Origin of the sequence: Limimaricola cinnabarinus (assembly GCF_047631075.1) — a bacterium.
Taxonomy (GTDB): Bacteria; Pseudomonadota; Alphaproteobacteria; order Rhodobacterales; family Rhodobacteraceae; genus Limimaricola; species Limimaricola cinnabarinus.
In genome coordinates, this window is record NZ_JBLHYX010000009.1 from 56,447 (window position 1) to 112,499 (window position 56,053).

Annotated in this window: 55 protein-coding genes and 1 tRNA gene (2 of these 56 cut by a window edge); 31 read left to right on the forward strand and 25 right to left on the reverse strand. The window is 67.1% G+C overall.

Annotated elements, in window-relative coordinates; genetic code table 11:
• The 3 genes from ACJASC_RS09190 to ACJASC_RS09200 all read right to left on the reverse strand — a co-directional run.
• Positions 1-309: the start of a chromosomal replication initiator protein DnaA gene (locus ACJASC_RS09190; RefSeq protein ID WP_415145398.1), read on the reverse strand. The gene continues 633 nt to the left of window position 1, outside the view; 309 of the gene's 942 nt are visible here — the first part of the coding sequence; the start codon lies at positions 307-309; the stop codon falls past the left edge of the window.
• Positions 310-382: 73 nt separating this feature from the next.
• Positions 383-1,738 (reverse strand): TolC family outer membrane protein, encoded by a 1,356-nt coding sequence (locus tag ACJASC_RS09195; RefSeq protein ID WP_110546314.1) that lies wholly within the window; start codon positions 1,736-1,738, stop codon positions 383-385.
• 55 nt (positions 1,739-1,793) lie between these two features.
• Positions 1,794-2,447, reverse strand: coding sequence for a protein-L-isoaspartate O-methyltransferase family protein (locus ACJASC_RS09200; protein ID WP_415145401.1), 654 nt, complete (start codon positions 2,445-2,447; stop codon positions 1,794-1,796).
• A 424-nt stretch (positions 2,448-2,871) separates the two neighbouring features.
• Between ACJASC_RS09200 and ACJASC_RS09205 the strand changes: the two genes are divergently transcribed.
• A tRNA-Cys gene (locus ACJASC_RS09205) sits at positions 2,872-2,945 on the forward strand.
• Positions 2,946-3,096: 151 nt separating this feature from the next.
• Here the strand turns inward: ACJASC_RS09205 and ACJASC_RS09210 are convergent.
• Positions 3,097-4,995: an alpha-amylase family protein gene (locus ACJASC_RS09210; RefSeq protein ID WP_415145403.1), complete on the reverse strand. Its 1,899-nt coding sequence runs from the start codon at positions 4,993-4,995 to the stop codon at positions 3,097-3,099.
• 94 nt (positions 4,996-5,089) lie between these two features.
• On the reverse strand, positions 5,090-6,352 hold the full coding sequence (locus tag ACJASC_RS09215; protein WP_021692743.1) for a cation:proton antiporter: 1,263 nt from the start codon (positions 6,350-6,352) through the stop codon (positions 5,090-5,092).
• Between the two features lie 254 nt (positions 6,353-6,606).
• Between ACJASC_RS09215 and ACJASC_RS09220 the strand changes: the two genes are divergently transcribed.
• Entirely contained in the window at positions 6,607-7,842 is a 1,236-nt protein-coding gene (locus ACJASC_RS09220) for a lytic murein transglycosylase (protein WP_415145555.1), read from the forward strand.
• Between the two features lie 63 nt (positions 7,843-7,905).
• Here ACJASC_RS09220 and yghU read toward each other — a convergent pair whose 3' ends face one another.
• Positions 7,906-8,772, reverse strand: coding sequence for a glutathione-dependent disulfide-bond oxidoreductase (gene yghU, locus ACJASC_RS09225; RefSeq protein WP_415145405.1), 867 nt, complete (start codon positions 8,770-8,772; stop codon positions 7,906-7,908).
• A gap of 248 nt (positions 8,773-9,020) precedes the next feature.
• On the opposite strand from yghU, the gene nhaC reads away from it, so the two are divergent.
• A complete protein-coding gene (gene nhaC, locus ACJASC_RS09230) occupies positions 9,021-10,529 on the forward strand; it encodes a Na+/H+ antiporter NhaC (RefSeq protein ID WP_021692739.1) in 1,509 nt (502 codons plus the stop codon).
• Between the two features lie 121 nt (positions 10,530-10,650).
• Positions 10,651-10,920 (forward strand): DksA/TraR family C4-type zinc finger protein, encoded by a 270-nt coding sequence (locus ACJASC_RS09235; RefSeq protein WP_415145408.1) that lies wholly within the window; start codon positions 10,651-10,653, stop codon positions 10,918-10,920.
• A 31-nt stretch (positions 10,921-10,951) separates the two neighbouring features.
• Here the strand turns inward: ACJASC_RS09235 and modC are convergent, their stop codons facing one another.
• The 4 genes from modC to ACJASC_RS09255 form a co-directional block, all read right to left on the reverse strand.
• Positions 10,952-12,016, reverse strand: coding sequence for a molybdenum ABC transporter ATP-binding protein (gene modC, locus ACJASC_RS09240; protein WP_415145410.1), 1,065 nt, complete (start codon positions 12,014-12,016; stop codon positions 10,952-10,954).
• Positions 12,013-12,705: a molybdate ABC transporter permease subunit gene (gene modB / locus ACJASC_RS09245; RefSeq protein WP_415145412.1), complete on the reverse strand. Its 693-nt coding sequence runs from the start codon at positions 12,703-12,705 to the stop codon at positions 12,013-12,015. Before modB ends, modC begins: the two co-directional genes overlap by 4 nt.
• Positions 12,702-13,496 carry a molybdate ABC transporter substrate-binding protein gene (gene modA, locus ACJASC_RS09250; protein WP_415145414.1) on the reverse strand — a complete coding sequence of 265 codons (795 nt, stop codon included), beginning with the start codon at positions 13,494-13,496 and terminating at the stop codon, positions 12,702-12,704. The genes modB and modA overlap by 4 nt, the downstream gene beginning before the upstream one ends.
• 74 nt (positions 13,497-13,570) lie before the next feature.
• Positions 13,571-14,695 carry an arginase family protein gene (locus ACJASC_RS09255; RefSeq protein ID WP_415145416.1) on the reverse strand — a complete coding sequence of 375 codons (1,125 nt, stop codon included), beginning with the start codon at positions 14,693-14,695 and terminating at the stop codon, positions 13,571-13,573.
• Positions 14,696-14,830: 135 nt separating this feature from the next.
• Here ACJASC_RS09255 and ACJASC_RS09260 point away from each other — a divergent pair, with 135 nt between their 5' ends.
• The 5 genes from ACJASC_RS09260 (at position 14,831) to arsH (ending at position 20,196) form a co-directional block, all read left to right on the forward strand.
• Complete coding sequence (locus ACJASC_RS09260; protein ID WP_415145418.1) at positions 14,831-15,319, forward strand: NUDIX hydrolase; 489 nt, start codon at positions 14,831-14,833, stop codon at positions 15,317-15,319.
• A gap of 81 nt (positions 15,320-15,400) precedes the next feature.
• Entirely contained in the window at positions 15,401-15,823 is a 423-nt protein-coding gene (locus tag ACJASC_RS09265; protein WP_021692733.1) for a DUF1178 family protein, read from the forward strand.
• A 70-nt stretch (positions 15,824-15,893) separates the two neighbouring features.
• Positions 15,894-17,132, forward strand: coding sequence for an aspartate kinase (locus ACJASC_RS09270; RefSeq protein WP_415145420.1), 1,239 nt, complete (start codon positions 15,894-15,896; stop codon positions 17,130-17,132).
• A gap of 41 nt (positions 17,133-17,173) precedes the next feature.
• Positions 17,174-19,429 (forward strand): phosphoenolpyruvate--protein phosphotransferase, encoded by a 2,256-nt coding sequence (locus ACJASC_RS09275; RefSeq protein WP_021692731.1) that lies wholly within the window; start codon positions 17,174-17,176, stop codon positions 19,427-19,429.
• A gap of 59 nt (positions 19,430-19,488) precedes the next feature.
• Positions 19,489-20,196, forward strand: coding sequence for an arsenical resistance protein ArsH (gene arsH, locus ACJASC_RS09280; RefSeq protein ID WP_415145422.1), 708 nt, complete (start codon positions 19,489-19,491; stop codon positions 20,194-20,196).
• Here arsH and ACJASC_RS09285 read toward each other — a convergent pair.
• Positions 20,193-21,008: an EcsC family protein gene (locus ACJASC_RS09285; protein WP_415145424.1), complete on the reverse strand. Its 816-nt coding sequence runs from the start codon at positions 21,006-21,008 to the stop codon at positions 20,193-20,195. The genes arsH and ACJASC_RS09285 overlap by 4 nt on opposite strands.
• 41 nt (positions 21,009-21,049) lie before the next feature.
• The gene (locus ACJASC_RS09290; protein ID WP_415145426.1) at positions 21,050-21,538 is read right to left on the reverse strand and encodes a GNAT family N-acetyltransferase; all 489 of its coding nucleotides are present in this window, start codon (positions 21,536-21,538) and stop codon (positions 21,050-21,052) included.
• 133 nt (positions 21,539-21,671) lie between these two features.
• On the opposite strand from ACJASC_RS09290, the gene ACJASC_RS09295 reads away from it, so the two are divergent.
• Positions 21,672-22,277, forward strand: coding sequence for a flavin reductase family protein (locus tag ACJASC_RS09295; RefSeq protein ID WP_415145557.1), 606 nt, complete (start codon positions 21,672-21,674; stop codon positions 22,275-22,277).
• A gap of 98 nt (positions 22,278-22,375) precedes the next feature.
• On the opposite strand, the gene ACJASC_RS09300 is transcribed toward ACJASC_RS09295, so the two are convergent.
• Positions 22,376-23,968: a SulP family inorganic anion transporter gene (locus tag ACJASC_RS09300; protein ID WP_415145428.1), complete on the reverse strand. Its 1,593-nt coding sequence runs from the start codon at positions 23,966-23,968 to the stop codon at positions 22,376-22,378.
• Between the two features lie 200 nt (positions 23,969-24,168).
• Between ACJASC_RS09300 and ACJASC_RS09305 the strand changes: the two genes are divergently transcribed.
• A complete protein-coding gene (locus tag ACJASC_RS09305) occupies positions 24,169-24,699 on the forward strand; it encodes an adenine phosphoribosyltransferase (protein ID WP_415145430.1) in 531 nt (176 codons plus the stop codon).
• A gap of 134 nt (positions 24,700-24,833) precedes the next feature.
• A complete protein-coding gene (locus ACJASC_RS09310) occupies positions 24,834-25,016 on the forward strand; it encodes a CsbD family protein (RefSeq protein ID WP_021692723.1) in 183 nt (60 codons plus the stop codon).
• 73 nt (positions 25,017-25,089) lie between these two features.
• Here the strand turns inward: ACJASC_RS09310 and ACJASC_RS09315 are convergent, their stop codons facing one another.
• From ACJASC_RS09315 to coxB, 10 genes are all read right to left on the reverse strand, one after another.
• Positions 25,090-26,499, reverse strand: a complete 1,410-nt coding sequence (locus ACJASC_RS09315) for an FAD-binding oxidoreductase (protein ID WP_415145433.1) — start codon at positions 26,497-26,499, stop codon at positions 25,090-25,092.
• Between the two features lie 29 nt (positions 26,500-26,528).
• Positions 26,529-27,113 carry a GNAT family N-acetyltransferase gene (locus ACJASC_RS09320; RefSeq protein ID WP_415145435.1) on the reverse strand — a complete coding sequence of 195 codons (585 nt, stop codon included), beginning with the start codon at positions 27,111-27,113 and terminating at the stop codon, positions 26,529-26,531.
• The gene (locus tag ACJASC_RS09325) at positions 27,113-28,378 is read right to left on the reverse strand and encodes a M16 family metallopeptidase (protein WP_415145437.1); all 1,266 of its coding nucleotides are present in this window, start codon (positions 28,376-28,378) and stop codon (positions 27,113-27,115) included. Before ACJASC_RS09325 ends, ACJASC_RS09320 begins: the two co-directional genes overlap by 1 nt.
• Positions 28,375-29,763, reverse strand: a complete 1,389-nt coding sequence (gene thrC / locus ACJASC_RS09330; protein ID WP_415145439.1) for a threonine synthase — start codon at positions 29,761-29,763, stop codon at positions 28,375-28,377. The genes ACJASC_RS09325 and thrC overlap by 4 nt, the downstream gene beginning before the upstream one ends.
• A gap of 20 nt (positions 29,764-29,783) precedes the next feature.
• Complete coding sequence (locus ACJASC_RS09335) at positions 29,784-30,452, reverse strand: SURF1 family protein (protein ID WP_415145441.1); 669 nt, start codon at positions 30,450-30,452, stop codon at positions 29,784-29,786.
• A gap of 92 nt (positions 30,453-30,544) precedes the next feature.
• Positions 30,545-31,345, reverse strand: coding sequence for a cytochrome c oxidase subunit 3 (locus ACJASC_RS09340; RefSeq protein ID WP_021692717.1), 801 nt, complete (start codon positions 31,343-31,345; stop codon positions 30,545-30,547).
• A 25-nt stretch (positions 31,346-31,370) separates the two neighbouring features.
• Positions 31,371-31,985: a cytochrome c oxidase assembly protein gene (locus tag ACJASC_RS09345; protein WP_415145443.1), complete on the reverse strand. Its 615-nt coding sequence runs from the start codon at positions 31,983-31,985 to the stop codon at positions 31,371-31,373.
• Positions 31,982-32,185, reverse strand: coding sequence for a hypothetical protein (locus tag ACJASC_RS09350; RefSeq protein WP_045319643.1), 204 nt, complete (start codon positions 32,183-32,185; stop codon positions 31,982-31,984). The genes ACJASC_RS09345 and ACJASC_RS09350 overlap by 4 nt, the downstream gene beginning before the upstream one ends.
• 6 nt (positions 32,186-32,191) lie before the next feature.
• Positions 32,192-33,160 (reverse strand): heme o synthase, encoded by a 969-nt coding sequence (gene cyoE, locus ACJASC_RS09355; RefSeq protein WP_415145445.1) that lies wholly within the window; start codon positions 33,158-33,160, stop codon positions 32,192-32,194.
• 169 nt (positions 33,161-33,329) lie between these two features.
• Positions 33,330-34,187: a cytochrome c oxidase subunit II gene (gene coxB, locus ACJASC_RS09360; RefSeq protein ID WP_415145447.1), complete on the reverse strand. Its 858-nt coding sequence runs from the start codon at positions 34,185-34,187 to the stop codon at positions 33,330-33,332.
• A 164-nt stretch (positions 34,188-34,351) separates the two neighbouring features.
• Here coxB and tldD point away from each other — a divergent pair, with 164 nt between their 5' ends.
• The 6 genes from tldD (at position 34,352) to ACJASC_RS09390 (ending at position 41,553) form a co-directional block, all read left to right on the forward strand.
• Complete coding sequence (tldD, locus tag ACJASC_RS09365) at positions 34,352-35,785, forward strand: metalloprotease TldD (RefSeq protein WP_415145449.1); 1,434 nt, start codon at positions 34,352-34,354, stop codon at positions 35,783-35,785.
• A gap of 95 nt (positions 35,786-35,880) precedes the next feature.
• Complete coding sequence (gene dprA, locus ACJASC_RS09370) at positions 35,881-37,026, forward strand: DNA-processing protein DprA (RefSeq protein WP_021692711.1); 1,146 nt, start codon at positions 35,881-35,883, stop codon at positions 37,024-37,026.
• A 102-nt stretch (positions 37,027-37,128) separates the two neighbouring features.
• Positions 37,129-39,849 (forward strand): type I DNA topoisomerase, encoded by a 2,721-nt coding sequence (gene topA / locus ACJASC_RS09375; protein ID WP_415145452.1) that lies wholly within the window; start codon positions 37,129-37,131, stop codon positions 39,847-39,849.
• Positions 39,850-39,954: 105 nt separating this feature from the next.
• Positions 39,955-40,650 carry a CoA transferase subunit A gene (locus ACJASC_RS09380; RefSeq protein ID WP_021692709.1) on the forward strand — a complete coding sequence of 232 codons (696 nt, stop codon included), beginning with the start codon at positions 39,955-39,957 and terminating at the stop codon, positions 40,648-40,650.
• A gap of 2 nt (positions 40,651-40,652) precedes the next feature.
• Positions 40,653-41,279, forward strand: a complete 627-nt coding sequence (locus tag ACJASC_RS09385; RefSeq protein WP_415145454.1) for a 3-oxoacid CoA-transferase subunit B — start codon at positions 40,653-40,655, stop codon at positions 41,277-41,279.
• Positions 41,272-41,553, forward strand: coding sequence for a GNAT family N-acetyltransferase (locus tag ACJASC_RS09390; RefSeq protein WP_021692707.1), 282 nt, complete (start codon positions 41,272-41,274; stop codon positions 41,551-41,553). Before ACJASC_RS09385 ends, ACJASC_RS09390 begins: the two co-directional genes overlap by 8 nt.
• Before the next feature lie 3 nt (positions 41,554-41,556).
• On the opposite strand, the gene ACJASC_RS09395 is transcribed toward ACJASC_RS09390, so the two are convergent.
• The gene (locus tag ACJASC_RS09395; protein ID WP_415145457.1) at positions 41,557-42,396 is read right to left on the reverse strand and encodes a lytic transglycosylase domain-containing protein; all 840 of its coding nucleotides are present in this window, start codon (positions 42,394-42,396) and stop codon (positions 41,557-41,559) included.
• 288 nt (positions 42,397-42,684) lie between these two features.
• Here ACJASC_RS09395 and ACJASC_RS09400 point away from each other — a divergent pair, with 288 nt between their 5' ends.
• The 12 genes from ACJASC_RS09400 (at position 42,685) to ACJASC_RS09455 (ending at position 54,115) form a co-directional block, all read left to right on the forward strand.
• Entirely contained in the window at positions 42,685-42,870 is a 186-nt protein-coding gene (locus ACJASC_RS09400; protein ID WP_021692705.1) for a Flp family type IVb pilin, read from the forward strand.
• A gap of 173 nt (positions 42,871-43,043) precedes the next feature.
• Positions 43,044-43,241 (forward strand): hypothetical protein, encoded by a 198-nt coding sequence (locus ACJASC_RS09405; protein WP_045319642.1) that lies wholly within the window; start codon positions 43,044-43,046, stop codon positions 43,239-43,241.
• A gap of 28 nt (positions 43,242-43,269) precedes the next feature.
• Positions 43,270-44,145, forward strand: coding sequence for a Flp pilus assembly protein CpaB (gene cpaB / locus ACJASC_RS09410; RefSeq protein ID WP_415145459.1), 876 nt, complete (start codon positions 43,270-43,272; stop codon positions 44,143-44,145).
• Between the two features lie 151 nt (positions 44,146-44,296).
• Complete coding sequence (locus ACJASC_RS09415; RefSeq protein ID WP_045319659.1) at positions 44,297-45,718, forward strand: type II and III secretion system protein family protein; 1,422 nt, start codon at positions 44,297-44,299, stop codon at positions 45,716-45,718.
• Between the two features lie 14 nt (positions 45,719-45,732).
• A complete protein-coding gene (locus ACJASC_RS09420) occupies positions 45,733-46,386 on the forward strand; it encodes an OmpA family protein (protein ID WP_415145462.1) in 654 nt (217 codons plus the stop codon).
• 186 nt (positions 46,387-46,572) lie between these two features.
• Entirely contained in the window at positions 46,573-47,820 is a 1,248-nt protein-coding gene (locus ACJASC_RS09425) for an AAA family ATPase (RefSeq protein ID WP_045319640.1), read from the forward strand.
• A 20-nt stretch (positions 47,821-47,840) separates the two neighbouring features.
• The gene (locus tag ACJASC_RS09430) at positions 47,841-49,328 is read left to right on the forward strand and encodes a CpaF family protein (protein ID WP_415145464.1); all 1,488 of its coding nucleotides are present in this window, start codon (positions 47,841-47,843) and stop codon (positions 49,326-49,328) included.
• 4 nt (positions 49,329-49,332) lie between these two features.
• Complete coding sequence (locus tag ACJASC_RS09435; RefSeq protein ID WP_415145466.1) at positions 49,333-50,301, forward strand: type II secretion system F family protein; 969 nt, start codon at positions 49,333-49,335, stop codon at positions 50,299-50,301.
• Between the two features lie 3 nt (positions 50,302-50,304).
• On the forward strand, positions 50,305-51,285 hold the full coding sequence (locus ACJASC_RS09440; protein ID WP_415145468.1) for a type II secretion system F family protein: 981 nt from the start codon (positions 50,305-50,307) through the stop codon (positions 51,283-51,285).
• A gap of 10 nt (positions 51,286-51,295) precedes the next feature.
• Positions 51,296-51,853: a tetratricopeptide repeat protein gene (locus ACJASC_RS09445; RefSeq protein ID WP_021692696.1), complete on the forward strand. Its 558-nt coding sequence runs from the start codon at positions 51,296-51,298 to the stop codon at positions 51,851-51,853.
• A gap of 28 nt (positions 51,854-51,881) precedes the next feature.
• Positions 51,882-52,733 (forward strand): tetratricopeptide repeat protein, encoded by an 852-nt coding sequence (locus tag ACJASC_RS09450; protein ID WP_415145470.1) that lies wholly within the window; start codon positions 51,882-51,884, stop codon positions 52,731-52,733.
• A gap of 71 nt (positions 52,734-52,804) precedes the next feature.
• Positions 52,805-54,115 (forward strand): P-loop NTPase family protein, encoded by a 1,311-nt coding sequence (locus ACJASC_RS09455; protein ID WP_415145472.1) that lies wholly within the window; start codon positions 52,805-52,807, stop codon positions 54,113-54,115.
• Here the strand turns inward: ACJASC_RS09455 and ACJASC_RS09460 are convergent.
• Positions 54,112-55,611 (reverse strand): MDR family MFS transporter, encoded by a 1,500-nt coding sequence (locus tag ACJASC_RS09460; protein WP_415145474.1) that lies wholly within the window; start codon positions 55,609-55,611, stop codon positions 54,112-54,114. The two genes, ACJASC_RS09455 and ACJASC_RS09460, sit on opposite strands and share 4 nt — an antisense overlap.
• Before the next feature lie 140 nt (positions 55,612-55,751).
• On the opposite strand from ACJASC_RS09460, the gene ACJASC_RS09465 reads away from it, so the two are divergent.
• Positions 55,752-56,053, forward strand: partial view of a MarR family winged helix-turn-helix transcriptional regulator gene (locus tag ACJASC_RS09465; RefSeq protein WP_021692692.1) — the start only. 304 nt of this gene lie beyond the right edge of the window; 302 of the gene's 606 nt are visible here — the first part of the coding sequence; its start codon is at positions 55,752-55,754; its stop codon lies beyond the right edge, outside the window.

Consider the following 56,053-nt stretch of genomic DNA (forward strand, 5'->3'; position numbering starts at 1 on the left):
GTCGGTCTGGTCGCGGTCTGCTTTAGGGACTCGACCGACGTTCCCCGGAAACGGCGTCGGCGCTGTGGGCGCTGTGGCCTCCTGCGGCTCGGGGCGCCCCGCGACACGCAGCGCCGGGGTCAGCATCAAGGGCGCCGAACTGCGACGTTCGTCACGGCCCTGCGTCGGGGAAACCGGGGCATGCAGGCTCCGATCGACCGGGCGCGGGCCGGTCTTAGCGGGCGCGCCCTGCGGATCGCCATCCGCGAGCAGCCTGCGGATGGACGACAGCACATCCTCGATTTCGACACTCTTGACGGGATCGGACATGTTCTACCCTGCTTGCCTCGGGTGAAGTCTAGCGAAGGCCGCGGCACCCGGCAATGATCCTGCCGGGTGCGGATCAACGGCCGATGGCCTCGAGCACGCGATCGAGCGCGCGGCCCTGCTCCGAGCTGCCGGAGGGCGCGTTGCGCACGAGGTTGTAATAGGCGGCGGGGTCGTAGATCTGCACCGCCAAACCGAGCTGCCGGGCATCCAGCATCCCGATCGACGACAGCACCACGTAGGTCGCCAAGGTCTCGTCCATCTGGGCCGACACGAGCGAGGCGCGGGCGTCGAGCAGATCCTGCTCGGCGTTGAGCACATCGAGCGTCGTGCGCGCACCCAGCCTGGCCTCTTCGCGCAATCCATCGAAGGCCACCTGCGCGGCACGGACCTCCCGGCCCGACGCCTCGATACTGGCGCGCGCGACGGTCAGGCTGGTATAGGCATTGGCCACCGCCTGCTCGACCACCCGGCTGGCGCGCAGCAGCGCCGAACGCGCCGCGTCCCGACGCGATTTCGACTGGCGCAGCTGACTGGCCAGCGAACCGCCCGTGTAGAGCTGCTGGCTGACGGAAAGGCCGATCTGTTCGCTGTCGTCGAAATCATCATTGACCGAGACGCTGCCCTGCAGCGAGAGCTCCGGACGGTTGGCGGCTTCGGCACGTTGGATGTTAAGCTCGGCCACGGTGATCGCATGCTGCGCCTCGACGAGGGACGGGTGATTGCGCCGTGCAAGGGCCTGCGCCTCGGCCAGCGAGCCGGGGATTCGCGCATCCGGGACGTCGGCGAGATTGCCCGGCCGTCGGCCTACGGCCGCCGTGAATTCGGCCTGCGCATTGGCAAGAACGCCCTCTTCGGATGCCAGAAGGCTGCGGGCCGATGCGAGCCGGGCCTCGGCCAGGGACACATCGGTCCGGGTGACCTCGCCGACCTCGAACCGGTCCCGAGCCGCTTGGAGTTCCGTCGTGATCAGGCGCAGGTTGTTGCGCCGCAACTCGACGAAAGCGTCGGCCCGCTGCACTTCCATGTAGGCCGAAACCACACGTTGAAGCATGTCCTGCTCGATTCGACGCAGCTGCTCGCGGCTCGAGAGGACGAGTGCCTTCTGGGCGTCGAGGGCATAGCGGCTCTGGCCGCCATCATAGAGCAGCAGGGAGGCCGACAGCGTAGCCGAGCTGCTGATGTCGTAGGGATCGACGCCGACGGCATCGCGCAGGGGGCCGCTTGTCGACAACGCCGTCTGCGCCGACCAACTGATGATCGGGCGCAAGGTCGCGAGGGATTGCGCGACGTTTTCGTCGGCCGCGCGAAGCAAGGCCCGGTTCTGCTCAAGTAATCCGCTGTGCTCGTAGCTGTAGGCCAGCGCATCCGCGAGCGTCTCGCCCCGCGCCGCGCCGGTCATGGCGGCGGCAAGACCGGCGCCCAGAATCAAGCTTCCCCAAAAATGCCGCATAATGCCCGCCTTGTTTTTCTTGTTGCTCGTCAGCCTACAACACGAAGTCCCGTGTCGACTCGAAGCCCTTCAAAAGCGGGGCTCCGGCATTGAAGGCGAAGCGCCATGAGATCCGGCCGTCGATCTTGTGACCGATTCGGACCACGCCCAGCGCGCCTTCCGCGAAGATCGCCGCGACCCGCCCGCCTTCGCGCAGCTGCTCGACCAATGCGTCGGGAAAGCGCTCGATGGCGCCTTGCAGGATGATCACGTCGTAAGGGCCGCTCTTGGGCGCACCTTCGGACAGCGTGCCGCAGACCACGGCAGCGTTGTCGACACCGTTTTCGGAGAGGATGGCCTGCGCCTCGGCGGCGCGCTGCTCGTCATCCTCGACGGCCGCCACGAAGCCCGCCAGCCGCGCCAGCAGCGCCGTGGAGTAGCCAAGCCCGCATCCCAGATCGAGCACCGCGTCATGCGGTTCGATCTCCAGACCGTCGAGCATCTTGGCCAACGTGCGCGGCTCGAGCACGACCCGATCGCCGCCAAGCGGCAGATTCTCGCCCACATACGCGGCTTCGCGCATCGCGGCAGGCACATATGTCTCACGCGGAACCCCGAGCATCGCGTCGATGATCGGAAATTTCGTCACGTCCGAGGGTCGCACCTGCGTGTCGACCATGAAGACGCGGCGGGTCGCATAATCAACCACGGACCGGACTCTTTCGTTCAGTTTCGCCATGGCCCTGATGCCACAACCCCGGCGGAGCGGCAACTGCGCAGGGCTTCGGGACCGACGCCACATCCGCAGGGAGACCTGAGGGCCACACCCCTGCTCATGCCGGATCATGGCTCCGGACCGCCCCGAACGGCCGAAGCGCACCGGTTTTCGCACTCTTCGGCACCATCGGGCGCTTGCGAACCTGCCCTTCCGCGCAGACCGGACGCCAGCCCCTTATCGTCTTCCGCCCCCTGTCAGGAGGGCTTTCAGAACGGCCCTTAGGCCCGCAGCAACGGCGCACCGCACCCAACATTGATAAAGCGCGACCGCCCGAGGGCATGGAATGCCGAATGTCGAGGGAAACGGCTCCGCCCTCTTGCGGCCCTCACCGAAGATTTATATAGGAACGGCGGCTGGCGGGTTGGCGGAGAGGTTACGCAGCGGATTGCAAATCCGTGTAGACCGGTTCGATTCCGGTACCCGCCTCCACTCTTCACTTGGCCTCCCCTCCAATCGACCTCGCATGCGGGCAGCGTAGTTTCGTCGATGACAGCGAGACAGGCCCCTGCAGTGTGGTCATGCGAAGGGCTCGGTCAGTCCAAGGCCCCTCCCCGTGACGGCACACATCAGAACCCCGGCCCTAACGGATCCAGACGCGCGCGTGCGGTGGCAGGGCGATCGCGCCTTGCGCATCGAGCACCGGGGCGTCGGACAGCGCATCGTGCAATGCATGCGCTCCGTGCTGGATCGCCCAGTCTCCAGGCATGTTCTGCCAAGTGTCCGTGAAATTGAACAGGCAGACCACGCTCCCCGTGGGGGCGCGGCGCGCGAAGGCGAAGAGCGCGGCGTTGCCGGTGTTCAGTATCTCGATGGCGTGGCTTGCATGAAACTCGGACGTCGCCGCCCGCCGTGCCAGGATGTGGCGCAGCCCGGCCCGCAAGCGTCCCGCCGGGCTGTCGTCGCCCTGCCGCGCCGCTTGGGCCGTGTCCCAATCCATGCGAGGCCGATGCAGCCAACGGCTGTCATGCGCCTGCGCCGGATGGTTCACATAGCCATAATCGTTCAACAGCCCGATCTCGTCGCCCATGTAGATCAGAGGAATACCCCCATAGCTCGCGATCAGCGCGTGTCCCATGAGGATGCGGTCGATGGCGTCGGTCACGCCCGCCGCGTCACCCGCATCGAGCCCGGCCTCCAGCCCCGCGAGGGAGGCGCAGCTGCCGCTGATCCGCTTGTCGCCGGTCTCGGGGTTGTATTGAAACAGGGCCCCGCGTGAGAAGCTGCCCGGATATATGCCCTCGTAGAACTTCGACAGGAAGGCGCGGTGCTGCGGACCGCCGAGTCCCACCGCCGCCGCGTCCTCGTCGGTCACGGCCCAGCCGATGTCGTCGTGGCACCGCAGATAGGTCGCATAGGTGGCGTTCGTCAGCACGGGCGGAAAATGCGTAGCCATGACATGGGTGAGAAGCCGTGTGTCGCGCGCTGCGAGAGCCGACCAGAACTGTACCATCAGCGAGTTGTGGTAGGCGAGGTTGCCCTCTTTGCCATCATGCTTGCCGCGCCCGAGATAGGGCAGCATCTCGGCCGGTCCCACGATCGCCTCCTCGAGATGGATCACCGCCGGTGCGGCGATGCGGCAGGCCGCGCGCAGAGCCTGCAACAGCATGTGGCACTCCGGCTCGGACTGGCAGCGCGTGCCTATCCGCTTCCACAGGAAGGCCACCGCATCGAGCCGCAGTACCTCGACGCCGCGATTGGCGAGAAACAACATCACCTCCAACATCTCGACGAAGACCTGCGGATTGGACCAGTTTAGGTCCCATTGATGTTCGTTGAAGGTGGTCCAGACCCATCTTTGCATGTCGTCGTAATAGGTGAAGCTGCCCGGCGCGTTGTCGGGAAAGATCTCGATCAGCGTGTCCTCATAAGCCTTCGGCAGCGTGTCGTCCTCGAAGGTGAGATAGTAGTCGAGATAGGTCGGATCGCCCGCGCGGGCCTTTTGCGCCCAGTCGTGCTCTTTGGCCGTATGGTTGAGGACAAAATCGATGCACACGCTCATGCCGCGCGCACGTGCGGCTGCCGTGGCGGCCTCGAAATCGGCCATGTCGCCATAGGCGGGGTTGATGGCACGGTAGTCCTGCACAGAATAGCCGCCGTCGCTGTCGCCCTCGCGCGGTTTCAGGCAGGGCATGAAATGCACATAGGTGATGCCAAGATCCGCGAGGTAGTCGAGCTTGTCGATCACCCCATTCAGATCGCCGGCGAAGCGATCGATGTAGAACACATAGCCGTTCATGCCGGGCCGCTGGAACCAATCGGGTTCCAGATCGCGCCTCAGGTCCAGGCGCTTGAGATCGGCAGGGCGAGCTGCCCAGCCCGCACGCAGCGCCGCGTCGAGTCGCTCACGGAAGGCGTCGAATCCCGGATTCTCGCCATAGAGCTCGTCGAGCATGCTCCACAGGTCGTCATGGCTGCGCGCGTATCGCAGGTCGAAGACTACCTCGTCGGTAAGGGTGGCAGGGCTGGATGCAGTCGTCATCGCGGACACTCCGGCAAGAAATTCAACACTCAAAGCCCGCAAATCCACAAAGCCACAGGGGCGACGTCGATCCTGAAAACCTGAATCGCACGGATCAACCGTCCCGCGCGGGTCGCGTCTCGCTCGACTGCTCCATGGCCCAGCCGACGCTGAAGCCGTGCAGCAGGGTCGAACAGAGGATGACCAGCGCCACGAGGGACCACAACGAATCTTCGTCGACGAACTCGATATGGCTGCCCGCGTAGCACAGATAGTAGATCGAGCCGATGCCGCGCACGCCGTAGACCGCGACGATGGCCCTGTCGCGCCGGTCCATCCCCGCCCCCGTCAGCGCCAGCCAGCCCGCGACGGGCCGGACCAGCAGCAGCAGAACCGCCGCCGCCGCCACCTGCGTCCATGTCAGATCCGCGAACAGCAGCGGCAGCACCGTGCCCAGCGCCACCAGAAGCCCCGCTGTCAGCGCATGTTCGATCGATTCGGAAAAATCATGCAGGCGACGGTGAAAGTGATGGTCTTCCTCGATCCGTCGCAGCGTCAGCCCGAGGATCGCGACCGAAATGAAACCGTAGCCCTCGATCAGCTCGGTCGAGCCATAGCACAACAGGATGCCCGCGAGCGCGATCACACCCGATCCGGTCTCGGCCAAGGCCGCGTCGCGCGGCAGCCGGAACAACACGTAACCCAGCGCCTTGCCGCCAATCCAGCCCATCGCGACACCCACGGCGATCCGGTAGATCACGTCGAGCATAAGCCAGTCCAACGCCCAGGCGCCGGGGTTGAGCCCTTCGGCGGCGATGATCAGACCAAGATAGACGAAGGGAAAGGCCAGCCCGTCATTGAGCCCTGCCTCGGTGGTCAGGGTAAAGCGCACCGGGTGTTCGGCCCCCTCCTGCGGCGGGCCGACCTGCACGTCGGCGGCCAGTACCGGATCGGTCGGTGCCAAAACTGCGCCCAGAAGGATCGCCCCCGCCACGGTCATGCCGGTGAGCCCAACCCCCAAAGCCGCCACGGCGAAGATCGTCAGCGGCATGGCGATACCCAGCATACGGAAGGTCGGTGTCCAGCGGGTCCATGGGCGCAGCTCGTCGATCCGCATGCCCGAGCCGAAGAGCGCCACGATGACAGTCAACTCGCTCACCAGCTCCCATGGCAGCGGCGTCTCACGCGGATCGGGCAGCGTGGCGAGGTCGGGTAGCAGCAGCGCGATCCCCGCGCCGAACAGGATCATCAGCGGCGCAGCCGCTGGCTCGCGCCGCGACACCAATCTCGGCAACCAGCGCGCGAGAATGACGACCATCCCCACCACAGCCAAAGCCACGTGATACGGGTTCAGCCCGAAGAACGGCTCGCCTTGCATCCCCCCTGCCCTCTTTCCAAGCTGCATTCGCATGGAAACTGCGTCGCCGGGCTCTCTCGGCAAGTGGCGTCGTGACGGCAACCGCGCATACGGAAACCGCGCATGCGGACGCGCGGGGCTTTTGGCGGGATCGCGCCGCTACGGGCCGGTCGCGAGTGACAGGGCAGCGCGTCCTGCCTAGTCTTCGCCCCGAACGGCGCCTCCCGATAATGGCCGCCGCCCGATGCCCCAACCCGAACGGATCGCTCCCCATGATGCGCCTTCTGCTCCTTATCATGTCTCTCGCCCTCCTGCCCGCAACCCTCGCCGCACAGGATCGCGCGGCGGTCGAACGGCAGTTCCGGGGCTGGCTCGAACAGGCGGTCTGGCCTCGCGCGCAGGCGAACGGCGTCGCGCGCGGCACCTTCGAGGCGGCCTTCACCGGCGTCACGCTCGACTGGGATCTGCCGGACCTCGCCCCACCCGGTGCACCCGCGCAGCCCCAAGGCCGGCAAAGGCAGGCCGAGTTCGGCAGCCCCGGCGCCTATTTCGGGCGCGGCACGGTCGATGGCGCGGCCTCGGTGGGGCGTCAGATGGCGGCGCGTCACGCGGGCACGCTGGCACGGGTGCAACGCGCGACCGGTGTGCCGGGGCACGTCATCCTCGCGATCTGGGGCCGCGAGAGCGCCTATGGACGCGCCGCGATCCCGCATGACGCATTTCGCATCCTCGGCACCAAGGGTTTCATGGGCCGACGCGCCGATTATTTCACCGACGAACTCATTGCTGCCCTGCGCATCGCTCAGGCGGGCCACACCCCGGCGCGCTCCATGAAATCGAGCTGGGCCGGCGCACTGGGCCAGCCGCAGTTCATGCCGTCGAGCTTTCTGAAATACGCCGCCGACGGCGATGGCGATGGGCGCGCGGATATCTGGCGCTCCGAGGCGGACACCATCGCCTCGATCGGCACCTATCTCGCCCGGCACGGCTGGATCGCGGGGCGCGACTGGGGCTTCGAGGTCGCGGTGCCGGGGACCGTCTCCTGCGCGCTCGAAGGCCCGGATCAGGGTCGCGCGATCGCCGATTGGGCGGCGATGGGCATCAGGCGCGTGTCGGGCAAACCCTTTCCCGACCACGAGGTGCGCGCCGAAGGGTTTCTGATGATGCCCGCCGGGCGGCATGGCCCGGCCTTTATCGTGACGCCCAACTTCTACGTGCTCAAGGACTATAACATGAGCGATCTCTACGCGCTCTTCGTGGGTCATGTGGGCGACCGGATCGCCTATGGCTCGGGTGATTTCGCGGGCCGCTGGGGCGCGGTCGGCGGGCTGATGCGCTCGGACGTGGCGGCGATGCAGCGCGCGCTCGAGGCCATGGGACACGACGTGGGCGGGGCCGACGGACTCGCGGGCTACAAGACGCGCCGCTCCATCGGGCGCTGGCAGCAGGCCACGGGTCAGGCCCCCACCTGCTTTCCACAAGCTGCGATGACCGCGGCACTGGCCCGCTGAGGGACATGAAAAAGGCCGGTGCCTCGCAGGTACCGGCCTTTGGGATTGAAGAGAACGACCGGTTCAGCCGCCGATCTTGTCTTGCGTCATCGTCTCGAAATCCTGCGCCGAGTGCCGCTCGTGAAGCTGAAGCTCCGGATCGCCGAAGGCGCGGTTGACCATGCGGCCCCGCTGCACCGCCGGCCGCGCGTCGATCACCTTGGCCCAGCGCATCACGTGGCTGTAGCTCTCGACATCGAGGAACTCGGCCGCATCGTAGAGCCGCCCCAGCACCAGCTGGCCATACCAGGCCCAGATCGCCATGTCGGCGATGGAATATTCGTCGGCCATGAACTCATGCCCGGCGAGATGTCGGTCCAGCACATCCAGCTGACGCTTGGTTTCCATGGTGAAGCGGTCGATCGGATATTCGAACTTTTCCGGGGCATAGGCATAGAAATGCCCGAAACCACCGCCGAGATAGGGCGCGCTGCCCATCTGCCAGAAGAGCCAGTTCATCGCCTCGGTGCGGCGGCCCGGATCATTCGGCAGGAAGGCCCCGAATTTTTCGGCCAGATGCAGCAGGATGGCGCCGGATTCGAACACGCGTTGCGGCTTGTCGCCGGAGCGATCCAGAAGCGCCGGGATCTTGGAGTTCGGGTTGATCTCCACGAAGCCCGAACCGAACTGGTCACCATCGCCGATGTTGATCAGCCACGCGTCGTATTCCGCACCCTCATGCCCCGCCTCGAGCAGTTCCTCGAACAACATCGTGACCTTGACGCCGTTGGGCGTCGCCATGGAGTAGAGCTGAAACGGATGTTCGCCCTTGGGCAGCGCCTTGTCATGCGTGGCCCCGGCGACGGGCCGGTTAGTCTTGGCGAACTGGCCGCCATTTTCGGCCTCCCAAGTCCAGACCTTGGGCGGGGTATACTCGGTGATATCCTTCATCGCGGCGTCCTGTGGGTTAGGCTGACATTGACCCGATAGATGGGATCGCAGGGCCATTCTGTCGAGGCTTCGCCCGCGCACAGGGCTCTGCACACCGCCGCACGACCTCTTTTGCTCGACGCGCCATCACGACTCCTGAAACCGGTGCTGATCGGACGGAACAGGCGAAATTCCGCTGGGCCGGTGGCAATTTTCGCCTAGGTCGGGCATGAAGCCGACTTTGAAACAACCCGGAGATCGCCCGCATCGTGACTGATAGAAACCTGCCTTCCCTCGGGCTGGCCCTGTTGCCGGTCGTGCTGACGCTTGGGCTTCTGGCCCTGCAACTTTTCTATTTCGGCGACTTCACGCCGCACATCCCCCTTGTGATCGGCCTTGCCATCACCGGGCTTCTGGGCGTGCTGCGCGGCCAGAAATGGACCGACATCCGCGAAGGCGTGTTCCACGTTATCCACGTCTCCCTGCCCTCGCTTTCGGTGCTGATCGTGGTGGGCATGATCATCGGTGTCTGGATCGCCTCGGGCACCGTGCCGACGCTGATCTATTACGGGCTGACGCTTCTGAACCCCTCGATCTTCCTTGCCGCGGCAATGATCCTCTGCGCGGTCGTCTCGCTGTCGCTGGGCACATCCTGGGGCACCGTCGGCACGATCGGCGTGGCGCTCATGGGCATCGGCGCGGGCTTCGGCATCCCGATGTACTGGACTGCGGGCGCGATCGTCTCGGGCGCCTTCTTCGGCGACAAGATCTCGCCGCTGTCGGACACCACCAACCTCGCCCCCGCCGTGACCGGCGTCAACATCTTCGACCACATCCAGAACATGCTGCCGACCACGGTGCCGGCGATGCTGATCGCGCTGGGCGTCTACATCGTCGCAGGCTACGGGCTGATCGAGCCGGCCGAGACCTCTCTCGACGCGATCACCCAGATCACTGCGCGGCTGGAGCAGGACTTCGCCCTCGGGCTGATCCCACTGACCCCGGCGCTTCTGGTCATCGGTCTCGCGCTGTTCCGCCAGCCGCCGCTGCCCTCGCTCTTCGCGGGCGTGCTGCTGGGTGGTGTGATCGCGATCTTCCAGCAAGGGGTGGGCCTGCATGACGTGTTCACCTTCGCGCAGTCGGGCTATTCCATCGACACCGGCATCGCCGATATCGACGCGCTGCTGAACAAGGGCGGCATCCAGTCGATGATGTGGACGATCTCGCTCATGCTGATTGCGCTGGGCTTCGGTGGCGCGCTGGAGCGCACCGGCTGCCTCGAATCGATCATTCTGTCGATCGTCAACAAAGTGAAGAGCTTTGGCGCGGTGCAGTCCTCGGCCATCTTCACGGCTTTCGCGACCAACGTGGTTGCGGGCGATCCCTACATCTCGATCGCGCTGCCGGGCCGGATGTATGCCCCGCTCTATCGCGGCATGGGCTACTCCACGCTCAACCTCAGCCGCGCCGTTGAGGAAGGTGGTACGCTGATGAGCCCGCTGATCCCGTGGAACGCGGGCGGCGCGTTCGTGATCACCGCGCTGGGCCTTGGCATCATGGACGGCAATCTCGAGAACCTTCTCTACATCCCGCTGGCTTTCGCCTGTTGGACCGCGCCGGTGATCGGGGTGTTCTACGCGGTGACGGGCTTCTTCTCGCCCAAGGCCTCGGAGAAGGACCGCGCCAACTGGGCCGCCGACAACGAGGATATCATGGACCTCACCGAGCACGACCACCTTGGCGATCCCGGCCCTGCGAAGGAAGCCACGCCGATCTGATCGACGACACATCGTGTCAGCGAACGCCCCGCCCCACCGGCGGGGCGTTCGTCGTTTCAAGGGTTGGTGGATCGGCATCCCTGCCTATCTTGAGAAAGACCCTGAACGAGAAGGACATCACATGGCCGGAGGATGGGCCCGCGACGGCGCGGTGGAGGAACAGATCGAAGCCTCGATCAATGACGAATTGAGCAGGATGAAGGCCCGGCGCGGCCCCGTCGGCGAAAGCGCGACCCATTGCGCCGAATGCGACGAGGAGATTCCCGAAAAGCGCCGCGCGGCGATCCCCGGCGTGAAGCTCTGTGTCGCGTGCCAGCAGGGACGCGACGCGCGGCCGCAATCGCGCGGCGGCTTCAACCGGCGCGGCTCCAAGGACAGTCAACTGCGCTGAGCATTGCGCCGGATGTCCGGCAGGGCAGGTTTCAAGCCGCCCCGCCTACGTCCTGTGGCGCCACGGCGCTCGCCTTGACGATGGCCCAGAGTTGCAGCCCGGGCTCCAGCCGCAGCGCCCGCGCGGAGCGACGCGTGACCCGGGCGAGCAGCCGGTCATGGCCGCAGCGCAGCCCGACGGCCACGCCCTCGGGGCCCTCGTCGAGGGCCGTGACCTCCGCCGACAGGATGTTGAGCGCGCTCAGCCCCACGGGGCGCTCGCGGCTCAGGATCACATCCTGTGCCGAAATGCGCAGCCGCAAATGCGTACCGAGGCCTCCCAGCCGCCCCGGCAGCACGATCCGCCCGCCCGACAGCGCGAGTTCCGTCAGCCCGTCGATCCGGTCGAGGCCCGCAATGCGCGCATATACCACCGCCCCCGCCTCCTGCGCGCCGATCATGCCGACAGCGGCGGGGTCGGACAGCACCTCGGAGACCGCGCCGACGCGTTTGACCGCGCCCGCCTCCATCACCACGACGGTGGTGGCGAGGCGGGCCACTTCGGAGGCGGCGTGACTGACATAGAGGATCGGCAGCCCGGCCTCGTCGCGCAGCCGTTCCAGCCATGGCAGGATCTCCGCCTTGCGCTCCGCGTCAAGCGCCGAGAGCGGCTCGTCCATCAACAGCAGGCGCGGATGGCTCATCAGCGCCCGCCCGATCGCCACGCGCTGTCGCTCCCCGCCCGAAAGCGCCGCCGGGCGACGGCCGAGCAGATCCGGCAGGCCGAGCATGTCGATCACCCGGTCACGGTCATGATCGCCGCCATAAGCGAGGTTCTTTGCCACAGACATGTGCGGAAACAGCCGTGCGTCCTGAAACACATAGCCGATGCGACGGCGATGCACGGGCACGTCGACGCGCGCGGCCTTGTCATAGAGAAGCGCACCGCCGATCTCGACCCGTCCTGCATCGGGGCGCAGCAGACCTGCCACGGCGTTGATGACGCTGGTCTTGCCCGAGCCGGACCTGCCGAACAGCGCGATGACGCCCGGTGGCGCTTCGAACATGGCGTCGAGATCGAAGGCCCCGAGCCGCTTTTTCACGTGAATCCGGATCATGCCGCGACCCGCCGCGCGACCCGCCGCGACAGCCACTCCGAGGCCAGCAGCGCGCCCATGGCCAGCGCCACCGACACCGCGACGAGCCGCAGCGCTGCACCCTCGCCGCCCGGCATCTGCAGGAAAGCGTAAATCGCTGTAGGGATCGTGCGCGTCCCGCCGGGGATGTTCGACACGAAGGTGATCGTCGCGCCGAACTCGCCCATCGCCTTGGCGAAGGCGAGGATCGCGCCCGCGACCACCCCCGGCAGCGCCAGCGGCAGCGTCACCGTGGCAAAGACCTTGAATCTCGATGCCCCCAGCGTCGCCGCCGCCTGCTCCAGACCGGGATCGACCGCCTCGAAAGCGAGCCGCATGGGTCGCACCATCAGCGGAAAGGCCATGATCGCGGCGGCCAGCGCCGCCCCGGTCCAGCGAAAGGCGAAGGAAACGCCGAGGGGCTCCAGCAGTGCGCCCAGCGGCCCTTGGCGTGAGAACGCGATCAGCAGCAGGTAGCCCGTCACCACGGGGGGCAATATCAGCGGCAGATGCACCAGACCGTTGAGAAGCTGCCGCCCCGGAAACCGGCCCTTGGCCAGCGCCAGCGCACAAACAAGGCCCAGTGGCAGGCTCGCGGCGACCGCCGTGGCCGACACCTTGAGCGACAGCCGTACCGCCTGCCATTCTTCAGGGCCGAGCCAGTCGGTCACTCGGCAGACTCCGGTTCGGGCGTGCCAGCTCCGGGGAGGACAGCGTCGGGGATCGTGAAGCCCGCCGCCATGAACACGGCCTGCGCCTCGGCGCCCGACAGGAAGTCGAGAAACGCCGCCGCTTCAGGTGCTGCATCCAAGACGAGGGCCGCGGGATAGCGGATCGGTGGATGGCTGTCTTCCGGGAACGCCCCCAGCATCGTCACGCGGGGCTCTTCGGCGGCGTCGGTTTCATAGACGATGCCGAGCGGCGCGGCCCCGCTCGCCACCAGCGCCAGCGCCGCGCGCACGTTCTCGGCCTGTGCCACCTGCGCGGCCACGCCATCCCAGAGCCCGAGGCCTTCGAGCGCCGCACGGCCATATTGCCCGGCGGGCACCGCATCGACGAGCGCCATGGCGAGACGGCCTTCGCCCAGCAGGGCGGCGAGGTCGAGATCGGGGCTGATCAAAACCGACGCGGCGTCCGGATCGGATGCGATCAACACGAGGCCGTTGCCCAGCAGGTCGCGGCGGCTGCCCGCCTCGATCAGCCCGGCTGCGGCGACCTCGTCCATCCAGTCCTCGCTGGCCGAGATGAACAGATCGGCGGGCGCGCCCGCCGCGATCTGCCGCGCCAAGGCCGAGCTTCCGGCATAGGACACCGTCACTTCCGCGCCGCCCTGCGCCTCCCAGGCTTCCACTACGCGGTCGAGAGGGCCACCGAGGCTTGCCGCCGCGAAGGTCAGGATCTCGGCCCGCGCGGCGCAGGGCAGCGCCAGCAGCAGCGCCATGCAAAGGGGTTTCACCAGCATCGTCCACCTCGTGTCATGCGGGGTCTTTCGCATTGCACGCCCCTGCCCCGCAAGCCCGCGCCCCGAGGATCGCCTCAGACCCATGCCACGAGCCGCGCCTCCAGCGCCGCGACACGCGCACGCAGCGCATCGGCGATCTCGCCGGGTCGCGCCGCATCGACAAGCGTCGTGAGCCATGCCTCCGGCGGTGTCGTCACCCGTCTCTGCCCGTGCCACTTCAACCCGCGCAGCACCGCCTGCGCGGGCGGCTCCAACCGCTCCGGCAATGCGCGCCCTGACAGCACGCCCCATGAGGCGGTCCAGAGCCGCCCCACGCCCCAAGGGTTGTAGCCGCCGCCCCCCAGCAACAAAAACCGCGGCGCGAGCGGCAACAACCCCCGCAGCACGCCCAGATGTGCATGCCCCGACATGGCCAATCGCGATTGCGGATCCTCGAGCAGCGCGTCGGCCCCGCATTGCAGCACGATCGCGTCGGGGCGGAACGCGGCGACGGCGGGCAGGATCACCCGGTCGCGCGCCAGCGCCATCGCGTCGTCGCCCGACCCTGAGGGAATGGGGAGGTTGAACACCTGCCCCGCCCCTTCCTCTTCGACGGCCCCCGTGCGCGGCCAGCGGTTCTCCTCGTGGGTCGAGACGAGAAGCGTATCCGGGTCATGTGAAAACCCCGCCTCGACCCCGTCGCAGTGATGCGCGTCGATGTCGACATAGGCGACGCGGCGCGCGCCATGGCGCCTGAGCGACTGGATCGCGAAGACCGGGTCGTTGAGATAGCAAAACCCGTTCGCCCGATCAGGCAGGCCGTGATGCGTACCGCCGCCGAGCAGGTGCAGCCGACCGCCATGGCGCAGAAGCTCTCCCGCGAGCAGCGCGCCGCCCACCCCGGTGGCCGGCCGGCGGTACATCTCGGGAAACACCGGGTTGGCCGGTGTGCCGAGGTGATGGCGCGCGCGGATCTCGGGGGTGACCTGCTGGCTGGTTTCGGCCCCGAGCAGCGCGTCGATGTAGTCGGGCGTGTGAAAGGCGTGCAGGGCGGCGGGCTTGGCGCGCGGGCTGCGAATATAGGCTTCGGGCGGCAGCCAGCCCAGCGCGCGCGACAGGTCCATCACGGTCGAGACGCGCGGCACCCTGAGCGGGTGCCAGTCGCCATAAGAGGAGCCGCGGTAGATCTCGGAGCCGATGAAACGTGCAGACGGCGTCATGTGTCCCCCTCGGCGCAACTTCGGCGCGATGCGTCGCGGCGTCATGGCCACGTTGCCGCAGATAGCGCCCTAGGCGCTCTTGCCAGCCCCCGCCCTGTCGTGGAACCTCGGCAGACCCGCGACCCGAGAGGCCCCATGATTCAGCTTCCGCTCCGCGTCGCCAAGCGGCACCAGCGCCTCGGCCGCACGCAGTTCGCGGCTCTGCCATGGCGCGTCACCGGTGATTCGGTCGAGTTCTGCCTCGTCACCAGCCGCGGGCGGGGTCGCTGGATCCTGCCCAAGGGCTGGCCCATGGACGGCGCCACCCCGGCCGAGGCCGCCGCCACCGAGGCGCGCGAGGAGGCCGGTCTGGTCGGCCTTCCCGATGATCGCTGCCTTGGCGTGTGGTCCTATGTGAAGGGCGGCGGCAAGACCGGCGCACCGCATTTCGCCATGGTGTTTCCGGTGCAAGTCACGCAGGTGCTCGCCGACTGGCCCGAACGCGGCCAGAGGCGGCGCAAATGGTTCACCCGCGATCGCGCGGCGGCCAAACTCGACGCGCCCGAGCTGCGCCAGATCGTACTGAGCTTCGATCCTGCGCCGCAGCGTCCCGTGGCGCTGACGACACCGCAGGCGGCCCCCTGACCGCACGCGTGATCGACCCCGCTTTGCACCTGGTCGCCCGAATGCCTATCTGAGGTCTGCATGCCACCGGGACACCCGCCGATGATCCGCTATGACCTCACCTGCAAGAACGGCCACGCCTTCGACAGCTGGTTCGCCTCGGCCAGCGCCTATGACACGCTTGAAAGATCCGGGCAGTTGTCCTGCGCGGTCTGCGGCGACACGCGCATCCACAAGGCGCTGATGGCCCCGTCGGTGAGCGAGGGCGCCAAGCAACCGGCGCGGCGGCTCTCCGAGCCGGGCAACCCGCTGGAAAAGGCGATGGCCGAGCTCAGACGCAAGGTCGAGGCAGGTTCGGACTATGTGGGCGACGCCTTCGCCCGCGAAGCCCGCGCCATGCATGAGGGCCGCTCACCAGAGCGCGCGATCCATGGCGAGGCCCGCATCGATGAAGCCCGCCGCCTGATCGAGGACGGCATCCCGGTGGCGCCGCTGCCCTTCGGCCCCAAGCGCAAGGCCAACTAGCCGTCCGTCGCGCATTGCCCTCGCGTCGCCCCGCCGCTATGGAGACGCCGAAATCTGCGCGGGGAGAGCCATGTCGGTCCTGGTGATGAAATTCGGCGGCACCTCGGTCGCCACGCTCGACCGGATCCACCGGGCCGCGAAACGCGTGGCCGTCGAGGTGGCCAAGGGGCACGAGGTGATCGTGATCGTCTCGGCCATGGCCGGCAAGACCAACGAACTGGTCGGCTGGGTCAACGAGACTTCGCCGATGTTCGACGCGCGCGAATACGACGCCGTCACATCCTCGGGCGAGAACGTGACCGCCGGGCTGATGGCGCTGCGGCTTCAGGAAATGGAAATCCCGGCCCGTAGTTGGCAGGGCTGGCAGGTGCCGGTGCAGACCACTTCGGCCCACAGCGCCGCCCGCATCCTCGACATCCCGCCCGAGAACATCCGCGCGAAGTTCGCCGAGGGCATGAAGGTCGCCGTGGTCGCGGGCTTTCAGGGCGTGAGCCCCGAGGGCCGGATCACCACGCTGGGGCGCGGCGGGTCGGACACGACCGCCGTGGCCTTTGCCGCCGCTTTCGACGCGGTACGCTGCGACATCTACACGGATGTGGACGGGATCTATACCACCGACCCGCGGATCTGCGAGAAGGCGCGCAAGCTCGACCGCATCGCCTTCGAGGAAATGCTGGAGCTGGCCTCTCTCGGGGCCAAGGTGCTGCAGACCCGCTCGGTCGAACTGGCGATGCGTTACAAGGTGAAGCTGCGGGTGCTGTCGAGCTTCGAGGAACAGTCCGACGAGGCGGGAACGCTCGTCTGCGACGAGGAGGAAATCATGGAAAGCAACGTGGTCGCCGGTGTCGCCTATTCGCGCGACGAGGCCAAGATGACGCTGATCTCCGTGGCCGACCGGCCCGGCATCGCCTCGGCGATCTTCGGTGCCTTGGCGGATGCGGGTGTGAACGTGGACATGATCGTCCAGAACATCTCGGAGGAGGGTCGCACCGATATGACCTTCTCCTGTCCCAATGATCAGGTGATGCGCGCCGAAAAGGCGGTCGAGGCCGCTCGCGAACGCGGCGACATCCGCTTCAACGACCTTGTCACCGACACCGGCGTGGCCAAGGTCTCGGTGGTCGGCATCGGCATGCGCAGCCACACCGGCGTCGCCGCCGACATGTTCAAGGCGCTCTCCGCCGAGGGTATCAATATCAAGGTCATCACAACCTCGGAGATCAAGATTTCCGTGCTGATCGACCGGAAATACATGGAACTCGCGGTGCAAGCCCTGCATGATGCCTTCGGGTTGGACAAGGCCGCCTGACCGGGATCACTCCCCCCGGACATGGCGTTGAAAGGGCGGCGATGGTCGATCGACTGGTAGAATCCGAGAGCCGCAAGCTCCTGGGCCGTCTCTCGGCGGTGATGGCCGAGGGCGGTGCCGGGCAGGCACGGCTCGACAGCATCGTGAGCCTCATAGCGACCTCGATGAAGACCGAGGTCTGCTCGATCTATCTCTTTCGCGACGCCGAGACGCTGGAGCTTTGCGCGACCGAGGGGTTGATGGCCGAATCCGTGCACCAGACCCGGATGCGGCTGGGCGAGGGTCTGGTCGGGCGCACCGCGCGCACGCGGCAGGTCGTCAACACCGCCGACGCCCCCTCCGAACCGGGCTTTCGCTACATGCCCGAGACCGGCGAAGAGCGGTATTCGAGTTTTTGCGGCGTGCCGATCCAGCGTCTGGGCGAGCCTCTCGGCGTGCTCGTCGTGCAATCGCGCGACGCGCGCGAGTTCACCCCGGACGAGATCTATGCCCTCGAAGTGGTCGCCATGGTGCTGGCCGAAATGACCGAGCTTGGCGCCTTCGTCGATACCGGCGCGGCGCTCTCGGCGCGGCATCAGCAGGCCGTCATGTTCAAGGGCACCTCGGGACAGGAGGGCGCGGCCGAGGGCCGGGTCTGGCTGCACGAGCCGCGCGTCGTCGTCACCAACCCCTTTGCCGAAGACCCCGTGATCGAGCTGACCCGCCTGCGCGCCGCCATCGACGAGTTGCGCGTGACGGTCGACGAGATGCTGTCCGGCGCGACCTCGGCCAATGCCGATCAGGTGCAGGTGCTCGAAACCTACCGCATGTTCGCCAATTCGCGCAGCTGGATGAAGCGCATGGAGGAGGACATCGAGAGCGGTCTTTCCGCCGAGGCCGCCGTCGAAAAGGAACAGTCCCTCGCCCGTTCGCGCATGAACCGCTCGGGCGACAACTACATGCGCGAACGCCTGTCGGATCTTGACGATCTGTCGAACCGGCTGCTGCGGATCCTCACGGGTCAGGGCCGCGACACCGGCGCCGAGATGCCCGATGATCCGGTGCTGGTCGCGCGCAATATCGGCCCCGGCGAGCTTCTGGAATACGGCAAGAAGCTCAAGGGCATCGTGCTTGAGGAGGGGTCGGTCGGCTCGCATGCGGCGATCGTCGCACGGGCCTGGGCGATCCCCTTGGTGATCCATGCCAAGAACATCACCCAAGAGGCGCTGAACGGCGATGTCATCCTCGTCGATGGCGATCAGGGGGCGGCGCATCTGCGCCCCGAGGAGACGGTCAAGACCGCCTTTCGCGACAAGATCGCGATGCAGGCCCGCGCGCTAGAACGCTATGCCTCGATCCGCGACTTGAAAGCGACGGCCCTGTGCGGCACCACCGTTTCGCTGCACATGAACGCCGGGCTGATGGCTGATCTGCCTTCTCTCAAAGGCTCGGGCGCCGAGGGCGTGGGGCTGTTTCGCACCGAGTTGCAGTTCCTGATCCGCAACAAGATGCCCAAGCGCGCCGAGCTCTCCGCGCTTTATGCCCGCGTCATGGATTCGGCCAATGGCAAGCGGGTGGCCTTCCGCACGCTCGACATCGGGTCCGACAAGGTCCTGAGCTACATGAAGCCCAATGACGAGCCGAACCCGGCGATGGGCTGGCGCGCGATCCGCGTCGGACTCGACAAGCCGGGCGTGCTCAGGATGCAGCTTCAGGCGCTGATCCGGGCCGCCGCCGGGCGCCCTCTCGCGGTGATGTTTCCTTTCGTCGCGCTCCCGGCCGAGTTTCACGCGGCGCGCGAGGAGTTCGACAAGGCGATGGAGCGTGAGCGCATTCTTGGCCATCCCTTGCCCGAAAGCGTCGAGGTCGGCGCGATGCTGGAGACCCCGAGCCTCGCCTATGCGCCAGACGATTTCTTCAACGCCGTCGATTTCCTTTCGGTGGGCGGCAACGATCTCAAGCAGTTCTTCTTCGCCGCCGACCGCGAGAACGAGCGCGTGCGCCGCCGCTACGATACGCTCGATGTAAGCTTTCTGTCGTTCCTCGATCACATCCTCATGCGGGCAAAGACCGGCAACACTTCCGTCTCTTTCTGTGGCGAGGATGCGGGTCGGCCGATGGAAGCGTTGTGCCTCGCAGCGCTCGGCTTTCGGATGCTGTCGATGCGCCCGGCCTCGGTGGGACCGGTCAAGCACCTGATCCGGCACTGCAATCTTCAGGGCCTGCGCGGCGTCATCGACGAGGCGCGCGGCAGCGGTGCGGCTTCGGTCCGGCCCGCCGTGACCAAGTGGCTGACTTCTCAGGGCTGGCTGATGTAACGGTTGAACGGCTCCTTATAATTCCATATATCCGGAATCATGGAAATCAGGAGCCTGCCATGTCTGACTTGCCCAATCTTGATCTCGACCTCCTGATGCCGATCGATCCCGCGCTTTACACCGCCCCCGGCGATCCGGGCCATGCGCCGCGCATCTTGATCCTCTATGGCAGCCTGCGCGAACGCTCCTTCTCGCGCTTCGTGGCCGAGGAAGCGGCGCGGCTTCTCGAGCATCTGGGCGCGGAGGTGCGGATCTTCGACCCGTCCGGCCTGCCGCTTCCCGATGCCGCGCCCGAGGACCACCCCAAGGTGGCCGAGCTGCGCGGGTTGGCGAACTGGTCCGAGGGCATGGTCTGGTCCAGCCCGGAGCGCCACGGTGCGATGACCGGCATCCTCAAGACGCAGATCGACTGGATTCCGCTGTCGCTGGGCGGCATCCGTCCGACCCAAGGCAAGACGCTGGCGCTGTGTCAGGTCTGCGGCGGCTCGCAGAGCTTCAACGCGCTCAACCAGATGCGCGTGCTGGGCCGCTGGATGCGGATGGTGACGATCCCGAACCAATCCTCGGTCGCCAAGGCATGGGATGAATTCGACGAGGCGGGCCGGATGAAGCCGTCACCGTATTACAACCGTATCGTCGACGTGATGGAGGAGCTGGTGAAGTTCACCCTGATGACTCGCGGCAGGCCGGCCCTTACCGATCGCTATTCAGAACGAGTGGAAAGCCGCGAGGCCCTGTCGAAGCGGGTCAACGCAAGCAGGATCTAGCGGCGCGTCGGCATTCGGCGGCAGTCGAGCGCGGCATGAAAGCTTTCGAGCACCCTCTCCTCACCATGCAGCCGCGCCAGCCGGCGCAGGCCGAAATGCACATGCGCCACCTCCACGTAGTAGTCGATGAACGCATAGTTCGTCCCTGCCCCCGCCGCCGCGCCGAGGATCGGCACCGCCTGCCCCGCGAGCTTCTGGCCCAGCACGGTGGCAAAGCGCGGGGCCACGCGGGAGATCAGCCGGTTCACGGCAACGCCTGACAACCCCAACCGCGCGCCAAGAAAGGCGGTATCGATGCCGTCATCCTCCCCGCCCGGCGCGCCCGCGCCGAAGACGCGCAGGCATTCGGCGCGGGTGTCCTCGCTCAGCAGGTCTTCTCCATTCGCCTCCGCCACGCGTTGAACGGCGCGAAAGATCATGGTGGTGGCCACGGGCAGTTCCGCCAAAGCCGTGGTCAGGCCGCCAAGCCCGCCCAGCGCGCCGGAGAGCGTCGCCATGATGCGCGCGGCCCTGTCAGTCCCGAAGGCCGCCTCAAGCGCCCCGGCGCCATTGCCCGGCGCGCGCGTCCGGCTGGCGACGTCATAGCTGCGCGACAGCGCGCCGCGGGCGGCTATCTCGATACGCGCGCGGGCCGGTTTGGGCAGCATTCTCATGCCGCTCTCGACCCTGTCGCCCGCGAGGTTGACGATCCGCATCAGCCCGCGTCCCGCCCGCGCCTGCCGCTCTGCGAGCGCCACGATCTCGGCCTTGACCGCGTCATCGAGCGGCTGGGGCGGACTTTCGGGGTTGATCTCGCGAATGGGGGTGCTCATGCGCCGATACTTGGGATGCGCGAGGCGGTTTTCAATCCGCCTCAGTCTGCCTCGGGCGAAACCTCGCCCCGTATGCCATCCCAAGCTCCATCTTCGAGCGCTATGCCCAACACCCGTTCGGGGTTGGTGGGCGGCGGCATGATCACCCCGTCGAGCCGCGCAAAGCCGAAGCGGCCATAATAGGGCGCATCGCCCACCAGCATCATGCGCGGATGCCCGCCCGCGCGCGCGCGTTCAAGTACCTCGAAGATCAAGAGCGCGCCAAGCCCCTCGCCCTGCCGGACCGGATGCACGGCCACGGGGCCAAGCAGCAGCGCCGCATGACCGCCAACCCGCACCGGCCAGGTTCGGATCGCGCCCGCCGCCTCGCCCGCACGGCCACGCGCGACGAGGCACAGCTCGGCCTGAGGCGCCACGCCTTCACGCAGACGGTAGGAGGAAAGGGCCTCGCGCCCGGGTGCGAAACACAGATCATAAAGGGCCTCGACCTCTTGGTGATCCCCGGCCTCTTCCCGCGCGATTTCGGCCATTGATCCCTCCCGCCCCTGTCGGCGCCGCCGCCGCGCCGGGCCCTAGCACGGCGCCGAGGCGGTGCAAACCGTTCCGCGCTGGACCGGGTGCGGCACGACCGCTACCTCTGGCGTGACCAAGGAGGAGATGCCGATGTTCTACCGCCCCGAGGACGGCCATGGCCTGCCGCACAACCCGTTCAACGCCATCGTATCTCCGCGCCCGATCGCTTGGGTCTCGACGCGCGGTCCGGACGGAAGCGAGAACCTCGCCCCCTACTCCTTCTTCAATGCTGTGGCCTATGTGCCGCCGCAGGTGATGTTCGCCTCGACCTCGGCCAAAGAGGACCGGCCGTGGTCCAAGGACACGATGTTTAACATACGCGAGACCGGGCAGTTCTGCGTCAACATCGTCGAATATGCCGCGCGCGACGCGATGAACGCGACCTCGGGGCCGTGGCCCAAGGAGCAGGATGAGTTCGCGCACGCGAACATCGAGCGCGCCGCTTGCGACACCATAGCCTGTTCGCGCGTGGCGAATGCCCCGGCCTCTCTCGAATGCCGACTGGTAAGGATCGTGGATCTCGAGGGCGTGCACAACTTCATGGCCATCGGCGAGGTAACGGGCATCCACATGCGCGACGATTGCGTGGTCGACGGTCGCTTCGACGTCACCACCTACGAGCCGCTCGCCCGCCTCGGCTACCGCGATTACACCCGCGTGAGCGAATTGTTCAGCCTCACCCGACCGGGCCAGTAAACGTCAAGGGCGGCCTCCAGGAGACCGCCCTTTCCAGTGGCTTCACGCCTGAAATACTCATGACGCGCGGGTTTGGTCCGGCCCCGCTGCCGGAGCCTTCAGTGCCCGCCGCCAAGCGCGCCCGGCTGGACATCGTAATCCACCGCGACGCCGTAATTGGGATCATCGTCGCTCTCGACCACAAGCTGGCCCGCGCGACGCAAAAGCGCGTGGCAGTCGGGCGAGAGGTGCCGCAGCACCAACCGCTTGCCCGCCGCCGTGTAGCGATCCGCCATCCCCTCGATCGCCGCCAGCGCCGATTGGTCGGCGACGCGGCTGTGCTCGAAATCGACGATCACATGGTCGGGGTCGGTCTCGACCTGGAACAGTTCGGAGAAGCCGTCGGCCGAGCCGAAGAAGAGCGGGCCTTGCACCTTGTAGACCTTGGCGCCGTCCTCGGTGCGGTAGGTGCGCGCCCCGATCCGGGTGGCGTTCTGCCAGGCATAGGCCAGCGCCGAGACGATGACGCCCGCGACCACGGCGGTGGCAAGGTCGGTCAGCACGGTGATGACGGTCACCAAAACGATGACGATGGCATCGACGCGCGGCACCCGGCGCATCACCCGGAAGGTGTTCCACGCGAAAGTGCCGATGACGACCATGAACATCACCCCCACGAGGGCCGCAAGCGGGATCTGCTCGATCACCGGGGCGGCGAAGAGGATGAAGCACAGCAGGAAGATCGCGGCCGAGGCGGCGGCGAGACGGGTGCGCCCGCCCGAGGAGACGTTGATCATCGACTGGCCGATCATCGCACAGCCGCCCATGCCGCCGAAGAAGCCGGTGACGACGTTGGCGATGCCCTGCGCGACGCATTCCTGGCTGGCACCCCCGCGCTTGCCGGTGATCTCGGAAACAAGGTTGAGCGTCAGCAGGCTTTCGATCAGGCCGATGGCCGCGAGGATCAGCGCATAGGGCAGGATGATGCCGAAGGTCTCGAGGTTCAAAGGCACCAGCGGGATCGAGAATTTGGGCAGACCGCCCGAGATCTGCGCCAGATCGCCAACGCGCGGCACCGGCAGGCCAAAGCCGATCACGAGCGCGGCGACGATGCCGATGGCGGCGAGCGGCGCGGGGATTGCGCGGGTGAAGCGCGGCATGATCCAGATGATGAACATGGTGAGCGCCACGAGGCCCAGCATCAGCACCAGCGGAAAGCCCGACAGGAAGCCGCCTGTCGCGGGATCGTGGAACTGTTCGAGTTGCGACAGGCCGATGACGATCGCGAGGCCATTGACGAAGCCGAGCATCACCGGGTGCGGAACGAGGCGCATGAACTTGCCCAGCCGGAAGATCCCGGCAAGCACCTGCAGAATGCCCATCAACACCACGGTGGCAAAGAGGTATTCGACCCCATGATCCGCCACGAGGCTGACCATGACGACCGCGAGCGCGCCGGTCGCACCCGAGACCATACCTGGCCGGCCGCCGATCAACGCGGTGATGATGCCGACGAGAAAGGCCGCGTAGAGACCTACGAGCGGGTTCACCCCGGCGACGAAGGCGAAGGCCACGGCTTCGGGCACCAGCGCCAGCGCCACGGTGAGGCCAGACAGGATCTCGGTCTTGTAGTCGGCCGCCGAGCTTGGCAGGGCTGGGGCGTTCTCGGAGGAAACGGCATTGGCCAGCACGGCCAGCGGAGATCGGCTCATCGGCTCACTTTCGCATGATAGGTGTTCGGGCTGCGGTGCGGGCATAGCCCACGCTGCCGCGTGACGGAACCCGCAAACGCGCCGTTTCCCCGAATCGGGCTTCGCAACGGCCGCCGTGGGCTTTATGAACGCGCCGCCCACATCAGGGGCACAAGATTTGATGCGGGGTGCCCTGCCCCGCCCTCCAGCAAGGAGCCGTCATGGCCCATGTGACCGACTACATCCGCACCATCCCCGATTTCCCGCATGAGGGGATCCAGTTTCGTGACGTGACGACGCTGTTCGCCGACCGCGACGGGCTGCGCCTTGCCATCGAAGGGTTGGTGGCGGCCTGCGAAGGGCTCGAGATCGATACCGTCGCGGGGTTGGAGGCGCGCGGCTTTATCCTTGGCGGCGCGCTGGCCGATCGGCTCGGCACCGGCTTCGTGCCGATCCGCAAGAAGGGCAAGCTGCCCGGTCGCACCATCGAGCAAGCCTATACGCTGGAATATGGCGAGGCGGTGGTCGAGATGCATGACGATGCCCTGCATGCGGGCCAGAAGGTGCTTCTGGTCGACGACCTGCTCGCCACGGGCGGCACCGCCGAAGCGGGGCTGCGGCTCATCGAACGGCTGGGGGCCGAGGTGGTGGCCTGCGCCTTCGTGATCGATCTCAAGGATCTCGGCGGTCGCGCGCGGCTCGAAGGCTTGGGTCAGCGGGTCGAGGCGCTCTGCGCCTATGAGGGCGCCTGAGCACGGATGATCTCGTCGAATTGATCGCGATGGCGCACCCCGCCGAGCAACCAATGTCGGGCCCGGAGTGTTCGTCTCGCATATTGCGGAGCCGAGGCGATCACCGCCCGCCCGCGTAGCGCGAGGATGTGCCTATGGGTGAGTTCATCGACAAGACGAAGGCTGCCGCCAACAAGGCCGCCGGCTCCGTCAAGGATGCCGTCGGCGAAGCGACAGGCGACGACAAACTGCGCACCGAGGGCAAGGGCCAGAAGGCGCGCGGCACGGCCCAGAACGTCTCCGGCTCCATCAAGGGCGCGTTGGGCGACGATATCTGAACCCTTCACCGAAACCTTGGTCACATGCATGACCCGAATGGCCGCGAAGACGCGGCCATTCGCCCGTCCGGCCTCAGCCTCTGAGGACCGCGCCCGGGTTCAGGATGCCATGCGGGTCGAGCGCCGTCTTGATCGCCCGCATCATCGACAGTTTCACCGGGTCGCCATAACGCTCCAGATCGCCCACCTTGAGCCGTCCGATGCCATGTTCGGCGCTGACCGAACCGCCGAAGCCATGCGCGAGATCGTGGACGATCTCCTTCACGCGCGGGCGGATCTCCTCGAACTCCTCGCGCGTGCGGCCCTTGGGCGGGAACACATTGTAATGCAGGTTGCCGTCCCCGAGATGGCCAAAGCAGTTGATCCGCACATTGCCCAAGGCGCGCAGCACCGGTTCGGCCTGCTCGATGAAATCAGGCAGTGCCGAGAGCGGCACCGAGATGTCGTGCGAGGAAATCGAGCCGATGCGGCGGTTGGCCTCGGGGATCGTCTCGCGGATCGCCCAGAGCGCCTCGGCCTGCGTCTCCGACGAGGCGATGACGCCATCCACACTGAGGCCTGCCGCCACCGCCGCCTCGAAGATCGCGGCGAGGCTGTCCTCGGGGCGCAACCCCTCGGGCAGGCCCAGCTCCATCAGCACCATCCATTCGGGCAGCGGATCAAGCGGCACCCGCGCATCAAGACCGGCCTCGATCAGGAACTCCGGCCCCTGCCGATGCATCAGTTCGAAGGCGGTGACGGTGTCGCCCACCCGGTCGCGCGCCAGCGCCAGAAGATCGAGCGCCGCGCGCGGCGAGGCCACGTGAAACAGCGCCGTGCCCGAAGCGGCGGGAACCGGCGCCATCCTTAGCGCGGCGGCGGTGATGATGCCGAGCGTGCCCTCGGCGCCGATCATCAGGTCGCGCAAATCATAGCCGGTGTTGTCCTTGTAGAGCCGCGTCAGCCCGTGCCAGACCTCGCCCGTGGCCGTCACCACCTCGAGCCCGAGGCACTGCGCACGCGCATTGCCATAGCGCAGCACGTTGAGCCCGCCCGCATTGGTCGAAAGCAGCCCGCCGATCCGGGCAGAGCCTTCGGAAGCGAGCGAGAGGGGAAACATTCGCCCCGCCTCGCGCGCCGCCCGCTGCACGTCGGCAAGGATCGCGCCCGCCTCGGCCAGCATCACGTTTTCGGAGGGGAAGACGTCGCGGATCGCAGTCATTCGCGCCAGAGACAGGATCACCGGGGCGACGCCGCCCTGCATCACCTGCCCGCCCACGAGGCCGGTGCCGCCGCCATGCGGCACCACCCCGACGCAGGCCGTGTGGCAGGCTTGAAGGATCGTCGCCACCTCCTCGGTCGAGCCGGGTGCCAGCAGCAGCCCCTGTCCGCGATAGCGTCCGCGCGGCTCTTCGAGATGTTCGGGGCCCGCGTCGCGAAAGACAGGTTCGGGCAGCCGGTCGCGCAGCGTGTCGAGGAACTCCGGCGTCGCGGGATTGAGCATGGGGACCTCCCTTGGCCTCGTATCGGCGGTCAACCGGTCTCGGTGCGTCCGCGCCGGTCAGCCCGCAGGTTGGCGTAAAGCACGTGATTGCGCCAGCGCCCGTCGATCTGCAGGTAGCTTTGCGCCACGCCCTCGTACTTGTAGCCGCAGCGTTCCAGCAGCCGCCGCGACGGCGTGTTCTCCGGCAGGCAGCCCGCTTCGATGCGGCTCAACTCCATCGCGGTGAAGGCGTGGTGCACCACCGCCTGCACCGCTTCGCGCATGTAGCCCAGCCGCGCGAAGGGCGCACCGATCCAGTAGCCGGTGGTGCCCGCCTGCGCCGGACCGCGGCGGATGTTGTCGAGCGTGATCGCGCCCAAGAGCATGTCGTCTTCGCGACGGATCAGGAACAGCGGCAACGCGGTGTTCTGGCTGATCGACCGCTGCGCCCAGTAGACGCGATTGGTGAAGGCGCGCCGCGTCAGGTGATCGGGCGCCCATGTCGGCTCCCATCGGGTCAAAAAGGCCGCCGAATCCTGCCGCAGCGCCGCCCACGCGCGGAAATCGCCATGTACCGGCGGGCGCAGTGTCAGCCGTTCCGTCTCGATCTGGACCCGCCGACGCTGGCCGAGCATCAGGCGGCGAGCCTTTCCTTCAGCTCTTCGAGGTGCGGCGCGGTCTCGGCCGGACCGTAGAGCGCCAGCGCGCTGCCCGCGCCGCCCGCCGCATGGGCGGCAAAGTCGCGCACGGCCTCGACGGTGACGGCATCGATCTTCTCGACCGCCTCCTCGACGCCGGGCACCCGGCCCCAGATCGCCAGCATCCGTGCCAGACGCTCGGCCCGGTTCGACGGACTCTCCAGCCCCATCAGCATTCCGGCCTTCATCTGCGCGCGAGCGCGAGCGACCTCGGCTTCGGACATGTCATGCGCGGCGCGCTTCATCTCGTCCATGGTGATCCGCGCCAGATCGCCGATTTCCTCGGCCGAGGTGCCGGCATAGATCGTGGTCATGCCGGTGTCCTCATAGGCCCCGGCCTGCGCGAAGATCGTGTAGCACAGGCCGCGATCCTCGCGCACCTTCTGGAATAGCCGCGAAGACATGCCGCCGCCCAGGGCCGTGGCATAGATCTGCGCGGTGTAGATCGCGGGATCGCGGTAGTCCGGCCCTTCGAGCGCCATGGCGAAATGAACCTGCTCGAGCGGCTTGATGACCCGCTTTTCGCCGCCCATGAAGCGCGCGGGCGGCTGGATCGGCGCGGTGACGCGCGGCGCGAGCCCGCCGAACAGCCGCTCGGCTTCGCGCACGATCTCGTCGTGGTCCACGTCGCCCGCCGCCGACAGGATCAGCTGACCGGGGCCGTAATGCGAACGGGTGAAATCCGCCAGATCGGCGCGGCTGAAGGCCGAGACCCGCTCGGCGGGGCCGAGGATGGTGCGGCCCAAGGGCTGATTGGGATAGGCTTCTTCCTGAAGCCAGTCGAAGATGATGTCGTCGGGCGTGTCGAGCGCCTGACCGATCTCCTGCAGGATCACGCCCCGCTCGACCTCGATCTCCTCCTCCGAGAAAACCGGATTCAGTAGGATGTCCGAGATCACGTCGAGCGCGAGCCCCACGTCCTGACCCAGCACCCGCGCGTAATAGGCCGTCATCTCGCGCGAGGTGTAGGCGTTGATGTAGCCGCCCACATCCTCGATCGCCTCGGCGATGGCGAGCGCCGATCGCGTCTTGGTGCCCTTGAACGCCATGTGCTCAAGGAAATGCGCGATACCGTTCTGATCGGCGGTTTCGTGGCGGCCACCGGCCAGCACCCAGATGCCGATCGAGGCCGATTGCAGCCCCGGCATCCGCTCCGTGGCGATGCGGAAGCCGTTGGACAGGGTATGAAGCTGGACACTCACCGTGCGATCTTCTCCCGAATGACGGATTGCAGGGCGGCGAGATCGTTCTCGACCCGCGTCACCCGTTCCGGCCGGTCATACAGCCCCGCCATCCGGGTGGGAAGGGGCGGCCGGATCGTGGTGGCGGCCTCGACCGCGTCGGGGAACTTGGCCGGGTGCGCGGTGGCCAGCGTCACCATCGGGTTGTCGCCGATATGCGCCTCGGCCACATGAACGCCGACGGCGGAATGCGGGCACAGGAGCTCGCCAGTCTCGGCGTAGACGCGGCGGATCGTCTCGCGGGTTTCGTCCTCGGAGGCGCATCCCGAGGCGAAGCCGTCGCGCAACCGTCCGATGGCGCCTTGGCTCACCGCGAAACCGCCATCGCGCTTGAGCTCGTCCATCAGCTGGGCAACGGCGGCGCCATCGCGCCCATAGGCGTCCCACAGCGCGCGCTCGAAGTTCGAGGAGACCTGGATGTCCATCGAGGGGCTGATCGTGGGCGTCACGCCGGACTTGCGATGCTCGCCGCTCTGGATCGTGCGGTGCAGGATGTCGTTGCGGTTGGTGGCGATCACCAGCCGCCCGATCGACAGCCCCATACGACGCGCGATGTCGCCCGCGTAGATGTCGCCGAAATTGCCGGTCGGCACGGTGAAGTCCACCTCGCGGTGCGGCGCGCCGAGCGTGGTGGCGGCGGTAAAGTAATATACCACCTGCGCCAGCACCCGGCCCCAGTTGATCGAGTTCACGCCGGCGAGCCGCACCTCGTCGCGAAAGGCGAAGTCGTTGAACATGTCCTTGAGCGCAGCCTGGCAGTCGTCGAAATCGCCCGTCACCGCGAGGCTGTGCACGTTCTCCTCCGACGGCGTCGTCATCTGGCGGCGCTGCACCTCCGAGATCCGCTCATGCGGGAACAGGATCACCACGTCGACATTGGCCAGCCCTCGGAACGCCTCGATCGCCGCCGAGCCCGTGTCGCCGGAGGTCGCGCCGACGATGGTGATGCGCTCTCCCGAGCGCTCCAGCGAGGCCTGAAACAGCTGACCGATCAGCTGCATGGCGAAGTCCTTGAAGGCCAGCGTCGGCCCGTGGAACAGCTCAAGCAGGTGATGGTTCGCGCCGATCTGATTGAGCGGCGCGCGTGCCGGATGGGCAAAGCTCGCATAGGCCTTGGCGATCAGGCCTCGAAACTCGTCCTCGGTGAAGGCGTCGCCGATGAAGGGGCGCATCACGCGGAAGGCCACCTCCTCGTAGGGCTGGCCCGCCATCGCCGCGATCTGGGCGCGGTCGAACATCGGCACCGTCTCGGGGACGTAGAGGCCGCCGTCGCGGGCGAGCCCGGTGAGCATCGCCTCCTCGAAGGAGAGGCTCGGGGCCTGGCCCCGTGTGGAGACGTAGCGCATGGGTCGGTCCTTCGAAATCATCAGGGGGCGACGCGGCGGCCGCGCCACAGGAACAAGCCGGTCATGACGGCCAGAACGGCCGCCAGCGAAAACCAGGTGATCGCGTAGCCGAGGTGGTCGTTCGCCACGGCGGCGCTGTCAAGCGGCATGGGGGCCGTGCCCAGCTCGGGCGTGATCCGCCGGGCCACGATCATCAAGGGCGCGGTGCCGAGAGCGGCGGCCATCGGGGCCACGTCGCGGGCATACCAGATATTGACGGCCATGTCGGGGGCGGGGGTCCAGTCGTCGACCTCCTGCGGCCAGTGCAGGTTACCGGTGATCATCACGTCGGATGCGGCGCGCCCGATATCCTTGGCCCCCAGCGGCACGAAGCCCAGATCCACCATGACCCGCCGCTGCGCGGTATCGAGCACGCCAATGACGCGGTAGCCGGGCCCGTCGGCGGCGCTGAGCACATGAAGCTCTTCACCGGTCAGCTGCCCCTGCGCCACCACGGGCAGGTAGCGCTGCGCCTGCGGGTCGGCGGTGTCGAGCCCCGCGAGCGGCACGGGAGCGGCGAGGATGCGTGCGTCGAGATCCGCGAGGATCGCCGTTTTCCATGACAGTCGCTGAAGCTGCCAGACACCCAGACCGATCAGGATGACGCAGCCGACGAGGCCCATGAGCAGCGGGAGAAAGGTTCGGCGCATCGTGTCTCCGGAAACGGACAGGACGCGCGGGAGGGCCCGCGCGTCCGTATTCGGTGGGCTGAAGTGTGGTCGGACGCGCAGGCCCGTTCCGATCAGCTGCCCCAGACGTAGATCGCCATGAACAGGAACAGCCAGACCACGTCGACGAAGTGCCAGTACCATGCCGCCGCCTCGAAGCCCACGTGCTTCTCGGGGGTGAAGTCGCCGCGCTGCAGGCGGATCAGGCAGATCGCAAGGAAGATCGTGCCGATGATCACATGCGCGCCGTGAAAACCCGTCGCCATGAAGAACACGCCGCCATAGACGTTGCCGCCGAAGGTGAAGGGTGCCTCCCAGTACTCCAGCGCCTGAAAGGCGGTGAAGATCAGGCCGAGGCCGATCGCGATGGCGAGGCCGTTGCGCATGTCCTTGCGGTTATTGTCATGCACCAGCGCGTGGTGCGCCCAGGTCGCCGCCGCGCCCGAGCACAGCAGGATCAGCGTGTTGATCAGCGGCAGGTGCCACGGGTCGAAGGTCGTGATCCCCTCGGGCGGCCAGGTGCCGTCGACCATCGGGCTTTCGGGGCCCATGGGATAGAGCGCGTTCTTGAAGAACGCCCAGAACCACGCCACGAAGAACATGACCTCGGACATGATGAAGAAAATGAAGCCGTAGCGCAGGCCGATCCGCACCACCGGAGTGTGATCGCCGATGCGGCTTTCGCCGACGACGTCGGCCCACCAGCCATACATGGTGTAGAGCACCGCCGCGAGGCCGATCAGGAACAGCCAGGGGCCGGAGCCGTGCATCCAGGTGACCGCGCCGAACAGCATGGCAAAGGCGCCGACGGCGGCGATGAACGGCCAGATGGACGGGGCCAGGATGTGGTAGTCGTGGTTCTTCTCATGCGCCATTGCGTCGATCCCTCGGGCCTTTCGTTCAGTTCGTGTCTATCGCCTGAGCGGCGGTTCGTGTCAAAGACTCGTTGCCCGGCGCAAGTGCGGCCGTCTCCGTGTCCTGAGGCAAGTCGATCTCGTAGAAGGTATAGCTCAGCGTGATCTCGTGGACATACTTGGCCTCGCGATGCTCTACGATCGCCGGATCGACGAAGAAACTCACCGGCATCAGCACCGTCTCGCCGGGCTGCAGCACCTGCTCGGTGAAGCAGAAGCATTCGATCTTCTCAAAATAGCCGCCAGCGGCATAGGGGGCGACGTTGTAGGCCGCCTTCCCCGCCACCGGGCGGTCGGTCGGGTTGTGGGCCTCGTAGAAGGCCAGTCCCGTCTCACCGATCTTGAGCGTCATCTGGCGCTCGACCGGATTGAATTCCCAAGGCATGCCCCGCTCCAGCGAGGCGTCGAAGCGCACGGTGATGCTCTGGTCGAGCACGGTGTCGGAGGCGGTCTCGGCCACCGAGGTGGCACCGCCAAAGCCGGTAACCTGACAGAACCAGCTGTAGAAGGGCACCGCAGCCCAGGCCAGCGCCCCCATGACAACGACGACGCCCGCCGTCTGTAGCGCGGTGCGGCGCAGCTTGCGGTCCCGATCGGTCATTGCGCAGGCGCCTCCTGAGGCACCAACTGCGGCCGGGCGACATGGTCGAAGCGCTCCAGCTCGACGATCGAGCCCAAGCTCAGCGTCTTGACCACGGTGAGACCGAAGATCAGGGCGACAAAGCCCACGAGTAGCAGCCCGACGCCCCAGTTGCGGCCCCGCCTGCGGTGATGCAGTTCATGTTCGACACGCATGGACATGTCTCCTTATACCCCGACCAGCCCCGACAGGATCTGCCAGGAACCGCCCCAAGGACGTAGCGCCGCTTCGATCAGAAGCGCGCCGAAATGCAGGAAAAGATAGCCGAGCGAGATCTTGAAGACCCTCTTCTCGGCGGCATAGCCATCGGCCTCGGCCGCGGCTTCGTCGCGGTTGTAAAGCCGCCACGCACCGCCGAGGAACTGGATGTTCAGCGCCGCGGCGATGACGAGATAGATCGGCCCGCCGATCGAGGTGAACCCCAGACCCAGCGCCACCGGCACCAGAAGCACCGTATAGGCGAGGATGTGGCGGCGGGTGGAGCGACGGCCATGCGTCTCGGTCAGCATCGGCACGCCGGCATCGCCGTAGTCGGACTTCACGAACAGTGCCAGCGCCCAGAAATGTGGCGGCGTCCACATGAAGGTCAGCGCGAACATCAGCACGCTTTCGATAGCGATGTCGCCAGTGGCGGCAGCCCAGCCGATCATCGGAGGGAACGCGCCTGCGGCGCCGCCGATGACGATGTTCTGCGGCGTCGAACGCTTGAGCCACATCGTGTAGATCACGGCGTAGAAGAAGATGGTGAAGGCCAGAAGCCCGGCGGCGAGCGGCCCGGCGGCGAGGAACAGCACCACGACCGAAAAGCCCGAGAGCGCGAGGCCCAGCGCCAGCGCCTCGCCCGGCGTGGTCTTGCCCGCAGGGATCGGGCGCGACTTGGTGCGGCGCATCACCGCGTCGATATCGGCGTCCCACCACATGTTGAGCGCGCCCGAGGCCCCGCCGCCCACGGCGATGCACAGCACCGCCACGAAGCCGAGGAAGGGATGCACCGGCACCGGGGCCACCAAAAGGCCCACCAGTGCGGTGAAGACTACGAGGGACATCACGCGCGGCTTCAGCAGTGCGAAGTAATCGCCCAAGCCCGCTTCGGGGGCGCCGTTGTAGCTCACGTCGGTCATGCTGGCATCGGTCATGCGGGCTCCCGTCCGGCGGTCATCATCCGCCGTCGCTGGTGGCGCGGTCGCGGGGGTCTGCCCCGCCGTCGCGGTCGGGTTGTCCCGGCCGGTCGTCATGTCGTGTCGCGGCGCTGCCGCCGGGTCGGGCGGGCGCATCCGCGCCCGGCCCCGTCATGCGCGTCCCGGCTCAGGCCGGATACTCTTCCTTGGCGCCCGCGAGCCACTGCTCGTAGACCTCGGGGCTCACCACCTTGACGGTGATCGGCATGTAGGCATGGTCCTTCCCACATAGCTCGGAGCACTGGCCGAAATAGACGCCTTCCTGCTCGGCGGCGAACCACAGCTGGGCGATCCGGCCCGGCACCGCGTCCTGCTTCACGCCGAAGGCCGGGATGGTCCAGGAGTGGATCACGTCGGCGCCGGTCACGTCCATCACCACGGTGGCGCCCACCGGCACCACCACGGCGGTGTCGGTCGCCAGCTTGAACTCGTCGGCACCGTAACCGGCCTCGTTCAGCTCGGCCAGGATATCCTCATTGAGGTTGCCCATGCCCGCGCCGATCATGAAGCTTTCGAAGGCCACGTCCTCGTCGACATATTCATAACCCCAGTACCACTGGAAGCCGGTGACCTTGATGTGCACGTCGCCCTCGGGGATCTCCTGCTGGTCGAACAGCACCGGCAACGAGAAGGCCCCGATGAAGATCAGGATCACGATCGGCACGATGGTCCATGCGATCTCGAGCGGCGAGTTATGGGTGAACACCGCGGGCTTGGGGTTGGACTTGCGGTTGTAGCGCAGGATCACGAAGATCAGCAGGCCCGTGACGAAGAGCGTGATGGCGGTGATGATGACGAGCAGCATGCCGTCGAGCCAGTGGATGTCGCGCGCCAGCTTGGTGGCGGCGGGCTGCCAGCCCACGGCCCCGTCGACCGGACGACCGATGATCGGCAGTTCGGCGATCTGCTCCTGTGCCGAGACCATGCCCGCCATCAGGGTGGCTGTGGCGGTCCCGAGCACGGCGAGGGGCTTTGTGAGGTGCATGTCTCTACCTTGCGTGTGTGGCGTAAGTCGGCGCCCCGAGGCCCCCGCTTGGGCGGAATCCCCTGTCGTCCGCGGGTCTATTCCCATAAACTGCCGCGCAGAACAAGCTGTCGGGTTGCGGCAAACGGACGCCCACCGGCGGCGCGGCATCCAAGGAACATCGCATGTCCTCATTGCAGGCTGAGCCCGCTTTCGACCCTTTCGCAACCCATCTCGACCGCGCGGAGGCCCTGCGCCTGCTGCGCGAGGCGGTGGCGGGGGCCGATGACGGCGAACTCTTCATCGAGCGCCGCCGCTCGGAGGTTCTGGGCTTCGATGACGGTCGGCTGCGCCACGCCAATTTCGACGCCGCCGAAGGTTTCGGCCTGCGCGCGGTGCGCGGCGAGACCTCGGGCTACGCGCATTCCACCACCATCGACGAATACGCGCTCGGGCGCGCCGTCGCCACCACCCGGCTTGCCGTGGGCGATGGCGGCGGCACGCTGGCCGAGGCACCCGCGCGCACCAACCGCCATCTCTATACCGACGCCGACCCGATCGCCGGGGCCGCCTTCGGGGTGAAGGTCGATCTTTTGCGCGAGATCGACGCCTTCGCCCGCGCGCTCGACCCGAAGGTGGTGCAGGTCACCGCGAGCCTCGCGGCCTCGCATCAGGAGGTGGCGATCCTGCGGCCCGAGGACGCGCTTTACACCGACATCCGCCCGATGGCGCGCATCTCCATCGGCGTGATCGTCGAACGGAACGGGCGACGCGAGAGCGGCAACATGGGGGGCGGCGGCCGCTTCGGCCTCGACGGGCTGATGGCACGCGACCATTGGGAGCCGGTGGTCCGCGAGGCGCTGCGCATCGCTCTGGTCAACCTGGACGCCGAGGCCGCGCCGGCAGGCGTCATGGGCGTGGTGCTCGGACCGGGCTGGCCCGGCATCCTGTTGCACGAGGCGATCGGCCACGGGCTCGAAGGCGACTTCAACCGCAAGGGCTCTTCGGCGTTCGCCGGTCTGATGGGCAGCCAGATCGCGGCCCCCGGCGTCACCGTGCTCGACGACGGCACCCTGCCCGACCGGCGCGGCTCGCTCACCTTCGACGATGAGGGCACGCCCTCGAATCGCACGACGCTGATCGAGGATGGCAGGCTGGTCGGCTACATGCAGGACCGGCAGAACGCGCGGCTGATGGGTGTGGCGCCCACCGGCAACGGTCGGCGCGAGAGCTTTGCCCACACGCCGATACCGCGCATGACCAACACCTACATGCTCGCGGGCAAGGACGATCCGGCGGGAATGGTGGCGGATCTCAAGGATGGGATCTGGGCCGTGGGCTTCGGCGGCGGGCAGGTCGACATCACGTCGGGCAAGTTCGTCTTCTCCTGCACCGAGGCCTACCGCGTGAAGAACGGCAAGATCGGCGCACCGGTCAAGGGTGCTACGCTGATCGGCGACGGGGCGACCGCACTCAAGCAGATCCGCGCCATCGGCAACGATCTGGCGCTCGATCCGGGCATCGGCAACTGCGGCAAGAACGGCCAATGGGTACCGGTGGGCGTGGGCCAGCCCTCGCTGACGATCGGCGGGCTGACGGTCGGCGGATCAGGGAGCTAGGCTTCCCGGCCTCGGGCCGTCCTCGATGTTCGCTTTGGTTTACGCGCTGTTAACCAAAGCGACCTAGACCTGAGCCTGCAACAGGCGAGGCGCGGATGGCCCAGAACCCGACTTCTTCCGCTCACCCCCCACTCCCACCCACAACGGAAGAGGACACGCTGTCCCGCCTGCGCCTGTTGCGCTCGCGCCGTGTCGGCATCGCCACCTACTGGCGGCTGCTGGCCGAACACGGCTCGGCCCGCGCGGCGCTCGACGTGCTGCCCGATGTCGCGCGGACCGCTGGGATCGAGGATTACGCCGCCTGCACCCCGCAGGCCGCGCGCGCCGAGATGGCCGCGGCCGAGGCCGCAGGCGCGCGGCTGCTCGTCCATGGCGATCCGCTCTATCCCGCCGATCTCGCCGCCCTGTCCGACGCGCCGCCGCTGCTTTGGCTTCGGGGCCGCGCGGCCCTGTTGCGGCGACCGATGCTGGCCATGGTCGGCGCGCGCAACGCCTCTTCGCTGGGACGGCGCATGGCGCGCCGGCTGGCGGCGGATCTGTCGGAGGCGGGTTGGGTCGTGGTTTCGGGGCTGGCGCGCGGCATCGACGCGCAGGCGCATGAGGCCGCGCTCGGTGGCGGCACCATCGCCGTGACGGCGGGCGGGGTCGACGTCACCTACCCGCCCGAGAATTCCGATCTGACGACCCGCATCGGCCGCGAGGGGCTGATCCTGTCGGAGCAGCCGCTGGGGCTCGCGCCGCAGGGCCGCCATTTCCCGGCGCGCAACCGCATCGTCGCGGGGCTGTCGCGGGCGGTGGTGGTGGTCGAGGCCGCAACGCGCTCGGGCAGCCTCATCACCGCTCGCGCGGCGCTGGAGGCGGGGCGCGAGGTGCTGGCGGTGCCCGGTCATCCCTTCGATGCCCGCGCCGGTGGCTGCAACCTGCTGATCCGTGACGGGGCCACCTTGGTGCGCGGCGCGCAGGACGTGCTCGACCTCGTGGGGCCCATCCTGTCACCGGAGCCCCCGGCGGCCCCGCCCCGTCGCGTCGAAATGTCCACCGCTCCCAACGACGATCTCCCTGCTCGCATCTTGGAGCGGCTCTGCGCCGCGCCACTGGCCGAGGATCAGTTGTTGCGTGATCTCGGCCTTCCTGCGGCGCAAGTGTTGCAGGCGCTGGTAGAGCTGGAGCTTTCGGGTCAGGTTGGCCGACAACCCGGCGGGCTGCTGGTGCGGCACGATCTCGAACGGACGGAGGGCTGAGGGCCCCGGGACGGCAGTGGGATCAGGGCGCATTGACAATGCGGCGAGGCCCGCCACATGTTGCCCGCCCAAAGCGTCCCTCCCCTGACCCGAGGATTCCCCATGCCCGTCGTCGTCGTCGAATCTCCGGCCAAGGCCAAGACGATCAACACTTATCTCGGGTCGGACTACACCGTCCTCGCCTCCTATGGGCATGTCCGCGACCTGCCGGCCAAGGACGGATCGGTCGACACCGATAATGATTTCGACATGCGCTGGGAGGTCGGCGCCGACAGCCGCAAGCACGTGAAGGCCATCGCCGACGCGCTCAAATCCGACCCCAACCTCATTCTCGCCACCGACCCCGATCGCGAGGGCGAGGCGATCTCGTGGCACCTGCAGGAGGCGCTGACCGCGCGCAAGGTGCTCAAGAAGGACACGCCGGTCAGCCGCGTCGTCTTCAACGCGATCACCAAAGCGGCAGTGACCGAGGCGATGAAGAACCCGCGAGAGGTCGACGCGCCCTTGGTGCACGCCTATCTGGCGCGGCGGGCGCTCGACTACCTCGTGGGCTTCAACCTGAGCCCGGTGCTGTGGCGCAAGCTGCCCGGCGCGAAATCGGCGGGGCGCGTGCAATCGGTCTGCCTGCGCCTCATCGTCGAGCGCGAAATGGAGATCGAGGCGTTCAACCCCCGCGAATACTGGAGCGTCAAGGCGCAGCTCGTCACGCCCCGAGGCCAGGAATACGAGGCGCGGCTTACCCTGCTGGCGGGCAAGAAGCTCGACCGCTTCGACATCGCCGACCGGACGCAGGCCGAGATGGCGGTGCAGGCCGTGGCCTCGCGCGATCTCACCGTGGCTTCGGTCGAGGCGAAGCCTGCCTCCCGCAACCCCTCGGCCCCCTTCATGACCTCCACGTTGCAGCAGGAGGCGAGCCGCAAGTTCGGCATGGGTGCGCGGGCGACGATGTCGGCGGCGCAACGGCTCTACGAGGCGGGCCATATCACCTATATGCGGACCGATGGCATCGACATGGCCCCCGAAGCGGTGATGGCCGCGCGCGACGAGATCAAGTCGCGCTATGGCGAGGCCTATGTCCCCAAAAGCCCTCGCATGTACAAGAACAAGGCCAAGAACGCGCAGGAAGCCCACGAGTGCATCCGGCCCACCGACATGTCGCGCGACGCCTCCAAGCTGGCGCGGTTGGAGCCCGAGCAACGCAAGCTCTACGACCTGATCTGGAAGCGCACGCTTGCCTGCCAGATGGAAGCCGCGCGGATGGAGCGCACCACCGTCGACATCGGCAGCCGCGACGAGCAGGTGATGCTGCGCGCCACCGGGCAGGTCGTGCTCTTCGACGGTTTCCTCAAGGTCTATGAAGAGGGCCGCGACGACGTCGAGAGCGATGACGACCGCCGCCTGCCGCAGATCCATCAGGGTGAGGCCGCGAAATTCGCGTCGGGCACGCTGAAGAGCGCCTTCGCCAAGGCGACCGAGGAGAACAAGGACGCCGCCGTGCTCGGTGGCCCCGGCGCCGTGCTGGCGCTGCAGCACCACACCCAGCCGCCGCCGCGCTACACCGAGGCGACGCTGGTCAAGCGGATGGAAGAGCTCGGCATCGGCCGCCCTTCGACCTATGCCAGCGTCATCGGCACGATCCAGGACCGCGACTATGTCACCAAGGACAAGAACCGGTTGATTCCGCAGGACAAGGGCCGGATCGTCACGATCTTCCTGCTCAACTTCTTTAAACGCTACGTCGAATACGATTTCACCGCCGAACTCGAAGAACAGCTCGACGACGTCTCGGCCGGCAAGGCTGATTACAAGGAGCTGCTGGCACGGTTCTGGCGTGATTTCTCGGCCGCGATCGCCGAAACTTCGGAGCTTCGGATCACCGAGGTACTCGACGTGCTCGACGAAGCATTGGCGCCGCAGCTCTACCCGCCGCGCGAGGATGGCACCGATCCGCGTCAGTGTCCGCAATGCGGCACCGGCCAGCTGCACCTCAAGACCTCGCGCACGGGGGGCTTCGTCGGCTGCGGCAACTATCCCGAATGCCGCTATACTCGGCCCATCGGCGGCGACGGTGCCGACACCGGTGCCGACCGGGTGTTGGGCGAGGATGGCGGCGACGATATCTGGCTCAAGACCGGGCGCTTCGGCCCCTATGTCCAGCGCGGCGAGCCGACCGAAGACACGCCCAAGCCGCCGCGTGCCTCGCTGCCCAAGGGCTGGCAGGCGGATGCGATGGATCTCGACAAGGCGCTGACGCTCCTGTCGCTGCCGCGCCTCGTCGGCCATCACCCCGAAGATGGCGAGCCGGTCGAGGCCGGGCTTGGCCGCTTCGGCCCCTTCGTCAAGCACGGCAAGCTTTACGCCAACCTCAAGGAGGTGGACGAAGTCTTTGAGATCGGCATGAACCGGGCCGTCGAGGTGCTGGCGCAGAAAGCTGCCGGGCGCGCCGGTCGCGGCGCCGCCGCCAAGGCGCTCAAGGAGCTGGGAGAGCATCCTTCGGGTGGCGCCCTCTCCGTGATGCCGGGGCGATACGGGCCATATGTGAAGTGGGAAAAGGTCAACGCGACCCTGCCCAAGGACGTGGAGCCTGAGGCGCTGACCCTCGAACAGGCGATCGCTCTGGTGGACGAGAAGGCCGCGAAGGGCGGCAAGAAGAAGGCCCCGGCCAAGAAGACGGCGGCGAAGAAACCCGCCGCCAAGAAGGCCACGGCCAGCAAGACCACCGCAGCTAAGAAACCTGCGACGAAATCGGCGGCGGCCAAGAAGACCACCGCGAAAAAAGCGCCCGCGAAAAAACCCGAGGCCTCAGACGAGGCGGCCGAGTAGGCTCCGACCGGGCGGGATGCCGCGCCGCCCGCTGCAGCGCGGCATCCGCATTGACTTCGCGCCCGCCCGGCGCAACTCTCGCCCCGTGACAACAGGGGGAGACGCATGAAAAAAATCTATCCGGACGCGGCCGCGGCACTCGATGGGCTCTTGTCCGACGGGATGCTGATCGCCGCCGGGGGCTTTGGCCTCTGCGGCATTCCAGAGCTGTTGATCGCCGCCATCCGCGACGCGGGCACGAAGGACCTCACCTTCGCGTCGAACAATGCGGGCGTCGACGATTTCGGCCTCGGTCTGCTGCTGCAGACCCGGCAGGTGAAGAAGATGATCTCTTCCTATGTCGGCGAGAACGCCGAGTTCATGCGCCAGTACCTGTCGGGCGAACTGGAGCTGGAGTTCACGCCACAGGGCACGCTGGCCGAGCGGATGCGCGCGGGCGGCTCGGGCATCCCGGGCTTTTACACCAAGACCGGCGTCGGCACGAAGGTGGCCGAGGGCAAGGAGGAGAAGGTCTTCGACGGAGAGACCTACATCCTCGAGCGCGGCATCGTCGCCGACCTGTCGATTGTCAAGGCGTGGAAGGCCGACGAAACCGGCAATCTCGTGTTCCGCAAGACCGCTCGCAACTTCAACCCGCCCGCCGCGATGGCCGGGCGCGTCTGCGTGGCCGAGGTCGAGGAAATCGTGCCTGCCGGATCGCTCGACCCCGATCACATCCACCTGCCCGGCATCTACGTGCACCGTCTGATCCAGGGCGAGCACGAAAAGCGCATCGAACAGCGCACCCTGAGGGAGGCTTGATCATGGGCTGGGATCGCAAGCAGATGGCGGCACGCGCCGCGCAGGAACTCGAGGACGGCACCTATGTTAACCTCGGGATCGGCATTCCGACGCTCGTGCCGAACTACATCCCCGAAGGCATCCATGTGACGCTCCAATCCGAGAACGGCATGCTTGGCATGGGCCCCTTCCCGACCGAGGACGAGATCGATCCCGATCTCATCAACGCTGGCAAGCAGACCATCACCGAGCTGCCCCACACCGCCTATTTCGACAGCGCGACCTCCTTTGGCATGATCCGTGGCGGCAAGATCGCCATGGCGATCCTCGGCGCCATGGAGGTGGCCGAGAACGGCGATCTGGCGAACTGGATGATCCCCGGCAAGCTGGTGAAGGGCATGGGCGGCGCGATGGACCTCGTCGCCGGCGTCGGCCGCGTCGTGGTGGTGATGGACCACACCTCCAAGCATGGCGAAAGCAAGCTTCTGAAAGAATGTTCGCTGCCGCTTACCGGCAAGGCGGTGGTGGACCGGATCATCACCGGCATGGGGGTGCTCGACGTGGTCGAGGGCGGGCTCAGAATTGTCGAATGCGCGCCGGGCGTCACCGAAGACGAGATCCGCGCAGCCACGGAGGCGACCATTGTCTGAGGTAACGCGAGAGGGCGGCCCCGAGAGGGGTCGCTATGTCCTCGATCTCGAAGATGGCTCCGAAGCCGAACTTACATGGGTGGCCCGCGGCGAGACGCGCTTGGCCACCCATACCGGCGTGCCGCGCAAGCATGAGGGGCGCGGTCATGCGAGCACCCTCGTCGCGGCGATGGTCGAGGATGCGAGGGCGGAAGGGTTCCGCATCGTGCCGGCCTGCTCCTATGTCGCAGTCTGGGCGCGGCGGCACCCTGAGGCGGCGCAGCACTTCGCCTGAGACCTAAAGGCGGTTCACCGAAAAGACGCAGCCGTCGCTCACCAGCACCGGCGGCGTCAGGCAAAGCCCCCGCGCCACGGTCCAGGCGGCCAGCACCTTGGGCACGTAGGCGCGGGTTTCGGCATAGGGCGGCACGCCCGCATTGTCGCGCACCGATCCTTCGCCCGCGTTGTAGCCCGCGAGCACGAGGATCGGGTCGCGGTCGAAATGTCCCATCAACCAGTCGAGATAGGCGATGCCGCCGCGGATGTTCTCGGTGGCGACGCGGCTGTCGGTGACCCCGAAGCGCGCCGCCGTGGCGGGCATGAGCTGCATCAGCCCCTGCGCGCCGGCCGAACTGACCGCGTCGGCGCGCCCCGCGCTCTCCACCGCGATCACCGACAGCGCCAGCGCCGGGGACACCTTGGTGCCGATGGTCATGCGCATGATGTCGGCGCCGTGCAGGCGTGCGATCTCCTGCAGATGTTGCAACCGCGGTGTCGCGGCGGCCCCGGCCGGAGCGTCGCGCAAGGCCGCCAGCGCCTGTTCGAGCCGCCCCGGCCCGCTCTCGGACAGGCGGGGCGAAACGGCGGTCCAGAACCACTCGGCTGCGGGCCGTCCCACGGGGGCGGGGGATGCCCCCGCCGCGCCCGTGCCACCCTGTCCGGCCGAGGGGGGCGCTGCGGGCTTGAAAGGGGTCACGGGGGCGATCTGCACGGTGATCCGTCGGGCACCCGTCTTGGGGACGGCGATCCGGCGATAGGTGAAGTCGGTGCCGATCCTTTCTGCCGCCACAGGCCCCACCGCCCCGAGCAACAGCCCCGCCGCGAGGGCGATCGGTCCGTACAGTTTCGCAGGCGTCATCGGCCAGCCCCACAGTTGCCGCGATTCTCCTGCGCACCCTATCGACCCGCATCGCGCAACGATGCCCCCGTCGATCACTGTGTTGGCGCCTGAGGAGAAACCGACACGCCCCATGCGTGTCGGTTGACGGCAAAGCGCGCGAAAAACGCGCGAGTGCAAACAAACTCCCGCCCCAATCGACAGCGCATATAGGGACATCCAACGCGGTGATCGCAACCGGACAAATCCCGGCCGAAACAGCCCGCACGGGTAGAGAACGTTCATCATTGCCCCGAGGAGGGTTACAACATGCTCAACTTCTTCAAGACTTTCGCCAAGGATGAAGACGGTGCGGTCACCGTGGACTGGGTCGTGCTCACTGCCGCCATCGTCGGCCTCGGCGTGGTGATTCTCGGTCAGGTGACCGGCGGCGCCAAGACCCTTGCCGATGGCATCGGCACCAACCTGACCAGTCAAGTTGGCAAGACCTACTGAGTCGCTTCTGATGCCAGTCGCCAAATGGGCCGCACCCCGGGTGCGGCCCATTTTTCTGGTGGATGCAGACAGCCCCGCTTAGGGCCAGATATGCCCATCGCCGTGCCACAATCATCCGTCAATCCTGACAATGAAGTTCAGCAGAGCCCCAGCGATCTAGACAGGAAGTTGGCATGACGAATTCAATAATCGCCCTTTGGCAGCAAGATGACGGTGCCGTGACCATCGACTGGGTCGTGCTGACGGCCGCCCTAGTGGGGTTGTCGATTTCCGTCGTTGCGGTTTTCGCGTCGGCCTCGAAATCGCCCGAGGGGAATTACAACACCAACCTGAGCAGCGCGCAGAGCTTCGTCGACGACCTCGATCAATGACAAGCCCCGACCCGAGAGGAGACACGAGATGAGAACGGTATTCGGACTGGTCCTGATGCTTGGCCTCGGGCTTGCGGGCTTTGCGGTCTACATGATCAAGGGCTATTTCGACGAGCAGCAGGCCGCCATCATGGCCGAGCGCGAGGCCGCCTCGCTGCGCCAGCCGACGGTCGAGGTCGTGGGCGTCTCGCGGGCCCTGCCCTATGGCACGGTCATCACCCGCGAAGACCTCAGGCCGATCCTCTATGCCGAGGAGTTCCTGCCCGAAGGCACCTTCCCCGACCTCGATGCGCTCTTTCCCGAGGGTGAAGACGTGCCGCGCATCGTGTTGCGTCCGATGGAGCCGAACGAGCCGGTGCTGGCCTCGAAGATTACCGCACCGGGTGGCGATGCGGGCATCAGCACGCGCTTGGGCAGCGGCATGCGCGCCTTCGCGATCAGCGTCAACGCGGCAAGCGGCGTATCAGGCTTTCTGCGGCCGGGCGATCGGGTCGATGTCTACTGGACCGGCTCCGTCGCGAAAGGCACCGATGCCCGCGACGTCACCAAGCTGATCGAGACCGGCCTCGAGCTGGTCGGCGTCGATCAGACCGCCGATCAGGGCCGCGCCGAGGCGATCATCGCCCGCACCGTGACGGTGCAGGCCTCGCCCGAGCAGGTTGCCAAGCTCGCCCAAGCCCAGTCCACCGGCACGCTGGCGCTGTCTCTCGTGGGCCTGTTCGACGACAAGGTCGCAGGCACCGTGGAAGTAGATCAGCGCAGCCTGCTCGGCATCGCGCCCGAGCCAGAACCCGAGGCGGCGCCGCAGATCGCAGCCGCCCCCCCGCCCCCGCCCGAGGTCTGCTCGGTACGCACGCGCAGGGGCGCCGAAGTGGTCGAAATCGCGATTCCCTGCGCCAATTGAGCGGGTGGCCAGAGCGCGCGGCCTGTGGCCGCGCGCCCACAGACCCGTTCCATGCCCCGCCGCGCGTTGCAATACGCCGCGCCGTCGGGCAGGCTTCGCCACGACGGGGCACGACAAGACCCCGATGCACGACCTGCAGCGAGGCGGCCCGATGAGCATCCGACATACCCTCCGGGCCGGCCTGACCGGCCTCGCCCTGGCGATGGCGATCCCGGCGGCGGGCCAGGCCGAAGCACTCAGGATACTGGGCGGCTCTCCAACCGGAGCGCTTCAGGTGCCGATGAACCGCGCCGTCGTGGTCGAGAGCGATATCCCCTTCACCGAGCTTTCGATCGCCAACCCCGGCATCGCCGACATCTCCTCGCTCACCGACCGGACCATCTATGTGCTGGGCAAGGCGCCGGGCCGCACCACCCTCACCGTCTTGGGCGAAAACGGTCGCCTGATCACCAATGTTGAGGTCCACGTCACCCCCGACATCGCCGAGTTCAAGGAGCGCCTGGAGCAGATCCTGCCCGGCGAGCCGATCGAAGTGCGCACCGCCAATGACGGCATCGTGCTGTCGGGCGTGGTCAGTTCCATCGGCAAGCTCGACCGCGCGCTGGAGCTGGCCCAGCGCTACGCCCCCGAACGCGTGTCCAACCTGATGAGCGTCGGCGGCACCCAGCAGGTGATGCTCAAGGTCCGCTTCTCGGAGATGCAGCGCTCGGTGAGCAAATCGCTCTCGGCCTCGCTCGGCGCACGCGGCACCGCTTTGGGCGAGAATCTCGGTCTGGCCATCGGTACGAACACACTGGCCAATTCGGGCGCGCTGGGCACCGCCTTGGGCGGCAGCCTGCCGAGCGTCAGCACCGGCAACGCGGCGACGCTGTTCGGGTTCAACGCGGGCGGCGTCGAGGTGGGCCTGCTGCTCGAAGCGCTCGAGAATCGCGGCGTCGTGCGGACCTTGGCCGAGCCCAACCTCACCGCCCTATCGGGTCAGGAGGCGAGCTTTCTCGCCGGCGGCGAATACCCGGTCCCGGTGAGCCAGGACAGCGGCAACATCGCGATCGAATACAAGCCCTTCGGCGTCGAGCTCAACTTCGTTCCCCGCGTGGTCGAGGGCGACCTGATCAACCTCGAACTTAACGCCTCGGTCAGCTCGATCGACCCTACCAACGGCTTCACAGCCAACGGCTTCACCGTCGACGCCTTCCGGCGGCGGCAGACCTCGACCACGGTCGAGATGCGCGATGGCGAAAGCTTTGCCATCGCGGGGCTCTTGTCGGATGATTTCCGCGATCTCAAGGGACAGGTGCCGTGGCTGGGCGACATTCCGGTGCTTGGCGCGCTGTTCCGCTCCGCCGAATACAGCCGCCAGCAGACCGAACTCGTGATCATCATCACACCGCATCTGGTCACGCCCACCCGTGGCGAGACGCTGGCCATGCCCACCGACCGGGTCCGCCCGCCGACCGAGCGCGATCTGTTTCTCTTCGGGCGGATCGCGGCCGATCGCGCGCCGCAATCGGGCGGCGCGGGCGAAATCGCGCGGCAGGACTTCTCGGGCTCCTATGGCTACGTGCTCGATTGATGGAGGGAACCGCGATGCGCCACGTCCTGACCGCGCTGGGCTGCGCCCTCTCGCTCGCCGCCTGCGCCGCGCCGCCGGGCTTCGATCAGGAGGCCGGCGGCAACACCGCCGGATTCGGCAGCGCCACGCTGACCAATACCGTGGCGCAGGGACAGGCCTCCGAGGGGATCAGGGTGGATCTCGCGCGGCAGTTCGCCGCGGAGGTCGACACGGTGATCAACTTCGCCTTCAACTCCGACCAGCTCGACACCGCCGCGCGCGCTACACTGCAGCGGCAGGCGAACTGGATCCGCCGCTATCCCGAACTGCGGTTCCGGGTTTACGGCCATACCGACCTCGTGGGGAGCGACGCCTACAACGAGGCGCTCGGACTGCGCCGGGCCCGTGCCGCCGTCGCCTATCTCGTGGCGCAGGGCCTCGACGCGCGTCGTCTCGAGGCGGTGGCCTCCTTCGGAGAAACGCGCCCCCTCATCGCCACCTCTCAGTCGGAGCGCGCCAACCGCCGCACCGTCACCGAGGTCTCGGGCTTTGTTCAGGGCCATCCCAACCTGCTCAACGGCAAATACGCGGCCGTGATCTTCGAGGGTTATGTCGAGAGCGCGGCGGTCCCGACCACGCTCAGCAACACGGGCGGTGAGGCCGAAGCAGGGACCGCGGCGGCGCCGTAAAACTTGGCGACAAACCCCGGATTGCCCGGGGATCGTTGCCCCACTTCCAACAATTTCAGCTTTTTAGCCCCAATGCAGCCATGATTTCCCTGCATGAAAGGTCTGGTGGAGGATAAAGGCCGGGTTCGGCGACGCTCCGGACCAGCATATAAAGGCGGAGCCACCGCCTGACAGAGGATCGAAGGAATGAGCAGCACGGCACCCTTGCAACCGGACCCGCAGCCGATCACGGCCTGCACCATCAGCCGTGACGTGCAGCTGTTCGATCTGCTGATCGAGGACATGGAAGCCGCGATGGGCGAGAACTGGGGCGATCTGGGCTTCGACGACGCCCTCGCCTTTCTCGAACAGCCCGAGGCCACGGAGCTCGAATTCATCGCCGTGGCGCTGAGCAAGGACGACGAGGGCCAGCTCGCGCTCATCGCCGACATCATTTCCCATGCCAAACGGCGCGGCATCAAGGTGGTGCTCATCGCCGACGAGGTGAGCCCTGCGGTGCTGCACCAACTCTTGCGCGAGGGCGGCGACGAGTTCGTGCCGTATCCGCTGCCCGAGGGCGAGCTGGCGCAGGCGATCGACCGGCTGCGCCGGGGCGTGGGACCGATCCTGCCCGACGCCCCAAAGCCCGAGCCGCGCGCCACCGGCGACCGCAATGGCGTCGTGATTCCGGTGCAGGGGCTGGCCGGCGGCAGCGGCGCCACGACGCTGGCGGTGAACCTCGCCTGGGAGCTGGCCAACGCCGACCGGAAATCCCCGCCACGGGTCTGCCTGATCGATCTCGACCTGCAGTTCGGCACCGTCGCCACCTATCTCGACCTGCCCCGCCGCGAGGCGGTGCTCGAATTGCTGGGCGACCTCGCATCTGCCGACAGCGACAGCCTGCTCTCGGCGATGCTGCTCCATCAGGAGCGGCTGCATGTGCTGACCTCGCCATCCGAACTGGTGCCGCTCGATTTGATCGGCCCGGACGAGGTGGCGCATCTGATCGAACTGGCGCGGGTCAATTTCGACTACGTCGTGATCGACATGCCGCCGACGCTCGTCGACTGGTCCGAGACCCTGCTTCGGGTCGCGCATGTCTACTTCGCGACGCTCGAACTCGACATGCGGTCGGCGCAGAACACGATGCGGCTCAAGCGAGCGCTGCAATCCGAGGACCTGCCTTTCGAGAAGCTGCGCTTCGTGCTGAACAGGGCGCCAGGCTTTACCGACCTCTCGGGCAAGAGCCGGGCTCGCAGGCTGGCCGATTCACTCGGGATCTCGATCGAGATCCAGCTTCCCGATGGCGGCCGGGCGGTGACGCAAAGCGCCGATCACGGCACGCCGCTTGCCGATGGGGCCGCGAAGAATTCGCTGCGCCGCGAGATCGCGAAACTCGCGCGCTCGGTCCACAAGGTCAACGTCGCCGACGCCAGCGCCGAAACGGCAGGCTGAGCCCAGCACAGGAGGACGTCATGTTCTCGAAGTTCAGGAAAACCGACACCGAAGGTCAGCCCGCCCCGACCAAGCCCCTCGCCGCCGCCCCGGCGGCGGCCCGCGCGCCGCAACCCTCTGCTCCACAACCCGCCCTGTCCGGCACCGCCGCATCCGCCGCACGCCGGGCCGCCCCCGCGACAGACTTGCCGCGCCGTGCCGCCGAGGCCAGCCCCGCCGACAAGGAACGCCGCCGCAAGGAGCGTTTCGCCGAGATCAAGCTTGAGGTGCACAAGGCACTTCTCGACACGCTCAACCTCGCCGCCCTTGAAAAGGCCAGCGAACAGGACCTGCGGGCCGAGATCAACGCCATCGCCACCGAAACGCTCGAGACCATGGGCGTGTCCCTCAACCGCGAGGAACGCCAGAGCCTGGGACAGGATCTGTTCTTCGAGGTCACGGGCCTTGGCCCGCTCGAGACACTCCTGAAAGACGATTCGGTCAACGACATCCTCGTCAATGGCCCGCACCAGATCTTCGTGGAGCGCAACGGTAGGCTGCAGCTCACCGACATCACTTTCAAGGACGAGCGCCACCTGCTCAGGATCATCGACAAGATCGTCTCCGCCGTGGGCCGCCGGGTCGACGAATCGAACCCTTATGTCGACGCCCGCCTCGCCGACGGTTCGCGCTTCAACGCCATGGTCGGACCGATCGCGGTCGACGGCTCGCTCGTGTCGATCCGCAAGTTCAAGAAGGAAAAGCTTGGCATCGACGACCTCGTGCGGTTCGGCGCGATGACCGAGGAGATGGCGGCCTATCTGCAGGCCGCCGTCGCCACCCGGCTCAACATCATCGTCTCGGGCGGCACCGGCTCGGGCAAGACCACGACGCTCAACGCGCTGTCTTCCTTCATCGACGACAACGAACGCATCCTGACCATCGAGGACACCGCCGAGCTTCAGTTGCAGCAGACCCATGTCGGCCGGATGGAAAGCCGCCCCGCCAACGTCGAGGGCCGCGGCGCGGTAAGCCAGCGCGATTGTCTCAAGAACGCGCTTCGGATGCGGCCCGACCGGATCATCGTCGGCGAGACGCGCGGCGAGGAAGTGATCGACATGCTGCAGGCGATGAACACCGGCCATGACGGCTCGATGACCACGATCCACGCCAACTCCGCGCGTGACGGCATCAGCCGGCTCGAGAACATGATTGCCATGGCAGGCATCGAGATGCCGATCAAGGCGATCCGCTCCCAGATCGCCAGCGCCGTCCACCTGATCGTGCAGGCCAGCCGCCTGCAGGACGGCTCGCGCCGGATGACCTCGATAACCGAGATCACCGGCATGGAGGGCGACGTGATCTCGATGCAGGAGGTGTTCCGCTACCGCCGCGTCGGGCTGACCCCGGACAACAAGATCATCGGCCATTTCACCGCGACCGGTGTGCGCAGCCATTACTCCGAGCGTTTCCGGCTCTGGGGCTACGACCTGCCGCCTTCGCTTTTCGAACCCATGGCGGCGGAGTGAGATCATGAGCCTCAGCGCGGAACCGATCATCTATGGCCTCGTCTTCATCGCCGTCCTCGTGCTGGTCGAGGGGGTGTATCTCACTGTCTTCGGCCGCTCCATCAGCCTCAACAACCGGGTCAACCGGCGGCTGACGCTTCTGGAAAAGGGCGGTCGGCGCGAAGAGGTGCTCGAACAGCTGCGCAAGGAGATGTCGCAGCACATGCGCTCGCGCCGCGTGCCGCTCTATTCGATCCTCGCCCACAAGGCGCAAAAAGCCAACATCGCCTTCACCCCTCGCCAGCTCGTGCTGCTGATGGTCGGCCTTGGCGCAGTGGCTTATGCCGGGCTCACCTTCGGCACGGGTGCTGCGCTCGAGATCCGCGTCGCCGTCGCGGCGGCGATGGGGGTGGGAAGCGTCTATGTCTGGGTCGGTCACAAGGCCAAGAAGCGCATCGGCCTCATCGAGGCACAGCTGCCCGACGCGATCGAGCTGATGGTCCGATCGCTTCGGGTCGGGCATCCGTTCTCCTCGGCGGTCGCCGTCGTCGCCAAGGAGGTGCCCGATCCGCTCGGCTCCGAAATGGGGTTGATCGCCGACGAATCCGCCTATGGCCGCGACATGAGCGACAGCCTCAAGGCCATGGCCGAACGGCTCGACCTTCAGGATCTGCGCTTCCTCGCCGTTGCCGTGACGATCCAGCAGCAGGCGGGCGGCAACCTCGCCGAGATTCTCGATGGCCTGTCCAAAGTGGTCCGAGCCCGCTTTCGGCTGTTCCGGCGGGTCAAGGCGATCACCGCCGAGGCCAAGTGGTCGGGCATGTTCCTGTCGGGTTTCCCGCTGGCGGCGCTGGCGGCGATCAACCTGATGGAGCCCAACTACTATGACAAGGTGAGCCAGACGCCGGTGTTCGTGCCCGCCTGCCTCGTCGTCGCGGCGTTCTTGATCGTGAACGTCATCGTCATGCGCGCCCTCGTCAACATCAAGGTCTGATACATGAACCTGCTCCAGCAGATCGAGGCCCTGCTCGTGGCCCGGCTCGGCCCCGCGGGCCCCCTCCTCGCGGTCGGCTTTCTCGGCCTCGCGATGATCCTGCTCACGCTGCCGGTGCTCCTCCGCCGCAAGAGCGATCCCCTCGACCGGCTCAAGGCCCAGAACGCGCGCGGCGGCGACGCCCCGAAGATCGTCGACCGCCTCCGGACGCCCTCGGCCGCCGACAAGCTCGAACGCTACGCCACCTTCCTCGAGCCGCAGAACGCCGAGGAATACTCGGCCGCGCGGCTGCGGCTGATGCAGGCGGGCTACCGCACCCGCAACGCGGTGCGGATCTACCATTTCAGCCAGTTCGCTCTGGGCATCGGCGCGCTGATCGGCGGCCTCGTCTTTGCGCTGAGCCAAGGCAGCTCCGATCCGCAGGACATGATCATCGCCACGATCGGGCCGGCGGCGATCGGCTACATGGCCCCCAAATACTGGGTCACGCGCCGCCGCGAGGCCCGCCGCCAGAACATCACCGATGGCTTTCCCGACAGCCTCGACATGATGCTGGTCTGCGTCGAGGCCGGCCAGTCGCTCGACCAATCCATCATCCGGGTGAGCCATGAGTTGCGCTCGGGCTATCCCGACCTCGCCTTCGAATACAGCCAGGTCGCGCATGAGATGAAGGCCGGCAAGGACAAGACGCTGGTGCTGCGCGACCTCTCCGAGCGCTGCGGCGTGACCGACATATCGAGCTTCGTCACCGTGTTGGTGCAAAGCCAGCAATTCGGCACCTCGATCGCCGAGGCGCTGCGGGTGTTCTCGGCGGAGATGCGTGACAAACGCGTGATGCGGGCCGAGGAAAAGGCGAATACGCTGCCCACCAAGATGACGTTGGCCACGATGATGTTGACGGTGCCGCCGCTGCTGATCATCCTGATCGGGCCGTCGCTCTACGACATCTACATGACCCTGGGCGGCGGGGCTGCCGGGAACTGACACCCCTTTCATGAGACCTTTTGCCCTTATCGCCGCATTCGCCCTGCTGGCAGCCTGCGCGGCCACGGGCGACCTGTCCAGATCCTCGGGCGGCGTCTATGCCCCCGGCCCCTCCGGCGCGTCGGATGTCGACGGTCTTATCGTCGGGCACCGGCTCATGGCCTCGAACGAGGCCGAGCTGGCGCTCTCGGCCTATGGGCGCGCGGCGGCGGAGCGCGGTCTCGACGTCGACACGCTCTCGGCGATGGGGTCGGCCAATCTGCGTCTCGGGCGGCTCGGTCAGGCCGAACGGCTGCTGCGCCGGGCCGTGGCGCTGGACCAAGATTTCGCCCCGGCCTGGAACAACCTCGGCGTGGTGTTGATGGAAACGGGGCGCACCGCCGAGGCCGCGGAGAGCTTTCGCCGCGCCTTCGGCCTCGTCGATGGCGGTGACGAGATGGTGCGCGACAACCTGCGCCGGGCCCTCGCCAAGCGGGACGACGCTCTCTATGCTGGTCCGCAGGAAACCGAAGAGTTTCAACTGGTGCGGCGCGGATCGAGCGAATACGCGATACTGACCGCGCTGTGAGGATACGAGCAGCAAAGGACGCCGCCCCATGCGACTTCCCGTCCGCCATTTCGCCGCTCTCGCGGCGTTGTTTCTGGTCGGCTGCGGCACGCCGGACGGCGAAGTGGACCGCGCGGTGAGCGATCTGCGCGAGGCGCGCGACGCCGATCTCAACGAGATCATGCTCACCGTGGCCGACCCCGTCGAAAGCGTCGCCTATTTCAAGCGTCTCGCCACCGAAACCCCTGATGCGATCGAGATCCAGCGTGGTCTGGCCACCTCGCTGGTGCGGGCCAAGCGCGGCCCCGAGGGTGTCGCGGCCTGGCGCCGGGTAACCGCGCATCCACAGTCGGGACCCGCCGACGGTGTCGAGCTCGCCGACGCGTTGATCCGCACCAATGATTGGGACGGCGCCGAAAAGGTCCTCGACGGCGTCCCGCCGACCTTCGAGACCTTCCAGAGATACCGGCTCGAGGCGATGGTCGCCGACAGCAACCAGGAATGGGCCCGCGCCGACAGCTTCTACGAGACCGCCGTGGGGCTCACCACCACGCCCGCCGGGGCGCTCAACAACTGGGGCTATTCCAAGCTCACCCGCGGCGACTATCGCGGGGCCGAGCGGCTCTTCACCGACGCGCTGCGGCAGGAGCCGGGGCTTTTCACCGCCAAGAACAACCTAGTTCTGGCGCGCGGCGCGCAGCGCAACTACCAGCTCCCCGTGATCCCGCTGAGCCAGACCGAACGCGCGCAACTGCTCTACACACTCGCTCTCACGGCGATCAAACAAAGCGACGTGACGATCGGCCGGGGTCTTCTGCGCGAAGCGGTCGACACGCATCCGCAGCATTTCGAGGAAGCGGCGCGGGCGCTGCGCGCGCTGGAGGGCGGCGCGACCAACTAGCGCCCCGCCTGCTCCCTGCTCATGCCATATTACTCATCCAGACAGGCCCGACCGTTCGGGGAGGGGCCACCATGAACATGCAGATCGGTACAGCCGCGCCACAGTTGCCGCGCAGCCTCGACGAGGTCGGGCTGCAGGTGGTGATGATGCGCGATATCGCCCTCAAGACAATTTTTCGAACCAATGCTCGGATGGTCAGCGAAATCGCGAAATCGCTCCGCCTGCCGGTCAACGTGACACAGGATCTTGTCGACCTGATGCGAGGCCAGAAGCTCATTGAGGCGATGGGCACTCTGACCGGCTCCGGGGCGAGCTCGGAAATGCCCTATCAGCTGACCGATGGCGGACGGGCCCGGGCGCTCGACGCGCTGGCCCAGTCGGAATATTTCGGCCCGATGCCGGTGCCACTGGCGGAGTACCGAGCGCAGGTGTCGCGCCAGTCGGTGCGTAACATCACGCTCACCCGTGATCGGCTCCAATCGGCGATGGGTCATCTGGTGCTGCCGCCCGCCCTGATCGATCAACTTGGGCCAGCAATCGGTGCCGGACGCTCGATCCTGATGTACGGCCCCCCCGGCAACGGCAAATCCTCGATCTCGAACGGCATCCGCGAAGCCTTCGGCGATCTGGTCTACGTGCCCTGCGCGATCGAATACGGCGGCCAGGTCATCACTCTCTACGACCCCGTGATCCACGCAAGCGTCGACGACACCCCCGAGGATCCGAATGCGCTGCGCCTCTCGAGCACTAGGTTCGACACGAGATATGTCCGCTGCGAGCGGCCAACGGTTGTCACGGGGGGCGAGCTGTCGCTCGACATGCTGGACCTCGTCTACAACCCGGTCTCGCGCACCTATCAGGCGCCATTGCAGCTCAAGGCCACGGGCGGGATCTTCATCATCGACGACCTCGGGCGTCAGGCCGAACCGCCACAGAAGATCGTGAACCGCTGGATCGTGCCGCTCGAGGAAAACCGCGACATCCTCTCGCTGCAATCGGGCGAGAAGTTTGAGGTTCCCTTTGATACGCTGGTGATCTTCTCGACCAACTTCCACCCGCGCGAGATCTTCGACCAAGCGGCGCTGCGGCGGATCTTCTTCAAGATCCGCATCGACGGTCCGAGCCAGGAGGACTTCCTGAAGATCTTTGCGCTGGTGGCGCGCAAGAAGCGGATGCCGCTCGATCAGGCGGCCCTGATCCACCTTCTCAAGGTCAAGTATCCGACCATCGGCAACGTCTTTGCCAATTACCAGCCGGTGTTCCTCATCGACCAGATCATCTCGATCTGCGAGTTCGAGGGCCTGCCCTACCGGATGACGCCCGAATTGATCGACCGGGCGTGGGACAACATGTTCGTGCGCGATGGCGACGTGATCCACTAGGCTTCGGCCAAAGGCTCCTCGCGCAGCATGAGCGTGATCGCGAAGGCCAGCGCCGCGATGCCCGCCGCCAGCAGGAAGATCGGGTCGAGCGCCGCCGCAAATCCCGCGAGCACACTTTCGCGCGCCTGCGGCTCGAGCGCCATGACCGTTTCGCGGCTGATCGCGCCAAGGCCCGCCCCCTCGATCCGCCCGGCGAGGTTCTGCGCCAGCCCCGCGCCGAACACCGCGCCGAAGATCGAGGTGCCGAGCGAGCCGCCGATGAGCCGAAACATGTTGGCGCTCGCGGTGCCCACGCCCAGCATCGCACGCGGCACCGCGTTCTGGATCGCGGCGACGCCCACGCTCATCATCGGGCCGATACCAAGGCCGGTGGCCGTCATGAGGACCGCGACCTGCCACAGCGGCGTCTGCGCCCCGAGCCGCGACAGGCCAAGCATCGCGACGCTCAAAAGCGCCGTAGAGAGGACCGGCAACAGCTTGTAGCGCCCGGTGCGTCCCATCACCCGCCCCGAGGCGACCGACGCCCCGATCAGCCCCGCCATCATCGGCAGCAGGAACATCCCCGACATCACCGGCGACACGCCTTTGACCACCTGAAGGTAAAGCGGCAGGAAGGTGATGGTGCCGAACATCGCCATGCCGACCAGCAGCCCCGCTGCATTGACCACCGCCACCGCGTTGAGCCGGAACAGCGACAGCGGCAGGATCGGCTCCTGAGCCTTCGTTTCGGCCACCAAGAACCCCGCGAGAGCCGCGATCGTCGCCGCGATCAGCGCCAGCATCGCCGGATCGCCCCAGCGCAGGGCCGTACCGCCCAGGCTCGAGGTCAGGACGAGACCCGAAAGCGCCGCGGTCAGCAGTGCAGCTCCGGCCACGTCGATGCGCGGGCGGACGGAGGGAGCCCGGCCTTCGAGCGCCGATTGCAGCACGATCCATGCCAGCGCCACCACCGGCAGGTTGGCAAAGAAGATCCAGTGCCAGCCGAGGCTTTGGACCAGAAAGCCGCCGACCAGCGGGCCGATCACGGTCGACAGGCCGAACACCCCGCCCAGTGCGCCCTGCACTCGGCTGCGCTCGCGCGGGGGCAGCAGGTCGGCCACCACCGCCATCGCCACGACGATCAGCCCGCCGCCGCCGAGCCCCTGCACCGCCCGCCCCGCGATCAGCACCTCCATCGAGGGCGCCACGCCGCAGATCAGCGCGCCAAGCGTGAAGACGCCGAGCCCACCCTGCAGCACCGCCTTGCGGCCGAACAGGTCGCCAAGCTTGCCGAAGATCGGCGCGCCCACGGTCGAGGCCAGCAGATAGGCCGTCACCACCCATGTCATCCGGTTGAGCCCGCCCAGATCGGCAGTGATCACCGGCAGTGCGGTCGACACGATGGTCTGCCCGGTTGAGGCCACGAACAAAGTCACCGCCACCGCCCAGAGGGCGAGGCGAACCCGCCTGTCCCGCCCCGGAGCCATGGTAGGAATGGTATCGGGTGTGGCGGTCATGCAAAACTCCGGGTTATCAGGGCACGAACGAGGCAGGCCCGCCAGAGGGGCGGGTGGGTCTTGCGACGAGACTGCGGTGACGCCAGATATGTGTCGCTGGCACATGCATGTCAACGTCATGCAAATTGGAAAGGCGGAGAATGGCCGAACGTGACGAGGAGCTGATCGGGGAAATGGCGCGTGCCGGGATCGACCCGGAGGTCACGCGCGCGGCGTTGGCCTTCGACGCGGTGCTGCAACGCTGGCGCAGGCGGGTCCGCACGCGCGAGCTTGGCCACCGGGCGCTGGCCGAGCTTGGCCTGCCGCTCGATCTGGCGCAGCTCGACGTGATGATCGCCATCCACGCCCCGGCCAACGAGTTTGGCGACGACCCTGAGGGGGAAACCATGGTCTCGACCGTGGCGCAGCGGCTCAACATTGACCCCTCGCGCGCCAGCCGCAT

What these genes read in the sequence shown, in the direction of transcription:
- dprA (WP_021692711.1), top strand. Translation starts at nt 35,881, where the DNA reads ATGGCCCAGAACCCGACTTCTTCCGCTCACCCCCCACTCCCACCCACA.
- ACJASC_RS09450 (WP_415145470.1), top strand. Translation starts at nt 51,882, where the DNA reads ATGCGACTTCCCGTCCGCCATTTCGCCGCTCTCGCGGCGTTGTTTCTG.
- ACJASC_RS09220 (WP_415145555.1), top strand. Translation starts at nt 6,607, where the DNA reads ATGCGCCTTCTGCTCCTTATCATGTCTCTCGCCCTCCTGCCCGCAACC.
- yghU (WP_415145405.1), bottom strand. Translation starts at nt 8,772, where the DNA reads ATGAAGGATATCACCGAGTATACCCCGCCCAAGGTCTGGACTTGGGAG.
- ACJASC_RS09320 (WP_415145435.1), bottom strand. Translation starts at nt 27,113, where the DNA reads ATGCTCGGCCAGCGTCGGCGGGTCCAGATCGAGACGGAACGGCTGACA.
- ACJASC_RS09420 (WP_415145462.1), top strand. Translation starts at nt 45,733, where the DNA reads ATGCGCCACGTCCTGACCGCGCTGGGCTGCGCCCTCTCGCTCGCCGCC.
- ACJASC_RS09335 (WP_415145441.1), bottom strand. Translation starts at nt 30,452, where the DNA reads ATGCGCCGAACCTTTCTCCCGCTGCTCATGGGCCTCGTCGGCTGCGTC.
- ACJASC_RS09270 (WP_415145420.1), top strand. Translation starts at nt 15,894, where the DNA reads ATGTCGGTCCTGGTGATGAAATTCGGCGGCACCTCGGTCGCCACGCTC.
- ACJASC_RS09430 (WP_415145464.1), top strand. Translation starts at nt 47,841, where the DNA reads ATGTTCTCGAAGTTCAGGAAAACCGACACCGAAGGTCAGCCCGCCCCG.
- ACJASC_RS09345 (WP_415145443.1), bottom strand. Translation starts at nt 31,985, where the DNA reads ATGACCGATCGGGACCGCAAGCTGCGCCGCACCGCGCTACAGACGGCG.
- ACJASC_RS09415 (WP_045319659.1), top strand. Translation starts at nt 44,297, where the DNA reads ATGAGCATCCGACATACCCTCCGGGCCGGCCTGACCGGCCTCGCCCTG.
- ACJASC_RS09215 (WP_021692743.1), bottom strand. Translation starts at nt 6,352, where the DNA reads ATGCAAGGCGAGCCGTTCTTCGGGCTGAACCCGTATCACGTGGCTTTG.
- ACJASC_RS09260 (WP_415145418.1), top strand. Translation starts at nt 14,831, where the DNA reads ATGATTCAGCTTCCGCTCCGCGTCGCCAAGCGGCACCAGCGCCTCGGC.
- ACJASC_RS09275 (WP_021692731.1), top strand. Translation starts at nt 17,174, where the DNA reads ATGGTCGATCGACTGGTAGAATCCGAGAGCCGCAAGCTCCTGGGCCGT.
- ACJASC_RS09405 (WP_045319642.1), top strand. Translation starts at nt 43,044, where the DNA reads ATGACGAATTCAATAATCGCCCTTTGGCAGCAAGATGACGGTGCCGTG.
- ACJASC_RS09340 (WP_021692717.1), bottom strand. Translation starts at nt 31,345, where the DNA reads ATGGCGCATGAGAAGAACCACGACTACCACATCCTGGCCCCGTCCATC.
- ACJASC_RS09425 (WP_045319640.1), top strand. Translation starts at nt 46,573, where the DNA reads ATGAGCAGCACGGCACCCTTGCAACCGGACCCGCAGCCGATCACGGCC.
- ACJASC_RS09445 (WP_021692696.1), top strand. Translation starts at nt 51,296, where the DNA reads ATGAGACCTTTTGCCCTTATCGCCGCATTCGCCCTGCTGGCAGCCTGC.
- cpaB (WP_415145459.1), top strand. Translation starts at nt 43,270, where the DNA reads ATGAGAACGGTATTCGGACTGGTCCTGATGCTTGGCCTCGGGCTTGCG.
- ACJASC_RS09385 (WP_415145454.1), top strand. Translation starts at nt 40,653, where the DNA reads ATGGGCTGGGATCGCAAGCAGATGGCGGCACGCGCCGCGCAGGAACTC.
- coxB (WP_415145447.1), bottom strand. Translation starts at nt 34,187, where the DNA reads ATGCACCTCACAAAGCCCCTCGCCGTGCTCGGGACCGCCACAGCCACC.
- arsH (WP_415145422.1), top strand. Translation starts at nt 19,489, where the DNA reads ATGTCTGACTTGCCCAATCTTGATCTCGACCTCCTGATGCCGATCGAT.
- ACJASC_RS09210 (WP_415145403.1), bottom strand. Translation starts at nt 4,995, where the DNA reads ATGACGACTGCATCCAGCCCTGCCACCCTTACCGACGAGGTAGTCTTC.
- ACJASC_RS09455 (WP_415145472.1), top strand. Translation starts at nt 52,805, where the DNA reads ATGAACATGCAGATCGGTACAGCCGCGCCACAGTTGCCGCGCAGCCTC.
- ACJASC_RS09285 (WP_415145424.1), bottom strand. Translation starts at nt 21,008, where the DNA reads ATGAGCACCCCCATTCGCGAGATCAACCCCGAAAGTCCGCCCCAGCCG.
- ACJASC_RS09435 (WP_415145466.1), top strand. Translation starts at nt 49,333, where the DNA reads ATGAGCCTCAGCGCGGAACCGATCATCTATGGCCTCGTCTTCATCGCC.
- ACJASC_RS09300 (WP_415145428.1), bottom strand. Translation starts at nt 23,968, where the DNA reads ATGAGCCGATCTCCGCTGGCCGTGCTGGCCAATGCCGTTTCCTCCGAG.
- ACJASC_RS09440 (WP_415145468.1), top strand. Translation starts at nt 50,305, where the DNA reads ATGAACCTGCTCCAGCAGATCGAGGCCCTGCTCGTGGCCCGGCTCGGC.
- ACJASC_RS09290 (WP_415145426.1), bottom strand. Translation starts at nt 21,538, where the DNA reads ATGGCCGAAATCGCGCGGGAAGAGGCCGGGGATCACCAAGAGGTCGAG.
- ACJASC_RS09305 (WP_415145430.1), top strand. Translation starts at nt 24,169, where the DNA reads ATGGCCCATGTGACCGACTACATCCGCACCATCCCCGATTTCCCGCAT.
- ACJASC_RS09310 (WP_021692723.1), top strand. Translation starts at nt 24,834, where the DNA reads ATGGGTGAGTTCATCGACAAGACGAAGGCTGCCGCCAACAAGGCCGCC.
- cyoE (WP_415145445.1), bottom strand. Translation starts at nt 33,160, where the DNA reads ATGACCGATGCCAGCATGACCGACGTGAGCTACAACGGCGCCCCCGAA.
- ACJASC_RS09380 (WP_021692709.1), top strand. Translation starts at nt 39,955, where the DNA reads ATGAAAAAAATCTATCCGGACGCGGCCGCGGCACTCGATGGGCTCTTG.
- ACJASC_RS09395 (WP_415145457.1), bottom strand. Translation starts at nt 42,396, where the DNA reads ATGACGCCTGCGAAACTGTACGGACCGATCGCCCTCGCGGCGGGGCTG.
- modA (WP_415145414.1), bottom strand. Translation starts at nt 13,496, where the DNA reads ATGCTGGTGAAACCCCTTTGCATGGCGCTGCTGCTGGCGCTGCCCTGC.
- ACJASC_RS09400 (WP_021692705.1), top strand. Translation starts at nt 42,685, where the DNA reads ATGCTCAACTTCTTCAAGACTTTCGCCAAGGATGAAGACGGTGCGGTC.
- ACJASC_RS09235 (WP_415145408.1), top strand. Translation starts at nt 10,651, where the DNA reads ATGGCCGGAGGATGGGCCCGCGACGGCGCGGTGGAGGAACAGATCGAA.
- thrC (WP_415145439.1), bottom strand. Translation starts at nt 29,763, where the DNA reads ATGCGCTACGTCTCCACACGGGGCCAGGCCCCGAGCCTCTCCTTCGAG.
- ACJASC_RS09295 (WP_415145557.1), top strand. Translation starts at nt 21,672, where the DNA reads ATGTTCTACCGCCCCGAGGACGGCCATGGCCTGCCGCACAACCCGTTC.
- ACJASC_RS09315 (WP_415145433.1), bottom strand. Translation starts at nt 26,499, where the DNA reads ATGCTCAATCCCGCGACGCCGGAGTTCCTCGACACGCTGCGCGACCGG.
- ACJASC_RS09265 (WP_021692733.1), top strand. Translation starts at nt 15,401, where the DNA reads ATGATCCGCTATGACCTCACCTGCAAGAACGGCCACGCCTTCGACAGC.
- tldD (WP_415145449.1), top strand. Translation starts at nt 34,352, where the DNA reads ATGTCCTCATTGCAGGCTGAGCCCGCTTTCGACCCTTTCGCAACCCAT.
- topA (WP_415145452.1), top strand. Translation starts at nt 37,129, where the DNA reads ATGCCCGTCGTCGTCGTCGAATCTCCGGCCAAGGCCAAGACGATCAAC.
- ACJASC_RS09255 (WP_415145416.1), bottom strand. Translation starts at nt 14,695, where the DNA reads ATGACGCCGTCTGCACGTTTCATCGGCTCCGAGATCTACCGCGGCTCC.
- ACJASC_RS09460 (WP_415145474.1), bottom strand. Translation starts at nt 55,611, where the DNA reads ATGACCGCCACACCCGATACCATTCCTACCATGGCTCCGGGGCGGGAC.
- modC (WP_415145410.1), bottom strand. Translation starts at nt 12,016, where the DNA reads ATGATCCGGATTCACGTGAAAAAGCGGCTCGGGGCCTTCGATCTCGAC.
- ACJASC_RS09350 (WP_045319643.1), bottom strand. Translation starts at nt 32,185, where the DNA reads ATGTCCATGCGTGTCGAACATGAACTGCATCACCGCAGGCGGGGCCGC.